This is a genomic window from Pseudomonas sp. Root569, from assembly GCF_001427465.1.
Classification (GTDB): Bacteria; Pseudomonadota; Gammaproteobacteria; order Pseudomonadales; family Pseudomonadaceae; genus Aquipseudomonas; species Aquipseudomonas synxantha.
Genome location: NZ_LMGQ01000017.1, coordinates 1 through 56,717 on the forward strand (window position 1 = coordinate 1; position 56,717 = coordinate 56,717).

Here is a 56,717-nt window from a genome sequence, read left to right on the forward strand (position 1 = left end):
GGCCAAACAGGTCGGGATCCTGATGGGCGTGGCCGATGCTGTGGTTCATGGCGGCTCGCAGAGAAAGGGCCTGTAGGACGTTTCACAGGCACCCAGGCGCGAATCATTGCAAGGTGGGATGACGGTTATGTGACGGTTTCGTACTGCGCAAAAAAAAGCGCCACCCGAAGGTGGCGCTTGTTTTGTAGAGCGTGGTCTCAAGTATCGAGCTTGTCTTCCAGCACAGCGCCGGTCTTGGCGTCGAGCTTCACTTCAAATTGCTTGCCGGCGGTATCGGTCAGTTCAACTTCGTAGACCAGCACGCCGCTGTTGTTGTGGTCCAGCTCGGTGTCGTTGATAGTGGCACCGGCGTGTTTAGCCACGGCGGCAGCGTTGAGTTTGTCGAAAGGCATCACCGCACCGGACTTGAGCAGGCCTTCGATATGATCCGGACGAACATCGGCCTGGGCCAGGCCGGCGGTCAAGGTCAGGGCAGTGGCAGCGAAAAAGGCAGTCAGAGTTTTCATGGTGTGTCCTTCTGGGTTGAGCTGTTTAAGTGGCCTCAGGTTATCCCGTGCAACTTAACTCACGCTTAATTATTTCAAACAGTTGCGCAGTTTATTCAATCCAAGACGGATGCAGGATTTCATGCTGAGGCCTCACCAAAAAAGGGAGACTCGGATGAAACGGTTAGTCAGTTGGCTCTATGCGCCCGCATGCTTGTTGGGGTTTGTCGGATGGGGGCTTTACCAGCCCCGATGGCTACTGGTGATATTCGCGGTGGCGGTGGCGGTGTCGTTTGTGGTGGAACTATGGCTGCCCTACGAGCCACAGTGGAATCGCAGCCTTGGCGATCGCTGGCGCGATACGTTGCATGCGTTGATCAACGAAAGCTTGAATGTTGTGGGTTTGTTGGTCCTGCCGGGCCTTACGGCGCTGCTGGCATTCGAGGGGCTATGGCCACGAGGCTGGCCGCTGTGGGAGCAACTGTTGATGGCGATCTTCCTGGCCGATGCCGGGATTACCTTGATGCATTACGCCAGCCACCGCATCGCGCCTCTGTGGCGGTTGCACGCGGTGCATCACAGCGTGCAGCGGCTTTATGGTTTCAATGGTTTGATGAAACATCCTTTGCACCAGTTGCTGGAAGCAACGGCGGGCCTGCTGCCACTGATCATGCTGGGGATCCCGCTGGAGGTCGCGCAGTTGTTGGCCCTGGCCATCGCCGTTCAGTTGCTGCTGCAACATTCCAACGTGGATATGCGCCTGGGGCCGCTGCGCTGGGTATTCGCCTGGGCGCCGGTGCATCGGTTCCACCACATGAAATACGGCCGCGCAGGGGATGTGAATTTCGGCCTGTTCTTCAATTTGTGGGATTGGCTGCTGGGCACGGCGTTTTATCGCAAAGGCTATCGCATAGGGCCGGGGGATTTGGGTATTGGCAGTCGGCCGCAATTCCCCGTGGCCTATGCGGCTCAGTTGCGTGACCCGTTCCTGGCAGTTCGCCTGGCCAAGGAGCCGCCGCTGCCAGACGACCTACGTTAGGAACTGTACTTGCAGTTGGCGCAAGGACGCGCCCGCCGTCACCCCGAACAAGTGCTTCATCGTCCGCGAAAAATGCGCCGAATCAGCAAACCCCGCGCCATGAGCTGCCTCAGTCAGTGTGCTGCCGGTAAGGGCCAGTTGCAGGGCAATGCGCAACCGCCGCCACAATACGAGGCGACGTATGGGAACACCCAGTTGATCGGTGAACAGACGCTCCAGTTGGCTCAATGACAGATGCGCCGCTGCGGCCAACGCCTGGGCCGATACCTTGCCGACCAGTTGCTGATCAAGGGCGGTGAGTGCGCGTTCGATACGTGGGTCGTCAAGGCGTCGTCGGGGCAGCCTGAGCAGGGCCTGCGGGGATAAATCGCCGTCTGCCAGCAGTTGCTGCAATGGCTGTATGTCAAAGATCATGGGCTCGGCATACAACGCCCACACCTCACCCTCTGTCTCAAGGATGGCGTGGTCGTGACGCGAAGGAATAAACAGGCGATGGGCTGTGGTGACATGACCATCAAGGCTGACCGTGATCGGCGCGCCGGGGCAGAACATCAATTGGTGTGCGTAGTGTGCATGGGGCGTGGTGCGCCCCAGCTCGCCGAGCACCAGCCCGTGGTCACGCCCCAACCACAGGCGGCCTGACCATTCGGGCTTCACTCAGTACTTATGGTCGTTGAGCAGGTCCTGCACGCTGGACGACGGCCAGCGCTTGTAGAACTTCAACAGTTCGGCGGCGCGGTTGGTAAAAATACCGTCGACGCCAGCCTTCATCACTTTGTCGAAGTCCACCGGCTCATCCACGGTGTACACATGCACCAGCAGGCCCTTGTCGTGGGTCAGCTTGTTCATTTCAGGTTTCACCAGGTCTGTATAGCTCTGGTCGCCATGGTCGGTCAGCTCAGCCGACGGGCCGGTGCCGATGGCGCCGAGGCTCTTGGCTTGGTCGACCCATTTTTCGAACTCGGCGGCATCCTTCGGCTCTTGCTTGGCGTAGTAGGCGGCCTTGGTCGGTTCACCGGATTCGGCGAAGGTCACTTTGGATTTGGGTTCGATGCTGCCTTCGCCGACCCACAACAGCAGGATTTTTGGCGTGTTCGGCATTTCCTTCTGCAGCTCCTTGAGGCTGGAAACCTCGAAGGTCTGCAGTACCACGCGGCCCTTGCCCTGGCCGACACCGGTGTTGCTTTTGCCCAGTTTGGAGCCGGCGGAGCTCAGCCAGCCCTTGTCCAGCAGCTTGTTTTTCAGGTCGGCTTCGATGCCCGGGAATTGCTTGGGCTCCTTGGTCTCGATGTAAAGCCCGGGTTTGTGCGACGGGTTGCCTTCGGCGATCTTGATGATGTCGTCCAGGCTGAGGATTTTCAGGCCGACGAAGCCTGGACGCGCGCGGTCCGGGTAGGCCGCGTTGAACCAGCTGCCGGCGTCGAGGCTTTGCAGTTCTTTCCAGGTGAATTCGTTGGCTGACGCATCTTTGCGCTCGGGGAACTTGGTGGCCACGTCGGTGGTGCGCTGCAGGTTGTTGTCGTGCAGGGCAAACAGCACGCCGTCCTTGCTGCGTTGCAGGTCCAGTTCCAAATAGTCGGCGCCCAGGTCGCGTGCAACTTTGTAGGCGGCGGCGGTGGACTCCGGCGCGTCGTAGGAAGCGCCACGGTGAGCGATTACGGCAGGGTAGGGAATGCCTTCGTTTGTCGCCAATTCAGCCGGGCTGACTGGGTCGGCAGCCTGAGCCTGGCCGAGGCCGAGCATCAACGCCAGCAGCAAGGCGCTCTTGGTAAACGTGACAGGCATATGCGAAGTCCTTTCGTGGAGGTAGCTTTGAGAAGACGTCCTTTTTAACAATTGATTGCGAAAGGCGCTATCACCAAACCGACATTAACGTGCGCGCAGTCCAATTTTGTCGGTTTTTTTTGGGGACATTGCAGTATTCTTGGCCGTAGCTGCCCCACTAGAGGGCGGTATTTTTTGCCACGCGTGTAAACCATCTTTCCAGTCCCTGTGGGACTTTTCAGTGAGGTTTACCATGCGCATCACTTCCGAGCTTATCTGCCAAGCCGCCGACCAACTCCATGGCTTTGTCGGCCTCAATCGCAAGACCGGCCAGTACATCGTGCGTTTCAGCGAAGATGCCTTCGGCATGGACGTGGCCGATGACGGCATTATCCCTACCGCCGAATTCGTCTGGCTGCCCGCCGCCGACCACACCATGACCCTGTGCCGTGCACGCATACAGTTGCTGCTGGATCAGAATATCGATGACCGCATCAACATCACCGAACCGTTGCGGGTGTACATGCGTCGGGTGGAGATCCCGCAGATCAGTGCGTTGCGCAGTTTGGTGAGCTGACTGATCAACCTGCCCGGGCGCTCCTACCGGATGGAAACCTCTCAATTTGAGAATGAGTAGGCCCGCTCCACCTTGCACACCCGTGTATGAAACGCCGTGTACCAGGTGGTGCGTCCTTGCTCACGCACCTGTCGATGTTCGGCCTGTTGCTTCCACGCCAGGATCGCTGCCTCGCTGGCCCAGTAGGACACGGTGATGCCCAACCCCTCTTCCCGTGCCGACTCCACGCCGAGAAACCCCGGTTGCTGCTGTGCCAGTTCCAGCATGCGTGCGGCGGCCTCGCCATAACCCTGGTCGACGTCGGTACGCAGTGAGCTGAAAATTACCGCGTAATAAGGCGGGGCGGGTGTCTTGGCGATCATGCCGATGCACCTCGGCAAGCTTTGAGCAAAGCCAGTGCCAAGGGTGGGGTGATGCCCTTCAGCGCGGCGCGTTCGGGCTGGAACAGGGTGGCGACGAAGAACGGATGGTCGAGCAACTCCACCGCACGCAGGTCGCCCGCCGAATCATGACCGCTGGGAATCAGGTTGCCTGCCAGCAGCGCGTCGGCAAACGTTGGATTGATGCCGTAGCGGCATCGATAACCTTCGTGGATGTCCACGCTGGCGTAGGCTTGGGCAATGTGCGTGTAAGGGGACAGGCGCACGGTGTCGTTCACCTCTACCAGGGAGCAGTTCAGTGGCGCGATGACGGCGCGTTCTGCATCCGGGGCCAGCTCGCCATGCTCGGCATCTGCCCAGCCGAGTACGTTGCGTGCATATTCCAGCACGGCATGTTGAAAGCCACCGCAAGTGCCGAGGAAAGGGCGTTTTTGCTCGCGGGCAAAACGGATCGCCCGCAGTGCGCCCTCGGTGTCGCGATAGGGGCTGGCCGGTACGCACCAGAAGCCGTCAAACCCGTGCAGGGCAGAGGTGCAGGTGAGTGTGTCGGTGTCGAGCCATTGCACATGGACGCTCAGGTCCAGTGCGGCGGCGGCCTGCTGCAGAGCCAGCGGGATAGCCTGGTGGGCGATCACATCAGGGTTGTAGTCACCGATCAGGGCGAGGTGCAGAGCGGGGGTTGTCATCGTGTACGTCCCTTGGCTTGTAGTGGGCTGATACGCACTATAGATTGGCGTTCACGCAATCAATATTGGCGTTTGCCCATATGCTCAATGCAGCCACGCACTATCAAATCGACTACCCCGACCTGTCATTGATCCTTGCCCTGGTGCGTGGCGGCACCCTGGTGCGGGCGGCTGCGTTGTTGAGGGTAGACGTGTCCACGGTATTCCGTGCGGTGCGGCGGCTGGAGGCGGCACTGGGCCAGACCCTGTTTGAAAAAAGCCGCGCCGGTTACTTGCCCACCAGCCTGGCGAGCAACCTGGCGCAACAGGCCGAACGGGCAGAACTCGCACTGGAGGCTGCGCGCATAGGGGTGGAGCAGGGCGGCGAGGTAATCAGCGGCACCGTGCGCCTGACCTGCACCGACGCGGTATTACAAGGCTTGCTGCTGCCGGCCCTGGCGCAGTTCATGCCGGCCTATCCAGCGTTGACCCTGGAACTGAGCACATCCAATGACTTCGCCAACCTCAGCCGGCGTGATGCGGATATCGCCCTGCGCCTGACCAGCAAGCCGCCGGAGCATCTGGTCGGACGTTGCCTGGGGACCGTGACGTACCAAGTGTGTGCCAGCGCTGACTACGCCCGTCGGCATGCAGGGCAGGATCTGGCCGACCTGGCCTGGATCGCACCGGATGACTTTTTGCCCGACCACCCCACCGTGGCCTGGCGCCGTGAGCATTTGCCGGGCGTGCGCCCCAGTTACCGCTGCAACAGCATGCAGTCGGTGACTGAACTGGTGCGTGCCGGGCTGGGCGTGGCGGCGTTGCCGGATTTTCTAATGGGCGATGGCTTGCTACCACTGGGCCCTGCGTTGGCGGGGCACGACACCGCGCTGTGGCTGTTGACGCGCCCGGATTGCCGGGCGTTGCGTTCGGTGGTGACGCTGTTTGATGAGTTAGGGCGGCATGTGCGCGGGTTGCGACCTTAGGCTTTACGCACAAACTGTTCATGCATTTCACACGTCAGGGTTTCGATGCGCTCGGTCAGTTGCTTGGTCATTTCCGTCAACCGGGTATTCTGCTCCAACAGTTCCATCAGTTGCTTGGTGGTTTGTGCTGCCTGGGCCTGGCGTTCGGTATTGGCGGTGGCGAGGGCTTCACGGTGCTGCGCGTCGGCGTCGGACTGGGCTTTGTCCCGGGCGGCCTGGCGCGTCTGCGCTAGCAGGATCAGCGGCGCCGCGTAGGCCGATTGCAGGCTGAAGGCCAGGTTGAGCAGGATGAAGGGGTAGACGTCAAAGTGAGTGACGCCGGTCATGTTCAGCACCACCCACAACACCACGATCGCGGTTTGTGCGCCGAGGAAGGTCGGGGTGCCAAAAAAGCGCGCAAAGGCCTCGGCCTTGAGGGCAAAAGTGTCGTTGCCGAAGGTCGGTGCCAGGTGCGCGTGACCTCGGTGGAAACGCAGGTGGTCAGTGGGGGCGGCGTCTGGCTTGTCTGGGGTCATGGCGGGCTCGGATCCTTGGCGTAAAGACAGCCAACACTATAGACCGAGCCCCCCAGGCACACACATGAATAACCGGTCAGCGATTGCCCCGCTCATTGGCAAAGGCGCTCACCGCCTGCACCGCTTCGCCGGTGCCTTCGCGAATCTGCAGGATCACCGTGCCCGCCTGGTTGGCCAGGTCTACGCCCTGAGCCGCGCGGTCGCGAGTGGCGTCCATGCTGTCGATGGCTTGGCGGGTTTCTTCCTGGATCATGGCGATCATCCCGGAAATCTCCGCAGTGGAGCCACTGGTGCGCGCCGCCAGTTGCCTTACTTCATCGGCGACCACGGCAAAGCCACGGCCTTGCTCGCCGGCGCGGGCGGCTTCAATGGCGGCGTTGAGCGCCAGCAGGTTGGTCTGGTCGGCAATGCCACGAATGGTATTGACGATGGCGGTGATCTGCTGCGAGCGCTCGCCGAGTTTGGCGATCAGTTGCGAAGAGGTGTCGATATCCTGAGCTATTTCGCGCATGCCGCTGGCCGTTTTCTGAATCACTTCGGCGCCTTTTTCGGCCATGTCCTGGGTGTTCAAAGACAGGTGATAAGCCTGTGCCGCGCTCTGTGCATCAGCGGCATGTTGTTGCACGCGGGCGGTCACGTCCGAGGCAAACTTCACCACTTTGCACAAGCGCCCGCTGGCGTCGTACACCGGGTTATAGTTGGCTTCGAGCCACACCACCTGGCCGTTTTTATCCACTCGCTCGAACTGGCCGTTGAACAGCTCGCCCTGGTTCAGGCGATTCCAGAACTCGGCGTAGGCGGCACTGCTGGCCAGCTCCGGTTTGCAGAACAGGCGGTGATGCTTGCCCTGGATCTGCGCCAGGCTGTAACCCATGCGCTGCAGGAAATTCGCGTTGGCGCTGATGATGGTGCCGTCGAGGTTGAACTCGATCATCGCCATGGCGCGGTCGATGGCTGCAAGCTTGGCGTTGGCCTCACTTTCGGCCTGCAGGCGCGGGGTCACGTCCATGGCGTACTTCACCACTTTAATCACGCGACCGGCTTCATCCCGCACCGGGTTATAGCTGGCTTCCAACCACACCGATGCGCCATTGGCGCCCACCCGTTCGAAGGTGCCCGACTGGAATTGGCCGTTGCGCAAGTGCGTCCACAGCTGGTTGTACTCGGCGCTGCGGGCGAATGCGGGCGTGCAGAACATCCGATGGGGCTGGTCCAGGATTTGTTCGGCGCGATAACCCATGGTCTTGAGGAAGTTGTCATTGGCCCGCAGCACGTTGCCTTGCAGGTCGAATTCGATGACGGCCATGGAGCGTTCGATCGCGTCCAGCAGGCTGGCTTGTTGGGCAATACGGTGTTGCAGGGCGTTGATGGTTTTCTTGTGGGCGTTGAATAGCATGTTAGAGAGCTCGGGCATGCAAGCATATGCGATATCCATGTATTTGCGCCTGACCCCGTAGGGCTCCGGGCCGTACGGTTGACTTGCTCATTGCCAGCTTCCTGGTGCTGACAGAGGGGGGGAACAACGGTCTCAGAGTAATCAGCCTGCCAAGAAGTTCGCCCGTTGGGCAGGACCATTATTGGGCAGGCGACCAATGGCGGCATTATGCTATTGCGGCAGGTGGGCGGCGTTAGATTCGGACGAGGTGTTATCGGATAACTCAGGCTGGATAGGTGGCTAGCCAGTCGCTGGTCTTGACGCGGTCACGGCCGCTGTCTTTGGCGGCATACAGCGCGAGATCCGCGGCGTTGAGCCACGCGACCGCATCGTTGAAAGAGGAATGGAAGTCCGCCAGGCCAATGCTCAGGCTGACGCGCAGCTCAGGGATTTGCGGATGGCGATAGTTACCGAAAGTTTCGCGGAGTCGCTCCATGACTTGCGCCGCTTCTTCCAGCGGCATCCTCGGAAGGATCACACAGAACTCATCGCCTCCATAGCGGCCGGCCAAGTCGTCTGCTCGCAGGTGTTGGCGCAGCTCGTGGCTCAACTGGCGAAGTACCGTATCCCCGACGGTGTGGCCGTGGATGTCATTGATGTTTTTGAAGTGATCGATATCGATCAAGGCGATGGTCGCCTGGCCTTGTTGCTGCTGGCATTTATGGAATTTGAGATTGAGCAGGTCTTTCCACGAACCATGGTTGAGCAGGCCGGTAAGACTATCGATGCGGCTCAGGGCGCTGAGGGCGCGTTTATGGTCCGACAGTTTAATCGCCAGCTGATAGCAGACCATGCCGATGGCCATCGGGTAGAGCGTCAGCATCGGCAAGCAGGTGTAGACCTCAATGAGGCTGACACCGGGGTCGAACTTGATCCCGAACAGGCCCCAGGCCACCGCGATACCGGCCGCCTGCGCCAGCAGCCCGAGCAGGAACAGGCGTTTGCCGCCGGCGGCGACATTGTTCATGGCCATCATCGACAGGATGGTGACGGTTGTCAGTGGTGAGAACTGGGTGGCGGCCGCCCAGAAACCGCCGGCCAACGAGTCATACAACAGGTTGCGTTGCTCGGCCTGGTAGGGGAACGGCGAGCGAGTTGATAGCTGGTACGCCACATGCGCCCAGGCCAAGCCATTGAACAACAGCAACGCCCAGACCCAAGCGGGCATGGACAAGGGGTACAACGCGCCAACCACGCTGATGCTGCCGATGCCAAGGCCGATAATCCTTGGCTTGTAGATACGCCTGGCAAATGAAAGCCCTTTGCCTCGTCTGTTTTCCATAGTGTCCTGGGTCAGCTGTTTTGTGCGGGTACAGTCGCATGCGTCAGCGGGCGGAACCGCTGATGGGAAAATGCGAGCGATTGTCGATTATTCCTGTGGGAATAATCAGTGTCCTTCTAGGCCATTTGCGCAAAACAGCGGGTGAATGCGCCAAATACGACTTGGAATGTCGCCCAGGCAACAGGACTTAGTGCGCACGTGGCGCGCTGACTTCGTAGCCGGCGAGGAACAGGTCGATGGCCGACTCGATGACACCGGCTTGGGCGGCAGCGTCGAGGGTGGGCTGGCCGAGGGTTATCTGCGGCCAGAATGCGAAAGCCTTGAGCAGGCTCTGGATCTGGTGGGCAGCGAAAGCCGGGTCGGTACAGGTGAGGCGGCCGTCGTCATGGGCGGCGCGTACCCATTGGGTAAAGCCTTCCTCTCGCGCGCTCAGGCGGTTGACCATGTCTTGCGCGCGGTCCGGCGAATGGATGGTGGCAGCGATAGCCACACGTGCCAGGTCGAGGAAGTTGGTGTCCGACATCATCTTCATTTTTGCTTCCAGCAACCTGCGCAGTTGATCGCGCAAAGGGCGGTCGCTGGCGTAGTTCACGTCCAGTTGCGCAACGCTGCTGGCCCATAGCTGGTGGAGGATCTCGGCGAACAGCTCTTCCTTGCTGGGGAAGTGGTTGTACACAGTGCGCTTGGAAACACCGGCAGTGGCGGCGATTTTGTCCATGCTGGTGACCTCGAAGCCGTTCTCGCGAAATTCGGCGATCGCCGCAGCCACGATGGCTTCGCGTTTACGCTCGGTGAGGCGCTTGGGAGCAGTCATGGATAGCATTCGACTCAAAATGGAAATTACACTCGGCAGTTTACTTGCTCCGGCTTTTGTTGCAATCTAGAAACTACACTGTGCAGTGTAATTCTTGAGCGGACCGTAGGAGTCACTCTGTAATGGCCACGATTTCAAACCGTCTCGACCCTGCGCCTGTGGCGCTCAAGCCTGCCGCGCAGGGCCAGGGGCATTTCAGCAATGACGCCCCGGTGCAGCACGGCGGCTTGGGCAAGACCCTGCGTATTTTCTGGAACATGCTGTTCAACAAGCCGCGCACTACACGGCCGGTGGGGCAGATTCCGGTGCAGCCCCTGACCCGTGAACAGTTGTTGGCCGCCCCTGACCACAGCGTGTATCGCCTCGGGCATTCGACCGTATTGCTGAAAATGCGCGGTAAATTCTGGGTTACTGACCCGGTATTCGCCGAGCGTGCCTCGCCATTCAGTTGGGCCGGCCCCAAGCGTTTCCACCAACCGCCCATCAGCCTTGAAGAGTTGCCACCCCTTGAGGCGGTTATTCTTTCCCACAACCATTACGACCATCTCGACCATAAGGCTGTGGTCCAATTGGCCGACAAGACAAACTACTTCCTGGCACCCCTGGGCGTCGGCGATACGCTGATCAAATGGGGAGTAGACGCCAGCAAAGTCCGCCAGCTGGATTGGTGGCAGGGCACCGAGGTGGACGGCATTCGTTTTATCGCCACCCCGGCGCAGCACTTTTCCGGACGTGGCCTGTTTGATAGCAACCAGACACTGTGGTGCTCCTGGGTAATGATCGACGATGCGCGCCGAATTTTTTTCAGTGGCGACACCGGCTACTTCGACGGTTTCAAACGCATCGGCGAGCAATACGGTCCGTTTGACCTGACCCTGATGGAAACTGGCGCTTACAACGTCGATTGGCCCCACGTACACATGCAGCCGGAGCAAACGCTGCAGGCGCATATTGACCTCAAGGGGCGCTGGCTGCTGCCGATTCACAACGGCACCTTCGACCTGGCATTCCACGCCTGGCACGAACCCTTCGACCGCATCATGGCCCTGGCCTGGGAACGCAACGTATCAATCACTACCCCGGCGATGGGGCAGGCGTTCCGCTTGAACCTGCCCGAGCGTGGGCATGCCTGGTGGTTGGAGGTGGAGCCTCAACTTGTGCAGGAGCGGGCACCAGGCTGAGCCAAGTGGATTAAGGAAAAGAGCTTTTCAGAGGGTTTCAGCCCTGCGACAAGCGTCAGACGAGGGTGCGATGATCTCCGGAAATTTTATTTCGGGGAGGATATTTCGATGGATAGCCATTGTAAGAAACTTTGGAAGATGGGTTTGCCTTGCGCCATCGGCCAGCCTTCACTCGTGCCCGTCAACGCTGCCGACGTTCCTGCCCCATTGTTCAACGCCGCTCCGGTTTCTATCGTTTTTGGTGCCGGGCAACGCACGGGCGCTGCACCTGTGCCAGGGTATAACGCCCTGGCCCCCCAGATAAACCCGGTGCGTGACCCCGCGCTATCCCTTATCGCCATCAGTGGCATAGACCCTACTGAACCGGTGATGGTGGAGGTTCCCCTGGTATTGAATAACACCACATTCACCGCTTCACTGGAGCTGGCGGGGTATCGTCTCGGCTACGCCGAACGTTATGTGCAGGGCAAGCAGGCTGAACTCGTCGAACACAGTGCAGCCTTGCGCCGAGTCTTCGACACCTTGCGCCAGGCCGGTGCGCAATGGGTGGCGGTAGACGTGCAGCGCGACAGCGACAGCGGCCAGGCGGGTCGCGAAATTGACGAGCTGGTGGCTGGCCTTCGTCTTGATGCCTTGGTGTCAAACGATCCGAATGCTGGGTTTCATAACGCGTGCAGAAGCGGGTATCCCAGTGTCTGTGAAACACTGGAGGATGGATCGAAAGTCTGGTTTTACGGCGCCCGTTGGGCGGGTGATCGCTTGACGGCCCTGTTGCGCGCTTACCGCGGCCTACGTCCAAAGGTTCTATCGGAGCCTACGCCAGACGGGGAATGATAGGACGGCGTGGCAGGATTCGCCTGAAACAGTGCGCAGGCGGCGCTTCTTAGACTGGTGTGGGGTTATCGACCGATAACCCTCATACTCAGTCACGTAGAGAGGCACTTCATGATCGGACCCGTGTCGGCAGGCGGATGGGGGACAGGCTTGTTCCAGGAGCTTTCAAACCCACCGCAAGGCTTTAAGAGCGCCTGTCAAATGTCAGTGGAAATGGCCCAGGGAAGCGGTGTCACCGCGCAGTCGCTGTTGAAAGATTCGCTCAAGCAAATAGCCAACATTGATCGTGGGCTACAGGGCGGCAACGCGTTTTTGGAAACAAACCCGGATGCTCTCCGTGAGGCGAAGGCGCGTGATCAGGAGCGTGCCAACGGCCACGTGCGTGGGCATTTGCACGGCGTACCGATAGCGCTCAAGGATGTATTTGAAACCAATGATCGCATGCAGACCAGCGCAGGCTCGAAGGCCTTGGTTGGAGCGCCTGCAACTAGAAACGCCAAGGTTGTCGACAATTTGTTGAAGGCCGGGGTAGTGATTGTGGGTAAAACCAATATGAGCGAGTTGTCCAACTTTCGCTCTGAGTCGCCGGCTGATGGGTGGAGTTCCCGCGGCGGCCAGACGCTGAACCCGCATCGCCTGGGAGGGCAGGTGGCGGGCTCTAGTTCGGGTTCAGCAGTCGCTGTTGCCCAAGGGCATGTGCCTTTGGCCTTGGGGTTGGAAACCAACGGGTCGATTATCAGCCCAGCAGCCTACAACGGCGTCTTTGGTCTGAAAACAACGGTAGGACTGCTCAGTACCGAGGGCGTCATGACCAGTACACGCCTGGATGCGATCGGTACTTTCACCCGTAATGTCTGTGATGCGGCGGAAGCGCTCAACGCAATGACCGGAACCAATGCCTATACCGATGGCCTGCATGCCGACGCCCTGAAAGGTAAGCGAATTGGCTACACGCCTTTGCCTGAATTGTCCGAGGAGGAGGCCAAGGACCCGGCCAAACGCGCAGATCGCAAGCATTACGAAAAGGCGCTCGATGTGTTGAAGGACCAAGGTGCGATCCTGGTGCCGGTGAGGCCGTTGGAGGAGGGTGTCGCTGATGAGACCTACGAGCGTTACACCGAAGCGCTGTTCGCAGAGGTCAAGCAACAACTGGAAGACTACCTGGCTGGGCGAGAAGGTTTGCCTGTCAAATCACTTTCGGAGCTGATTGCTTTTATCAAGCGCAACCAGCAGCCCGGTGAGCCTGACCAGAAGCTGTTGGAACTGATCAACAACCTGGAAACGACTTCGGAACAGCGCGACAAGTTGTGGGAGGAGATCCTTCCCATCTTTCAGAAAACCGTCGACGATCCAATAAAGGAACACAAACTCGACGCCATGGTGTCGAACTTCCTATCCCATAATTATTTCTTCAGTGCGGCAGCCGGCTATCCAGGCCTGTCGATTCCGTCTGGAATGGATGATGAAGGCATGCCGACCGCACTCTATTTTTATGGTTCGGGCAACAGCGAAGCCACCTTGCTCTCAGTCGCCTATGGTTATGAGCTAGCCTCGCAAGCGATCCAGAAACCGGCTTTTCTGCCAGGGGCTCCCTTCACGCCGGCCCCGATAGGCGCAGATGAAACTGTTGAGGTCTGCGCCACTGACGCGTGAGTTTGAATCAACCTCTGCTGGCTGATGCCCGCAGAGGTTGCCTAAGGGGTAACTTCAATTTCTCCGTTTCGCCATCGCAGGCATGACGCGGCCACCGGCTACACTCCATGCCAGGGGGGAAAGCCATGGACAGTTACAGAATCCACATCCTCGGCGCTGCGGGAGCCGGCACTACTACCTTGGGCAAGGCCCTGGCTGAACATTTGAACATTGTCTATTTCGACTCGGATTTCTATTACTGGCAGCAAACCCCGGAACCCTTCACCATCGCCCGACCCCGGGACGAACGCATTCAGCTACTGCAGGAACACACTGTAGGCCATGAAAGTTGGGTGCTGTCTGGCTCCTTGTGCGGCTGGGGCGACGCCATGATCCCGCAGTTCACCCACGTAGTGTTCCTGCGCCTGGACCCTGAGGTTCGCTTGCACCGCTTGCGACTGCGCGAGGTGGAGCGCTACGGCGAGCAGATCCTGGAAGGTGGCAGCCGTCACCAAAACAGCGTCGCATTCCTCGCCTGGGCGGCGCGTTACGATGCTGGCAATCACAGCCTACGCAGCCTGCGCCGGCACGAAACCTGGTTGAAACCATTGCGTTGCCCGGTGCTGCGGCTCGACTCTACGCACCATTCGGTTGAGGCGTTGCTGAGTCAGTTGTTGCCGTTGTTGTGCCCAGCAACCGAGACATGAGGCCTCGGGGTGTGGGGTCGGCTGCTGGTGTGTCAAACCGGCGCGCAGTCATGCCCCATCCCGGCGCGAAACCGGGGAAAAATACCAGCCCTTCAGCCTCGAGGCGAAACGCCAGGATCAAACGGGTTTGATCATCGATGTCGCCGTGGCCTTCCAATTGTTGAATCGCCTCTACCGCCACGCCCGCCTGGCGGGCCAGTTCTTCGCGGCTCCAGCCCAGCATGAGGCGGGCCTGCGCGCAGTGTTTGGCGGTGAATTGGTGCAGCACGATCTGCTGTTCTACGAAAGAGCTCATTGCCAGAGAGGACATGGGGGTTCTCCAGGTTCGACGGTTGAGGCGCAACTATACTGTGTTTTTGTACAGTTGTTTATACCGCTCATCATCTGGACGATTTCGCAGGCCTTCCAGCCGCCGTCACTCCAGCCCTGGCGCCTCCCGGATGATCAAGTGATCCAGGTTCTCGATATTCGCGCTGAATACCCCGAACGTTTGCTCGGGGTTTTTCTTGCTGGGCACCTGCTTGAGTTGCGGCGTAACCCCGTAGAAGAAGCAATACAGCGGCCGTTCGCTGCTGGCCGCCGCCTTGATCTGCTCCAGGAATGCGCTGCGCTTGCGATAGCCCTCGATGAGCTTTTTGCTCAGGTAGACGTTGACCGAGTACGGCTTCTTGTCGAGCCACACCTTCTTTTCGAAATCGATGCGAAAGCTGCTGGTGTAGTCTTTGATTTCCTTGATCTTGCCCCAGTAGATCAAGCCCTTGTTGTCTTGCAGGTATTCGATTTTCTTGAAAAACGCCCAGTAGGTCGCCGTGTGCTCACCGATCTTCAAGGGCATGGCCTTGAGCTTGTCCTTGTCATCAATGTTCGATACATAGCACTCCACCGGGTGGGCGAACACGCTGGTTTTGTCCGGGGTTGTGTCGCCGTCGTTGTGGGATGTCGTAAAACGGTTTAAAGGCGCTTTCGTTGGCTCTTGTGGGACGCTTTCATCGATGCCGACAACAGGCGTTTTACGTTGGTACTGACGGCGTGTCAGTACAAATTCCGATGGGAAATTGTCCTCGCGTTCGTCGTCATTTTCACCAGTCGCGTTTTTTTGGCTGCTGGCATAGCGGCAACCGTCGATATGTCGGGTGGCGGGTTTGTTCTTGAAGTGCGGCGTGCGCAGGTAGTTGACGTTCTTGGCGTTGAAGGTACTCAACACATTGTTTGCATCGAACGCGGCGCGGCAGACGTCGTTGGGGCAGAGGAAGCTGTCCTTGTCGGAATCGAAATCGGCGGTTTCGTCGAAATTCAGCTCTCGAACATCGTAGATCGACAATTTGTCATCGAGACTCAGGCTGTAGGCCGTGTCGAATTTCATGGGCTCGGGTCCGTGAGAAGTTTCGCTATTAATAGCGGGATCCCAGCTAAATATCAGCAAGAACCTGCTACGCGCCGCCCGCTCAAGAAACACAGGGTGCCGCCCATGGCGGTGAGTGCCGCCAGCGCGTAGAACATGCTGGTCGGCGCAGCGTTGATCAGCAAATAGCCACAAATCACCGGACTCATCGCTCCACCGAACGCTGCCAGGTTTTGTGCGCCGTAGTAACTGCCCCGTAGCGCATCCGGCGCAATGGTGTCGATAAACAGGAACTCAGAAGGGTAGATGATCATTTCACCCAAGGTGAACACGAACATCGCCAGGCACCAGGTGACCAGGCTGTCGGCCTGGCTGAACCCCATCAACCCGCCGATAAACAGCAAGGTGCCCAGCAGGATCCAATGGCGCAACTGCTCACGCTTGAGGAACCGGCCGATCTGATACTGCATCAAAATCACCGTTACCGCGTTGCAGGCCAGCACCGCAGACAGAATTTTCAACGCCTGCTCAGGTTTGTAGGCCACCAGCAAAAACTGTGACAGATACAGGGTGTAGCGGCCATGGACAATGGTGCTCAACAAGCTGCCGCCAGTGAACAGTATCAATGTGCGGTCGTTGCGCAACGTGTGCAGGGTGCTGAGGAAACTCTGAGGTTTATGGCTGTCATCCCGTTGGGTCGGTGCAATGCCGATCATCAGGAACAGGCTGCCAAAGGCAATGGCGCTGGCGATCAGGAAAGGCGCCCAGGGTAACTGTCCGGCGATCACCACACCCAGCATCGGGCCGGTTGCGTAGCCGACGTTGGTCAGGGTGTAGCGCAGGGAAAATACCTTGGCGCGATCACCTACCGGCAGGTTCTCGCTGATGATCGCCTTGGAGCCGATCAGGAACAGCGCCGACGCGGCTTCAGTGATCACCAGGGTCAGGGTGGTGAGGTAGAGGTTGCTGGCAAAGGTCAGCAACAGAAAACCGATGGAGCTGGAGAGCATGGCCAGGATCAGCAGCTTGCGCTTTTCCAGGCGGTCGATGATGTAGCCGCCGTACAAACCCAGCAACGTGGCGATGAACACGGCGGTGCCCATCAACAGGCCGATGTCCTGCTGGTCGAGGCCCAGGCGTGTGCTCAGCCAGAGGGCCAGCAACGGGCTGGTCATGGCGCGGCTGACCACGATGGTCACCGAGCAGATCAGCAGGCGGCGGATTACCAGGGAATAGGTGGCCACGATGGGGAGAGCGTCCTAGTTATTACTCAAAGACAATACAGGTCAAATGTGGGAGGGGCTTGCTCCCGATGGCGATACATCAGACAAGCGTCAGGCGACTGAACCATTGCTATCGGGAGCAAGCCCCCTCCCACATTTTTTGACCGTGGTTTACTGGCCGGAATTGATGGTGATTTTTTCCACCGCACCCTGCTCCAGATCCCACTTCTTCAGGATCTTGCCGTAGGTCCCATCGTCAATCATCCCCTGTAATGCCTCACTGATCGCCGTGACCAACTCGGTATTGCTCTTCTCAATCCCAAGCCCGGTGAATTGCTTGGAAATCGCCTGACCCACCGGCTTGTACTTCCCCTTATCCAGCGACATCAGATAAGGAATGGTCTCGCTGCCCTGCATCGCCGCGTCCAAACGGTTCTGCTGCAACTGCGCCCGCGCATCCGCCGAGCCTTCAGTGCCGATCACCACAATCGCCGGCTTACCCGCTGCTTCGCAGTTTGCCTTGCTCCACGCGGTAATTTCCGACGGCCAGGTGGTACGGCGGCTGGTGCCGACTTTTTTACCGCACAGGTCGGTCAACTCCTTGAGGTCTTCACGTTTGGCCAGGGTGTAGAGCTGCGGGCCGCTGGTGAAGTAGTCGATGAAGGTCACGGCCTTCTGACGCTCGGCCGTGTCGGTCATGCCCGACAACACGATGTCGACGCGCTTGGTGGTCAGGCCGCTGAGCATCTGCTCGAAGCCGGTTTCCTGCCACTTGATCTTCACGCCCAGACGTTCGGCAAGAGCGTTCCCCAGGTCAAAGTCCAGACCGGTGAGTTTGTTGGTGGCCGGGTCCTTGAAATCCATCGGCGGATAGTTCGGCACGATGGCCGCGCTGATCTCGCCTTTGTCCTTGATGGCCGCCGGCAATGCCGCAAAAACAACGGTGGAGGCCATCAGGCCTGCGAGCAAGGTGGGGATAAACATTTTTTTCATGGGGGCGTTCTCGTTAGTTTTTTAGTTAAGTGCGAACGGCAGAAATAAAGCTTTGGGTACGCGGGTTTTGTGGGCTTATTAGAATTTCTTCCGGGCTGCCGGCCTCCACAATCTGGCCGGCGTCCATAAACACCATGCGGTTGGAGACTTCGCGGGCAAAGCCCAACTCATGGGTGACCACGATCATGGTCATGCCGGTGGTGGCCAAATCGCGCATCACCGACAGCACTTCGCCTACCAGTTCCGGGTCGAGGGCTGACGTGGGTTCGTCAAACAACATCAGCTTGGGGCGCATCGCCAGCGCACGGGCAATCGCCACGCGTTGCTGCTGCCCGCCGGACAACTCCACTGGGTAGGCATTGCGCTTGTCCGCCAGGCCGACGCGGGCCAGCAGCTCCAGGGCATCTTCGATGGCTTCCTTGGGTGAGCGCTTGAGCACCTGGCACGGGCCTTCGATGATGTTTTGCAACACGGTCATGTGCGGGAACAAATTGAAGCGCTGGAACACCATGCCGGTCGCCAGGCGCTGACGGGCGATCTGCACTTCATTCATCTCATGCAGCTTGTTGCCCACCACCCGGTAACCGACCAGCTCGCCATCGACCCACAGGCCGCCCTTGTCGATTTTTTCCAACTGGTTGACGCAGCGCAGCAACGTGCTTTTACCCGAGCCGGATGGGCCGATGATGCACATCACCTCGCCTTGCTCGACTTCAATATTGATGTCACGCAGCGCGTGATACTGGTCGTAATACTTGTTCAGGTTGACGGCCTTGACGATGCTTCTCATGGGGCAAATCTCCTCAACCCAGACTTACGAACGCTTGCCGGCGCCGCGGGCAAAACGACGCTCGAGGCGGCTCTGACCAAATGAAAGAACGGTCACCACCGCCAGGTACCAGATACCTGCCACCATCAGCAGCTCCATGACTCGGGCATTGGCGTAGTAGATGTTTTGCGCGTTGTGCAGCAGCTCTGAATACTGGATCACGCTGGTCAGGCTGGTCATTTTCACCATGCTGATGAACTCGTTGCCTACCGGAGGAATGATCACCCGCATGGCCTGCGGCAGAATGATCCTGCGCAGCGCCTGCAGGCTCGGCATGCCGATGGACTTGGCGGCTTCGTACTGGCCGGTATCCACCGACAGCAAACCGGCGCGCACCACCTCGGCTGTATACGCGCCCTGGTTGATACTCAAACCGAGCAGGGCGGCCACGAACGGCGTCATCAGGTCGACGGTGTCGATGCTGAACAGGCCGGGAATCGCGATCACCGGGAAAATCAGCGCCAGGTTGAACCACAGCAACAGCTGCAGAATCAGCGGCGTGCCGCGAAACAGCCAGGTGTAGGTGATGGCTACATAGCGCAGGATCGGGTTGGCTGACATGCGCATGATTGCCGTGATCACGCCGATCACCACACCCAGCGCCATCGCCAGGATCGACATGATGATGGTATTGGTCAAGCCCCACAGGATCGCCTCAGACGTTAGAAACTGCCCGATGTAGGACCATTCGATCTGGCCGTTGGCGAATGCGCGTAGCAGCGCTGCCAACACGATCACGATCAACGTGGCAAAAAACATCCGCCCGTAATAGCGCCGCGGCACGTGTTCGTACTGGGTGATATCGAACTGGTTCTCGGACAATTTGCGCTCTATTTCCAAGCGCTCGGCCGGGGTTTGGTTCATGGTGATTCTCCAAAACTATTAACGCTCTAACTGCTGTAACGCGGTCCAAATGTGGGAGCGGGCTTGCTCGCGAAAGCGCCAGCCCAAACACCACAAATCTCTCTGCCTTAAATCCTGAATCCCTGATAACGCTCAACCCATTCCTGCTGAGCCGCCAACGCCACCTTCAACCGCCCAATCTGCTCGCGAACCCGCTCCGGCGCCGTCCCACCCCAGCCACTGCGCGCCGCAATCGCCGCCTCCAGGGTCAAGCAGTCGCGCACTTCGGGCGTAAGCCGCGCATCCACCTCAGCCAACATCGCCGGTGAGGCTTCCCACAACTCAATTTCATGCTTCTCACAGGCCTGTACTAACGCGCCGGTAATTTCATGGGCCTCCTTGAACGGCACGCCACGGTTCGCCAACCAATCCGCCACTTCCGTCGCCAAGGTAAAACCCATCGGCGCCTGACGCCGCAGCTCGTCGACCTGCACCTTCATGGTCGCCACCATCCCGGCCATAGCCGGTAACACCAGCAGCAAGGTGTCCACACTGTCCAGCACACTGTGCTTGTCTTCACTCAAATCGCGGTTGTACGACAGCGGCAAGGATTTAAGCGTCGACATCAACCCGGTCAGGTTGCCAATCAAGCGGCCGGCCTTGCCCCGTGCCAACTCGGCAATATCCGGATTCTTCTTCTGCGGCATGATCGAACTGCCGGTAGCGTAGGCATCATCCAACACCACCCAGCGAAACTGGCGCGACGACCACAGGCAAAACTCCTCCGACAGCCGTGAAATATTCACCCCGAGCATGCCCGCCACAAACAGGAATTCCGCCACATGATCACGGCTGGCCACCGCGTCGATGGAGTTTTCGCACGGCCCGGTGTAGCCCATTTCCTTAGCCGAATTCTCTGGCTGGCGTGCAATCGCCGAGCCGGCCATCGCCGCCGCGCCCAAGGGCGACAACGCCGTTCGCGCATCCCAATCCACTAAGCGCTGTACATCCCGCAACATCGACTGCGCATGGGCCAGCAAGTGATGGGCGAATACAATCGGTTGCGCCTGCTGCAAGTGGGTAAAGCCGGGGCAGATACTCTCGATATGCTGCTCGGCCTGCGCCACCAACGCTTGCTGCAAACCCAACACCTCGGTGGTGATGGTGCGCGCATGGTCGCGTAGGAAAAGGCGCAAATCGTTGGCCGTCTGGTCATTGCGCGAACGTCCGGCGCGCAACTTGCCGCCCAGGGCGCCCAGGCGCTCGGTCAATACACGTTCGATAAAGGTGTGCACGTCCTCGTCATCCAGGGTCGGATGCAGGCGGCCGGCGGCGAAATCATCACCGATACGGTCCAGGGCTTCGAGGGTCCGCAGGGTCTCCGACTCATCCAGCAACCCTGCGCGCTGCAACTCCCGGGCATGGGCACGGGAGCCGGCCAAATCGTAGGGTGTCAGGCGGAAATAGCGCTCAGGGCAACGGGATAACGCCGCCAAGGCGGCAGACGGACCGGTCTTGAAACGAGCGCCCCAAAGGCGGTCGGTGGGCTGGGACATGGGTGTTCCTCACGCTTGTTTTTAGAAGAGTCGGAGGCAGTAACAACAGAATTTCAGCGATGCAGAACCAGCGTCTGACGCGCCGTATTCATGGTTGCCAAGGGCGGATGTTTATGTTCATTATCGCCGCCTGGCTATGTTCAAGGATTGGGTTGAAGCCTGTTGAATATGGCACTTGAGGTCAACGCGTATTATGGAAACTCCACTTTCCACTTCTGGAAACCTGCCACCCAAACCCGGCACAAGGCCGCCCCTGCAACTGAGTGGTTTGGACTTCAAACTGCTGCGGGTATTTATGGCCGTGGTCGAAGCCGGTGGTTTCAGCGCCGCGCAAAACGAATTGAATGTGGGCCTGGCGGCGATCAGCAAACAGATCTCCGACCTCGAGATTCGCATCGGCATGCGCCTGTGTACACGGGGCCGGGAAGGCTTCGGGCTGACCGAAGAAGGCAAGTTGGTGTATCAAGCGTCCATCGAGTTATTCACCTCGGTGGACAGTTTTCGCGACAAGCTTAGTTCGGCTCAAAATGAGCTGATTGGCGACCTTAGTGTCGGCGTTATTGATAACACCGTTTCTGACGTTAATTCCCCGCTGATTGCCGCTTTGGGGAACTTACATCGGCAATCGCCAAAAATAAGATTACGCCTACATGCCTCGCAACTGGACGAAGTTGAACGCGGCGTCGTCGAAGGCCGCCTGATCGTCGGCATCGTTCCCGTGTACCAGCGCCGTGAAGAGTTCGACTACTTCCCGCTCTACGAAGAAAAGGCCCACACCTACTGCGCTGTAGGACATCCGCTGTTCACCGCGAGCGATATTACGCCCGAAGTCTTGCGCCACTATGAGGTGGTGAACCATCGGTATGCGATCCATCGCGACAAGGCCACCTTCGTCAACTACGACAGCCAGTCAGCCTCTGCCTCCCAGGTTGAAGCCGTCGCCATCCTGATCCTCACCGGCCGCTTTATCGGTTTCCTGCCCGAGCACTACGCCGCGCCACTGGTAAGGGAAGGGCGCCTGCGCGCACTGTGCCCGGAGCAGGTCCACCTGAGCACCGTGTTCAACCTGATCCTGCGCCACAACGCGCCGAGAAGCCCGATGGTAAAAGCCTTCGCAACAGCCTTGGGCGTGGACCTAAAGGCGCCGATCTAAGCCCCGCCAAAGATCAAATGTGGGAGGTGTCGAGCTTTAGCGAGGCTCCGATGGGATCGCTTCGGTCCCCCCGCCAACCCCACCCACCCGCATCACCGCTGCAACCGGGTCCGCTTTTTCTTCTTCGCATGAAAATGCCGAAAATGCGCATCCTGCGCTGCCGCCAACAACTCCCGATCCCCCCGCGTATCGCCCCAGGCCCGCAGCCGATACTCGCCCAAATCCCCATACACCGCCTCAAGCCGCAGCACCTTGTTCTCACAACGGCAATTATTCCCGGTGAGCTTGCCGGTCAACACCCCGTCGACCACCTCAAGCTCAGTCCCAATCAACTTGATCCCAAGCCGATCGGCAAACGGCTGCAACACCAATGCCGGCGACGCCGAGCACAACGTCACCACCGCCCCCGAGCCCAACTCCTGCTCCACCGACAACACCCCAGCCGGGCGCATCAACCGCGCCCAATTGCGCTGGCAATACTCCTCGGCCTTCTGCTGCACCCAGCTCTTCTCCACCCCGGTCATAAAGGTGCGGATCAACTGCGCTTTCAACTCATCCCGGCTGATCTGCCGCACCAAAAAGCGCAGTCCAGGTACCGCCAGCTTGACCATCCGGCCATAAAACTCACCGGGGCCAAAGGCAAACTTGAGGAAGGGCACGAAACTGTCGTGGTGGGTGAGGGTGCCGTCGAAGTCAAAGACGGAGAGTACTTTGGCGTCAATGGGGCCGGCTTCGAGCATGTCTGGGTTCACGGTTGGCCTCGGTCCTATCTAGTATTTTTGTGCATGCATCAGGTGTGACAGCAGGAGTCTACTCCCGTGCCAATCTTCCGATCTTGGCGTAAAGCCCTTCGGTGAAGGTGTCCCGATCACTCGACCGGTGACAACGCTGATGACAGTTGGGGCACAAGGCTACAGCATTGGTGATGCGATCCGAACCCTTCTGGGAAAGGTGCTTGACGTGATGTGCTTCAAAAAGTGGCAATTGAACGCGCATAAAAAAGCCCTGAGCAAGTCAGGGCTTTATGGTGTTGTTCGGCTCAGGAATCAATCCCAGCTCAACGCCCCACCCGTCTGATACTCAATAACCCGAGTCTCGAAGAAATTCTTCTCTTTCTTCAAGTCCATGATCTCGCTCATCCACGGGAACGGGTTAGTCGTGCCTGGGTACTCTTCCTTCAAGCCAATCTGCGACAGACGACGGTTAGCAATGAACTTGAGGTAATCCTCCATCATCGCCGCGTTCATGCCCAGCACGCCACGCGGCATGGTATCCCGCGCATATTCAATCTCCAGCTGCGTCCCCTGCAAAATCATCTGGGTCGCTTCTTCCTTCATCTCGGCATCCCACAAGTGCGGGTTTTCGATTTTGATCTGGTTGATCACATCGATACCGAAGTTCAGGTGCATCGACTCGTCGCGCAGGATGTACTGGAACTGCTCGGCCACGCCGGTCATTTTGTTGCGACGGCCCATGGACAGGATCTGGGTGAAGCCGCAGTAGAAGAAGATGCCTTCCAGTACGCAGTAGTAGGCGACCAGGTTGCGCAGCAGTTCNTTGTTGCGACGGCCCATGGACAGGATCTGGGTGAAGCCGCAGTAGAAGAAGATGCCTTCCAGTACGCAGTAGTAGGCGACCAGGTTGCGCAGCAGTTCTTTATCGGTCTCGACAGTGCCGGTTTCGAACTTCGGATCGGAGATCGAACGGGTGTATTTCAGGCCCCAGGCGGCTTTTTTAGCGACCGATGGAATCTCGTGGTACATGTTGAAGATCTCGCCTTCATCCATGGCCAGGGATTCGATGCAGTACTGGTAGGCGTGGGTGTGGATCGCCTCTTCGAAGGCCTGGCGCAGGATGTACTGGCGGCACTCCGGGTTGGTGATCAGGCGGTACACGGCCAGCACCAGGTTGTTGGCGACCAGGGAGTCGGCGGTGGAGAAGAAGCCGAGGTTGCGCATGACGATGCGGCGTTCGTCGTCGGTCAGGCCTTCGGGGTTTTTCCACAGGGCGATGTCGGCGGTCATGTTGACCTCTTGCGGCATCCAGTGGTTGGCGCAGCCGTCGAGGTATTTCTGCCAGGCCCAGTCGTACTTGAAGGGTACGAGCTGGTTGAGGTCGGCGCGGCAGTTGATCATGCGCTTTTCGTCGACGGCGACGCGGGCGGAGGCGCCTTCGAGTTCGGCGAGGCCTTCGGCGACGTCGAGTTTGTCCAGGGCAGCCTTGGCGCGCACGATGGCGGCCGAATCACTGGCGGTGACGGCGCGGGCTTCGATGGCGGCGGCGGCGCCGGCACCGTCGAGGCGGTCCATGTTGGCTTCGGTGGCGTGGCCGGCGTTGGCGCCTTTAGCGGCTACTTCGCCTTCTTCTTCTTTGTCGAATTCGTCCCAGCTCAGCATGACGTGTCGTCTCCTGCGTGAGGGCTCAAAGGTGTCCGTGTGAAACCGGATGGTTGGGTGTTCACACGGCCCAAAGGCCGCGGTGGATCTTAAGGAATCGTTTGTTGCAGCTAGCGCACGCATTAAACGGAATAGGGCTACGGGTGCTCTGCGTGAGGCTTGAGGGGCGCAGCAGTAGGTGCAAGCTCGCGCGGGATGCCTCAGGTCTGGCTCTTCATCCTTGTGTAAAGGGATATTGCAGGCCCGATTTACCCGCGCATTATAGGGAAAAATTTGGGTTTGTGTTGCGGCGGATGGTCACTTGGGCGGACCAAAATGACGTGGTTTTCGGCCAGAGCGAGTGTTTGCAAGGCTTTGCTGGGGTTGGAAATTTTTGACGGGTGGTGAGGGGGTTTTTGTAGGGGGGGAGGGCAGGGGCACAGGTAGGGCTTTATAAGGCGGGTATGACGGCTGACGTTATCGGGAGCAAGCCCCCTCCCACAGTTTGATCGCGGGGGTGTCAGGAATCGAGCCTTTGCCGCAAGAACGATTTCTTGCGGCGAATAAGCTTCCAACTTGAATCGCTGTTATCCGTTAGAGCAACCATTGCCCATCACGTGATAATTAAGAATATGCCGTTGACCTTGTGAGTCTTCATATTCCATCTTCACCGGTACAACTTCGCATACTTCCGGGATATTGCTCATGGATAATACTTTGGCCACATCCAAGTGAGTGCTATAGGTGTAGTCCTCAACGATCGGTGCATTCTGGCCAGCCAGCTCAGTCGGGGCCTCGTCGGCCAGGGCGGCGGTGGCGCACAAGCTGCTGAGGGCCATAACTAATAGAGCTTTCATTTCTTCATTACCTTCTTCAGGGCGAAAGGGGTCACGGGGCCCTTGTGAGGCCGCGTGTGTAACTTAAAAGTTGGGAAGTTCGGATTAACGTGCCTTCGTGGGGGCTGTTACGGTGTTAATCACAGTGCCTTGGTTGGCGGAAGTGATTCTAAGCCTGCGCGTTATATTCATATACCCGTGCTTTTGATAAACACCTTTGGCGGTTTTTGTAACAATCGGTCGATCAAAGTTTTTTCAGTCACCCGCAAAGCGCCACAGGCTGTGGGCCAGAGCGGTAAACCGGCATAGCAGGGCAATTTGTAGGGTCTTGTTACTACCATCGTCGAATGGTTCTATAGGCCCACCCCGGCTACAACTGGGGCCATACAACAACAACTATGTCACCGAGGTAAGAAAGATGAGTGCGGCTTCCCTGTACCCCGTTCGCCCCGAAGTAGCAGCCAACACGCTGACCGACGAGGCAACCTACAAGGCCATGTACCAGCAGTCGGTGGTCAACCCCGATGGCTTCTGGCGTGAGCAAGCCAAGCGCCTTGACTGGGTCAAGCCTTTCACCGCGGTGAAGCAGACCTCGTTCGACGACCACCATGTCGACATCAAATGGTTTGCCGATGGCACCCTGAACGTTTCCTACAATTGCCTGGACCGTCACCTCGCCGAACGTGGCGACCAGATCGCGATCATCTGGGAGGGCGATGACCCCGCCGAGAGCCGCAATATCACCTACCGCGAGTTGCATGAAGAAGTCTGCAAGTTTGCCAACGCCCTGCGTGGCCAGGATGTGCATCGCGGCGACGTGGTGACTATCTATATGCCGATGATCCCCGAAGCCGTGGTCGCCATGCTGGCCTGTACCCGCATCGGTGCGATCCATTCGGTGGTGTTCGGCGGTTTTTCCCCGGAAGCCTTGGCCGGTCGCATCATCGACTGTAAGTCGAAGGTGGTAATCACCGCTGACGAAGGTATTCGCGCCGGTAAGAAGATTCCGCTCAAGGCCAACGTCGACGACGCCCTGACCAACCCGGAAACCAGCAGCATCCAGAAGGTCATCGTGTGCAAGCGCACCAACGGTGCGATCAAGTGGAACCAGCATCGCGACATCTGGTACGAAGACCTGATGAAAGTGGCGGGCACCGTGTGCGCGCCCAAAGAGATGGGCGCAGAAGAAGCGCTGTTCATCCTCTATACCTCTGGCTCAACCGGCAAGCCTAAAGGCGTACAGCACACCACCGGCGGCTACTTGCTGTATGCAGCCCTGACCCACGAGCGTGTGTTCGACTACCGCCCAGGCGAAATCTACTGGTGCACCGCCGATGTCGGCTGGGTCACTGGCCACACCTATATCGTCTACGGCCCCCTGGCCAATGGCGCGACCACCCTGCTGTTCGAAGGCGTGCCGAACTATCCGGACATCACCCGGGTGGCGAAGATTGTCGACAAGCACAAGGTCAACATCCTCTACACCGCGCCGACCGCGATCCGCGCAATGATGGCTTCCGGTACCGCCGCCTGTGAGGGCGCCGACGGCAGCAGCCTGCGCCTGCTCGGTTCGGTGGGCGAGCCCATCAACCCGGAAGCCTGGGACTGGTACTACAAGAACGTCGGCCAATCCCGTTGCCCGATCGTCGACACCTGGTGGCAGACTGAAACCGGCGGCAACATGATGAGCCCGCTGCCGGGCGCCCATGCGCTCAAGCCGGGTTCTGCGGCACGCCCGTTCTTTGGCGTGGTGCCGGCATTGGTGGATAACCTGGGCAACCTGATCGAAGGCGCCGCCGAAGGCAATCTGGTGATCCTCGATTCGTGGCCGGGCCAGGCGCGTACGCTGTACGGCGACCACGACCGCTTCGTCGATACCTATTTCAAGACCTTCCGTGGCATGTACTTCACCGGTGACGGTGCCCGTCGTGACGAGGATGGTTACTACTGGATCACCGGGCGTGTGGATGACGTGTTGAACGTGTCCGGCCATCGCATGGGCACCGCCGAGATCGAAAGCGCCATGGTCGCTCACCCGAAAGTCGCCGAAGCGGCGGTGGTGGGTGTGCCCCATGACATCAAGGGCCAGGGCATCTATGTGTACGTCACTCTGATCGGTGGCGAGGAGCCGAGCGAGCAGTTGCGCCTGGAACTGAAGAACTGGGTGCGCAAGGAAATCGGCCCGATTGCTTCGCCGGATGTGATCCAGTGGGCGCCGGGCTTGCCGAAGACGCGTTCGGGGAAAATCATGCGGCGCATTCTGCGCAAGATCGCCACGGCGGAGTATGACGGGTTGGGGGATATCTCCACCCTGGCCGATCCAGGGGTGGTGGCGCATTTGATTGAAACGCACAAGGCCATGAACGTCGCGTAAGGCGCAGTTGGTGGGACACAGCCCCATTCGGTGTGAGCCGAGTGGGGCTTTTTAATGAGATCTTCAAGCCCCCTCCCACATTTGAATGTATTCCATGTCGAGACTCGTTGGTGGTATGTCAGACCGCATAACCACCAAGCCAATAAATATCGGTTTTTCCTCTGGGACGTTTCAGAATGTTACCGCCAGGCGCAAATGTGTAACCCCCCGGCCAAACCTGAGGCATTGCGCCACGCCTGCGCTCTTAAAAACTGCGTTTTAGACACCCTGATAAATAAGATTAAACGCCACTCTTGCCGTGCTAGAAGGGTTTGCGAATAATAGGCCCGCAATTTGCAGCATCATCAGGTTTAATATCTTTTGTCTCTGCATAAAATCCAGAGGCTGTCAATGTGCTGGAACCGCTTTCTCAGTGCTTCTGTAAATTGTTGTCGCATTGAGGAAATATCGGCTTCCGGGCTGTCGTTAGAATGCCGATCACTCGCTCGTCGTCGCAGGTGTCGCCTGCGCAGGACGCAGCACCGCTATTCGGTTACACCTTCGCCGCATCGTGGGCCATGGCTCATACTGCTGTTTTTGCCCTATACCGATGGAGTCCCAAGATGAAGAAACTCGTGCTGTTGGGCGCCCTGGCGCTGTCCGTGCTGTCCATGCAGGCTTTCGCCGAAGGCAAGCCACTGAAAATTGGTATCGAAGCGGCTTACCCTCCGTTTGCCTCGAAGGCGCCGGATGGCAGCATCGTCGGTTTTGACTACGACATCGGCAACGCCCTGTGCGCAGAGATGAAGGTCAAGTGCACCTGGGTCGAGCAAGAGTTCGATGGCCTGATCCCAGCGCTGAAAGTGCGCAAGATCGACGCTATCCTGTCGTCCATGTCCATCACTGACGACCGCAAGAAATCCGTGGACTTCACCAACCGCTACTACCTGACCCCAGCGCGCCTGGCGATGAAGGAAGGCACCACGGTCAGCGACAGCCTGGATGAATTGAAAGGCAAGAAGATCGGCGTGCAGCGCGGTTCGATCCACGATCGTTTCGCCAAGGAAGTCCTGGCCCCCAAAGGCGCTACGGTCGTGCCTTATAGCTCGCAGAACGAAATCTACCTGGACGTGGAAGCCGGTCGCCTCGACGGCACCGTGGCTGACGCTACCCTGCTGCAGGACGGTTTCCTGAAAACCCCGGCCGGCAAAGGCTACGCATTCGTGGGCCCACAGTTCACCGACGCCAAATACTTCGGCGACGGCATTGGTATCGCAGTGCGCAAAGGCGACAAGGAAAACCTTGACCGCATCAACGCAGCGATTGCCGCGATTCGTGCCAACGGCGAATACAAGAAAATCCAGGACAAGTACTTCGACTTCGATATCTACGGCGCTGATGCCAAGTAAATAGTCGCAGCTGTCTGTCCGAAATGGCGCAAGCAACAGTCATCCTGAAGTTTGCGCCATTTTTTCATCCCCCTTTTCGAGGACCTGAATCATGTTGAAAGGCTACGGGGCCGTTATCCTCGATGGCGCATGGTTGACGCTTCAGCTCGCCTTGTCGTCCATGGCCTTGGCCATTGTTCTGGGTCTGATCGGGGTCGCGTTACGCCTGTCGCCGGTGCGCTGGTTGGCTTGGCTGGGTGACCTGTACTCCACGGTGATCCGCGGGATCCCCGACCTGGTGCTGATCCTGCTGATTTTCTACGGCGGTCAGGACTTGCTTAACCGCGTCGCGCCGTTGCTCGGCTATGACGACTATATCGACTTGAACCCCTTGGCCGCCGGTATCGGCACCCTGGGTTTCATCTTTGGCGCCTACCTCTCGGAAACCTTCCGCGGCGCCTTCATGGCCATTCCCAAGGGCCAGGCCGAGGCAGGCCTTGCGTATGGCATGAGCAGTTTCCAGGTGTTCTTCCGGGTGATGGTGCCGCAGATGATCCGGCTGGCGATCCCCGGTTTCACAACAACTGGCTGGTCCTGACTAAGGCCACCGCGCTGATTTCGGTGGTGGGCCTGCAAGACATGATGTTCAAGGCCAAGCAGGCGGCCGATGCCACCCGCGAGCCTTTTACCTTCTTCCTCGCAGTGGCGGCGATGTACCTGGTGATCACCAGCGTGTCGTTGCTGGCCTTGCGTCATCTTGAGAAGCGCTACTCGGTAGGCGTAAGGGCGGCTGATCTATGATCTTCGACTACAACGTCATCTGGGAGGCCATGCCGCTGTACGTTGGCGGCTTGCTGACCACCCTGAAACTGCTCGCCATCTCGCTGTTCTTCGGTTTGCTTGCGGCCTTGCCCCTGGGCCTGATGCGCGTGTCCAAGCAGCCGATCGTCAACGGCGCGGCCTGGCTCTACACCTACGTGATCCGTGGCACGCCGATGCTGGTGCAGCTGTTTTTGATCTACTACGGCCTGGCGCAGTTCGAAACAGTACGCGAGAGCTTCCTGTGGCCGCTGCTGTCCAGCGCGACCTTCTGCGCGTGTCTGGCCTTTGCGATCAACACCAGCGCCTACACCGCCGAGATCATTGCCGGCAGCCTAAAGGCCACGCCTAACGGTGAGATCGAAGCGGCCAAGGCCATGGGCATGTCGCGCTACAAGCTGTATCGCCGCATCCTGTTGCCGTCGGCCCTGCGTCGCGCCCTGCCGCAATACAGCAACGAAGTGATCATGATGTTGCAGACCACCAGCCTGGCCTCCATCGTGACCTTGATCGACATCACTGGCGCCGCGCGCACGGTGAACGCGCAGTACTATCTGCCGTTCGAAGCCTATATCACCGCTGGTGTGTTCTACCTGTGCCTGACCTTTATTCTGGTGCGCCTGTTCAAGTTGGCCGAGCGCCGCTGGCTGAGCTACCTGGCTCCACGGAAGCACTGATATGGAACGTATCGATCATCTGTTGCCCTGGGGGCATCTGGGCTGCGAGCGCCAGCTGAGCGTGTTCCGCTTCGGCAGCGGCGAGCGCAAGGCCTATATCCAGGCCAGCCTGCACGCCGATGAATTGCCCGGCATGCGCGCCGCCTGGGAGCTGAAAAAACGCCTTGGCGAACTCGAGCGCCAGGGTGCCCTCAATGGCGTGATCGAGCTGGTGCCGGTCGCCAATCCCATGGGCCTGGGCCAGTTGCTGCAAGGCAGTCACCAGGGGCGTTTCGAGGTCGGCAGCGGCAAGAATTTCAACCGTGATTTTGTCGAGTTGAGCGAGCCCGTTGCGGCCTTGCTCGACGGCAAACTGGGGGATGATCCCCACGCCAACGTACGCATGATCCGCCAGGCCATGAGCGATACGCTCAGCGCCTTGCCCGAACCGAGCAGCCAGTTGCAAGGCATGCAGCGCATCCTGCTCAGCCACGCCTGTACCGCCGACATAGTGCTCGACCTGCATTGCGATGCCGAAGCCGCGCTGCACATGTACGCATTGCCCCAGCACTGGCCGCAGTGGCGCTCGTTGTCGGCACATTTGAATGTAAAGGTCGGCCTGTTGGCGGAAGACTCCGGTGGCAGCTCGTTTGATGAGGCGTGCTCGTTGCCTTGGCTGCGTTTGTCCCGGGCGTTCCCCGAAGCGCAGATTCCGTTGGCGTGCCTGGCCACGACCTTGGAACTGGGCGGCCAGGCCGACACCGGCCGCGATGAGGCCATCTTCCACGCCGAAGGCATCCTGGCGTTCCTCGCCGAACAGGGCCTGATCAAGGGTGAGTGGCCTGCGCCGCAACACGAACCCTGTGAGGGCGTGCCCTTCGAAGGCACCGAATTGCTCTTTGCACCCCACGCCGGGGTGATCAGCTACCTGCGTAAGGCCGGTGACTGGGTGGAAAGCGGCGAGCCGATTTTTGAAGTGATTGACCCCCTGGAAGACCGCGTCAGCATCATTTGCGCGGGTACCTCAGGGGTATTGTTTGCCGTTGAACGGCTGCGTTATGCCCAAGCGGGTTTCTGGCTGGCCAAGGTGGCGGGGCGCGAAGCGCTGCGTCACGGGCGCTTGCTCAACGACTGACCACCTGTTTTTGTGAGAACCGACCGCATGTACAAACTTGAAGTCCAAGACCTGCATAAACGCTATGGCAGTCATGAAGTGCTCAAAGGTGTGTCCCTGGCCGCCGCGGCCGGTGATGTGATCAGCATCATCGGCTCCAGTGGCTCGGGCAAAAGTACCTTTTTGCGCTGCATCAACCTGCTGGAGCAGCCCCATGCCGGCAAGATTCTGCTCAATAACGAAGAGCTGAAACTGGTGGCTAATAAGGACGGCGCGATGAAGGCGGCCGACCCCAAGCAACTGCAACGCATGCGTTCGCGCCTGTCCATGGTGTTCCAGCATTTCAACCTGTGGTCGCACATGACCGCGCTTGAAAACGTGATGGAAGCGCCTGTGCATGTGCTTGGCATGTCGAAGAAAGACGCCCGCGAAAAGGCCGAGCACTACTTGGCCAAGGTCGGGGTGGGCCATCGCAAGGATGCGTTCCCTGGGCATATGTCCGGCGGCGAGCAACAGCGCGTGGCGATCGCCCGTGCCCTGGCGATGGAGCCGGAGGTGATGCTGTTCGATGAGCCCACTTCGGCGCTGGACCCTGAGTTGGTGGGCGAAGTGCTCAAGGTCATGCAGGACCTGGCCCAGGAAGGCCGCACCATGGTGGTGGTGACCCATGAGATGGGCTTTGCCCGTGAAGTGTCGAACCAGCTGGTGTTCTTGCATAAAGGCATTGTTGAAGAGCGCGGCAACCCGCGGGAAGTACTGGTGAACCCGCAGTCTGTGCGCCTTCAGCAGTTTCTCTCCGGCAGCTTGAAATAGTCATTCCCTGCTGAAATTGCTGGTGCCTTATGTGGGAGGGGGCTTGCTCCCGATAGCGGTGTATCAGTCAGCAAATGTGTATCTGGTGTACCGCTATCGGGGGCAAGCCCCCTTCCACATTGGATCGTCATTGTTTTTGAGATTTGTGTTGGTTTACGGGCTAGCATTGCCCCACGCTTCTTTCACTGTTTTCGCTTCGGATAGCACTCCATGACCGCCCACAAAATTGGTTTCCTGATTTGGCCCAGCACAAAAGCACTCACGCTTGCGCTGGCTGAGGAGGCCTTGCGCGTCGCCCAGCGGGTGCATCCGGACGTGGTCTACGAGCTGTCTTTTTTGCTCGCCGAGCCGGCTACCCCGGGTGCCTGGCAACTGCCCGGCGAGGCATGGGCCGGTAAGCTCGAAGGTTTCCAGAAGCTGTTCCTGCTGGCGGACGAACCCCCCACCGTCATTGCGTCCCAGCTCAGCACTGCACTCAAGCAGCTGGTCCGGGCCGGGTGTGTGATCGGTGGTTTGTCGGCCGGTGTCTACCCGCTGGCCCAACTGGGGTTGCTCGACGGCTACCGCGCCGCCGTGCACTGGCGCTGGCAGGACGATTTTGCCGAGCGCTTCCCCAAGGTCATCGCTACCAGCCATCTGTTCGACTGGGACCGTGATCGCCTGACCGCCTGCGGTGGCATGTCGGTACTCGACCTGCTGCTTGCGGTGCTGGCCCGTGACCACGGCGCCGAGCTGGCCGGTGCGGTGTCGGAAGAACTGGTGGTGGAGCGTATCCGCGAGGGCGGTGAGCGCCAGCGCATCCCGCTGCAAAACCGCCTGGGCTCCAGCCACCCGAAGCTGACCCAGGCGGTGCTGCTGATGGAGGCGAATATCGAAGAACCGTTGACCACCGACGAAATCGCCCAGCACGTATGCGTGTCACGACGACAACTTGAGCGAATCTTCAAGCAATACCTCAATCGCGTCCCCAGCCAGTACTACCTGGAACTGCGCCTGAACAAGGCCCGCCAGATGCTCATGCAAACCAGCAAGTCGATCATCCAGATCGGCCTATCCTGCGGCTTCTCCTCCGGCCCGCACTTCTCCAGCGCCTATCGCAACTTCTTCGGCGCCACCCCGCGTGAAGATCGTAACCAGCGGCGCAGCAGCAGCCCCTTCGAGTTGTCCTCGGTGCCTTCCGAACGCGGTTGATCACTCCTCCATTGGCGGCGGCGGTTCTACCACCAGGGGGACGCCTTGCTCATCCACTGTCGCCTCAGCTACGTGAAAATCATTGTCGGCGCGTACGTAGTACTGGCGCAAATGGTCCAGGCTCTGGGGTGACAAGGGGTTGCCGCTGAAATCACATTCGTCGCTATAGGGCGTTGTGGACTCCAGCAGTGCCGCCGGAATGTCGCTGATCAGGTTATTGCTCAGGTCTATCGTATACAGCTCGGGGAGTTGGAACAGCCCTCGGGGAACTTCGTTGATCTGGGTGTTACCCAGGTAAAGTGCGCCCAAATGGTTCAGGGCACTGACATCCGGCGTGACTACCAACCGGTTGTTTCTCAGGCTCAGGAACTCAAGATTGGGCGCGTTGCCCAGTACATCCGTGTCCGCCGGCGTCAGGGTGATCTCGCAGTTCTCCAGGCTCAGGGTCGTGAGGTTGGGCATTTGGGCGATGGCGTCGGGGATCTTGCCCAGGGTGCACCGGCTGAGTATCAGGGTCTGCAGTTTGGGGAAGCAGCGCAGGGTCCCCTCGACACCATTGGTGAGGCCGTTGCCGATGAGTTCCAGGGAGGTCACATGATCAAACCTGGCGTGCAGTTGCGGCAACGGGCCCATGGTGGTGGTCTCGATCACCACTGAATGGGTGAATTGATCATCCAGGTTTTCCTCGTCCTGCTCGCTTTCGCGGCGCCAGGCATCTTCCAGCAAGCTTTTGAAGCGCTGGCGTGCCAGTTGCTCTTCGGCGGCGGTTTGTTCATCGAGGTTAATGTCGAGGACCGGGTGGCGAGCCGGTATGTCCAGGGCCCACTGCTGCAGGTCGGTGCCCAGTTGCGCATACTCAGCCTCCAGGCGAGTCAGGGTCGGGGCAATGTCGGCCATGGTGCCGGGCAGGCGAAAGAGAAAATGATCGGCTTCGGCATCCAGAAAGGTCGGGTAAAGCTGTATGGCCCTGGTGCGTTCTGCGCTGGGCGCCTGGGCTGTGAATGACTCATTGTAGTTCTGGGCATAGCGCTTGATCTGTTCCAGGGCTGCAGGTTCCAGCGGGTTGCCGGACAGGTCAAAACCATGTGCGATATCGGGCGTCAGGCTGAACAGCTCTTGGGGTAACTCGGTGATACGGTTGTCGTTCAGCCATACGGCTTTTAGAAGGGGGCGGCTCAGCAGGCCATTGGGCAGACGCTCGATCTGTGTGTCCGACAGGTCGAGCAGCGTCAGGTCGGGCATGCCCTCGACATCCGGTATCAACCCCAGGGGGTTGCGGTGCAGGTCCAGGGAGTTCAAGCCATTTATCGCGTTCAAATGCGCCAGGCTTTGCTCGTTCAGGGTAATGTTGCAGTCGCTCAGGGTCAGGCTGTTGAGCCTGTGCATCGCGCGGATCGGGGAGGGCAGATCGCCCAGCGGGATATTGCGCAGCTCCAGGCGGCGCAGCCAGGGAAAACCGCGCAAGAAGCCTTCGACACCTTCTAGGCTGCTGCCTCCCGCCAGCGACAGCAGTGACACATGACGAAGGGCTGTGCTCAGCTCGGGCAGGTTGGTCAACTCCGGGGCGTGAAGCCTTAGGGTAAAACCGTCCAGTTCGCTGTCCATGAAGTATTCATCCCGCTCGGTTTCCCGGCGCCAGCACTGTTCGATCTGGTCGGTAATCAGCCGGCGCGTTTGCGTTTCATAAAAGCGTTGCTCGGCAGGCATTTGCGCTGGGATGGCTGCCTGCCAGGCCTGCAGGGTGTCACGCAGTACCTGGCGCTCTGCGCGCAGCAGGGCGAGCTGGTTGGGCGCGCCGCCTGGCAGTGTTTGCATATGTTCAAGCACAGCCTGCATCTGCCCCTCATCGAGCCCGGGAAACAGTTCACCCAATTGCTCGCTGGCTGTGGGCAACCTGCCGCCCAGCTCGGGTTGGGCGCGATAGCCGTCCATACCGCCCAGCAACTTCATGGTCTGCGGATCATAGAAGGGTTTGCGCACGGGATCGGCGGTAAGCAGATCGCGTAGCGTGTCACGCATGATGGGATGGCGTAGCAGATGCTGGCGCAGTTGCGCGCTTGAATCCACTTGGATGGCGTTGCGTTGTGCCTCCGGCAGGGCGCTCAGGATCGCGGAGTACAGGTCGGACGCGGGGGCCAGCGCGTCGCCGTCGACGTAGGGCGTGTATTGGCCATTCTCGTTGCGTACCAGGGTGCCCACCTGCGAGGCCTCCGGGGGGCCGATCCGGTCACGCACCGCGCCATCGACGCTGTAGTCGCGCACCTCCAGGCGCAGTGACTGCAACCAGCCTGGCAGCTTGGTTAACGAATGCAAGGCCAGGCGCTCGCTGTCCCAGGTTGGTGTGCCGAAGTGCATGGCTTCAAAGGCACGGCACACGCGCACTTCGGCCTGAGCGCTGCGGGCCAGCAGCCGCAGGCGCAATGGCGTGTGCTGGCTGCCCAGCGCTTGCAGTTCCTCGACCGTGGCGCGGTCCAGCAGGGCTTGCGCAACCTTGGCGGGCAGCCCAGGCGCGGCATCGATCAGGCGTTGGGCGCGTGGATTATGGGCGGCTTGCAGGGTGCCATAGTGGGACTCGAATAACCCCGCGCGTTTTTCCTCGGCAGTGGCCGCGAGTTTCCTGCGCAGATGGCTGGCGCGGGCCTCCAGACTCAGGCGCGTATCGCCAACACTGGCACCATAGGCCTCGGCGGCTTCCTCGGCGGGCAACAGGTTGAGGATGGCCTTGAGCAGGTCACCGTTGTTCAGCTGGCTTTCGGGGATCTGGATGACGGGCAGTTGCTCGTCGCCAAAAGCCCAGGCGGTGTTGCCTTGGCCATCGATAAATTGCAGGCAGCGGGTCTGCGGCCAATCGCCGTAGCTGGTGAGCAATTGCAGGATCGCTTGCGGGTCGACACGGCTGTACTGCGCGGGGTCATCGCTGGCAAGCCTTGCGATCAGGCTTTGAATCTCTCGGTCGACCCGCAGCCGGTCAAGGGTATCGATCAGCAGTGCCGGGGGCGCCTCGCCGTTGACATGCATTTTGCGCAGCACGTCCGGGTCCACGCCACTGATGTTCAGCGCCAGCGCCTGGTCGGCTTCGCTGAGCCCCTCCACAGGGTGCCCCAGGCGTTGCAACAGTGTTTTTCGGTCCCACTGCAAGGGGTTTTCCAGCTCTGTGTGCCAGGCGCCGTGGCCGTTGTGGCGTACCCGTGGGCGATAGGCATCGGGGCGGGACGGGTGTTGCAGGTACAGCGTGGAAGACACCGGGTCTTCTTCCACTGCGTAGGTTTTGCCATCCAGCGTCAGCAGGTTCTTGCGCTGGTAGGGGTACAGGCCGGTCGGCTCGCGATAAGTGCCAGGCGGCACGCTGGTGGCGTGCTCGTAGGCGCCGAGGTCGGGTTTCCAGTAGCGGGCCTGGCCCTTGGGCAGTTTTACCGGCTTGAAGCGGTCAATGAAGTCGATAACGTTCTGTGGCAGCGCCTTGCGAAACTGGGCGATGGCGATCTCACCGCCCACGGCAAAGGCGCCCAATTGCACCAGTGCCTCGACCACTCCCAACAGGTGCCCCGCAGCCTCGGTGCCCAAGCCTTCGGCCCAGTCGATGACGCCTTCGAATACCTCATCCAGCAGTTGATAAACCATGTAGCCCATCATCAACTCACCGGCGAAGGGTACGAAAGGGGCGATGATCAACGCGGCCGCGTTCAGGATCGACGACGCGATATTCACGAATGAATCCCACAGCGCCCAGCGTGCCTTGCGATCGGCACTTGCCGTGGCGACGGCGGTGCTGCGTGCGTCGTTGAGTATTTGGTTGAGCTTGCGTTGGTACTGGTGCTGCCATAGGTCATGGCCGCCGGGGGTGGCGACAAAACGCACGCGAGGGTTGTCGGTCGGGGTCTGGCGCCAGCTTGGCTGGTTGCTGCCGGCCTCATGCGGGTGCCAGGTGACCTGGCCGAGCAACTGGCTGAGGTTGGCGAAGAAATACCCGCGTTGCTCATGAGGCACAAACCGGCTGAAAAAGCGTTGGTACTGTTCATCGCGCAGTTGGCGCACCAGTTCTTTTTGCATTGCCTGGGACGAGGGGTATTGCTTGATCGGGTGCTCGGGGTCACCCGGCACATAGGCCACCAGTGGCGTCGCGGTGCGGGCATGCTCCAGGTCGGGGGCGAAGACGATGATGCCGGGCAGGTCGGCATCCATCAGTTTCAAATCGTGATAGCGCACGAGTTGCCCGTGCAAGCGCAGCCCGGTGACGCCGTCGAGCAGGCCTTGGATCAAGCGCTGGTAGCCGGGCTGGATGTCACCTGAGATCAGCGCCCAATGCAGGGCGGCTTGCAGTTCGGCTTTCTGGCTGCGTTCAACTTTCAAGCGCAAGACGGCCTCAGCCACCGGTTCGTTCAGGCCCAGTTGCTCTTGCAGGTACATCTCGTACAGGGCGCCGATGTCGAGATCGCGGCACAGCTGGATAAAGGCACTGATAGGGAGCACGCGCTTGACCGCCGGTAAGGTGTTGAATTGGCCTCTGGCGTCGGGGCGGGTGATGAAGGTCGACTCGGCTTCGTGGGCATCGGCCTGGGTTTCCTTGTGTTCGAAGTTGTGCAGCGCGGCTTCCAGCAGGGACACGGTCCAGGTGCGGGCGGCCCCTGAACGGATTGGAAAGCCGGGAATGGTTTGTGGGATATACAGGCGCAGAAACGTTTGCCGCACATCCAGTTCCAGGCCGAATTGGGTCTTGAGGGCCAGGGTGAGGATCGGGTCGGCAAAGTCCTCGGCGCTCAACAGGCCGGCCAAGGCTTTTTCGACGGTGTTTTGCGCCTCCCAGTGGGCGATGGCCAGCCGCTTGAATTCGCCCTTGCTGGCCGGGGAGGCATCGCGCAAGGCTGGCGGCACGCTGGGCGGCAACTGGCCCAGCGCCTCGCGACGACGCAGAGAGGTTTCGCCCAGCCAGCGAGGAATCGCGTTTTTCAGCGGCTCATAGTGACTGTCGGGTTGGAACGAGGGACTGGTGTGCGATGTGTGTTCTGCAGAGTCAGGCATGGTGCCAATCCTTGAGCGTGGTAAAGCTCCAGTAAATCGATGCACGAGGCGGCGCAGGGACTACTGGGTTATTGCAAGGAGCGCGGCGTGATCCGTTTCGGGGCGTCCTGCCGAAACAGGCTGTGCTGGTTTACACTGCGCCATTGCGACGCAATATGTCGCATTGCCGTAAACCCGCGTAAAACCGGGGTTGGCGCTATAAGAAGTTGTCGCTTGGCGGCAAGGTGGCGCTGAAAACTGTCCTTACAATCCCTGCATCGCCCGCCAGTTCCAGGCAGGCGTTCCTCTTCAGGAGACTCCGATGTCCGTTGAGCAAGCCCCGGTGCAACGTGCCGATTTCGACCAGGTCATGGTGCCCAACTATGCACCTGCCGCCTTCATTCCCGTGCGTGGCGCAGGTTCGCGTGTTTGGGACCAGGCCGGTCGCGAGCTGATCGACTTTGCCGGCGGCATCGCGGTTAACGTATTGGGCCACGCCCACCCGGCGCTGGTCGGTGCACTGACCGAGCAGGCCAACAAGCTGTGGCATGTGTCCAACGTGTTTACCAATGAGCCGGCCCTGCGCCTGGCCCATAAGCTGATCGATGCCACCTTTGCCGAGCGTGTGTTCTTCTGCAACTCCGGCGCCGAGGCCAATGAGGCCGCGTTCAAGCTTGCCCGTCGAGTGGCGTTCGATCGTTTCGGCACTGAAAAGTACGAGATCATCGCCGCGCTGAACAGTTTCCACGGCCGTACCCTGTTCACCGTGAACGTCGGCGGTCAGTCGAAGTACTCTGACGGTTTCGGGCCTAAAATTACCGGGATCACCCACGTTCCTTATAACGACCTGGCCGCATTGAAAGCCGCGGTGTCGGACAAGACCTGCGCCGTGGTGCTGGAGCCGATCCAGGGTGAAGGCGGTGTGCTGCCGGCTGAACTGGCTTACCTGCAAGGTGCCCGTGAGCTGTGCGACGCCAACAACGCGCTGCTGGTATTCGACGAAGTGCAAACCGGCATGGGCCGCAGCGGCCACCTGTTCGCCTATCAGCACTACGGCGTGGTGCCGGATATCCTCACCAGCGCCAAGAGCCTGGGCGGCGGGTTCCCGATTGCAGCCATGCTCACCCGTGAAGACCTGGCCAAGCACCTGGTGGTCGGCACCCACGGCACCACCTACGGCGGCAACCCGCTGGCATGCGCGGTGGCCGAAGCGGTGATCGACGTGATCAACACCCCCGAGGTGCTGGCTGGCGTCAACGCCAAGCACGACCTGTTCAAGGCGCGCCTGGAGCAGATCGGCAAGCAGTACGGCATCTTCACCGAAGTGCGCGGCATGGGCCTGCTGATCGGTTGTGTACTCAGCGATGCGTTCAAGGGCAAGGCCAAGGACGTGTTCAACGCCGCCGAGAAAGAAAACCTGATGATCCTGCAAGCCGGCCCGGACGTGGTGCGTTTTGCGCCGAGCCTGGTGGTCGAAGAGGCGGACATCAACGAAGGTCTGGATCGTTTTGAGCGTGCTGTAAAAACTTTGACGCACGCCTGATTGGCTTGATCGGGTCAAATGTGGGAGGGGGCTTGCTCCCGATAGCGGTGGATCAGTCACTTGATTCATCAACTGACACACTGCTATCGGGAGCAAGCCCCCTCCCACATTGGAATTAGCCCTACATGGGGATAGGTGTTGTTTTCAGGCCTGTCCGGTATTTTTTTTCTATGAGTTTTTCGAGTTAAGGAGTGACACCATGCTGGTGATGCGCCCCGCGCAAATGGCTGACCTGGGCGAGGTACAGCGTCTGGCTGCGGACAGCCCGATTGGTGTCACCTCCTTGCCGGATGATGTGGAACGCTTGAGCGACAAGATCGCCGCCAGCGAAGCCTCCTTCGCGGCCGAGGTAAGCTTCAACGGTGAAGAGAGTTATTTCTTCGTGCTTGAAGATACCGAGACCGGCAAGCTCGCCGGCTGTTCGGCGATCGTCGCCTCGGCCGGTTACTCCGAGCCGTTCTACAGTTTCCGTAACGAAACCTTCGTGCACGCCTCCCGCGAGCTGAAGATCCACAACAAGATCCACGTGCTTTCCCAATGTCACGACCTCACCGGCAACAGCCTGCTCACCAGTTTTTATGTGGTGCCTGAACTGGTCGGTTCGCCGTGGTCGGAACTCAATTCCCGTGGCCGCTTGTTGTTTGTCGCCAGCCATCCCGAGCGCTTTGCTGACTCGGTGGTGACCGAGATTGTCGGCTACAGCGACGAGAACGGTGATTCGCCGTTCTGGGACGCCATCGGCCGCAACTTCTTCGACCTCAACTACGCCGCGGCCGAGCGCCTGTGCGGGCTGAAAAGCCGTACCTTCCTCGCCGAACTGATGCCCCATTACCCGATCTACGTACCGCTGCTGCCGGACGCAGCGCAGGAAGCCATGGGCCAGGTGCACCCGCGTGCACAGATCACCTTCGATATTCTTATGCGTGAAGGCTTCGAGACCGACCACTACATCGACATCTTCGATGGGGGCCCGACCTTGCACGCAAAGGTTTCGGGCATTCGCTCGATTGCCCAGAGCCGCGTGGTGCCGGTGAAAGTCGGCGAGATGACCAAGGGTGTCGGGCGCCAGTACCTGGTGAGCAATGCGCAGTTGCAGGATTACCGTGCGGTGATGCTGGAACTGGACTATGCGCCGGGCAAACCGGTGATCCTGGACCTGGCAGCAGCCGAAGCCCTGGGCGTCGGCGAAGGCGCGAGTGTGCGTCTGGTTGCAGTTTAAGCGCCGGTATAAACAGAGTTTCGCGGGTGGCTGCAAAGCGACCCGTTCGAGGAGATAGCATGATCGTTCGTCCCGTACGCAGCAGCGATTTACCGGCCCTGATTGATCTGGCGCGCAGCACCGGCACCGGCCTCACCACCTTGCCGGCCAATGAAGAGCGCCTGACCCACCGGGTTGGCTGGGCGGAAAAAACCTTTCGCGGCGAAGCCGGGCGCGGCGATGCCGACTACCTGTTCGTGCTGGAAAACGACGAAGGCCGCGTGGTGGGAATTTCCGCCATTGCGGGGGCCGTTGGCCTGCGTGAACCCTGGTACAACTTCCGGGTCGGGTTGACCGTCAGCGCGTCCCAGGAACTGAATATCTACCGTGAGATTCCGACGCTGTTCCTGGCCAACGACCTCACCGGCAATTCCGAATTGTGCTCGTTGTTCCTGCACGCCGATTACCGCAATGGTCTCAACGGTCGCATGCTGGCCAAGGCGCGCATGTTGTTTATCGCTGAGTTCCCGCAGTTGTTCGGCAACAAGATCATTGCCGAGATGCGCGGAGTGTCCAACGATGCCGGGCGTTCGCCGTTCTGGGAAAGCCTGGGCCGGCACTTCTTCAAGATGGAGTTCAGCCAGGCCGACTACCTCACCGGCGTGGGCAACAAAGCGTTTATCGCCGAGCTGATGCCGAAGTTTCCGTTGTACAGCTGCTTTCTTTCCGAGGACGCGCGCAATGTGATCGGTAAGGTGCATCCAGACACCGAGCCGGCGCTGAGCATGCTCAAGAGCGAAGGCTTCAGCTACCAGGGCTATGTCGACATTTTTGACGCCGGCCCGGCGGTGGAGTGTGAAACCAGCAAAATCCGCGCGGTGCGCGACAGCCAGTCACTGGTATTGGCCATCGGCACGCCGGGGGACGATGCCACGCCGTTCCTGATTCATAACCGCAAGCGTGAAGAGTGCCGTATTACCGCCGCTCCAGCTCGCCTGGCCGCAGGCACCCTGGTGGTCGATCCGCAGACCGCCAAGCGCCTGCAGCTGGTGGTGGGGGATCAAGTGCGTGCTGTTCCGTTGTCCGCTGCTCGGGAGTCGAAATAATGAATTCGTTGTATATCGCAGGTAGCTGGCTGGCCGGCCAGGGTGAACTGTTTGAATCGCGCAACCCGGTGACCCAGCAGGTGCTGTGGGCCGGCAATGGCGCCACCGTCGAACAGGTCGAGTCCGCCGTGCAGGCCGCGCGCCAGGCATTCCCGGCCTGGGCCAGGCGCCCGCTGGACGAGCGCATCAGTGTGCTGGAAACGTTCGCCGCTACCCTGAAAAGCCGCGCCGATGAAATCGCCCGTTGTATCGGCGAGGAAACCGGCAAGCCGCTGTGGGAGTCGGCGACTGAAGTCACCAGCATGGCCAACAAGATCGCGATCTCGGTGCAAAGCTACCGCGAGCGTACCGGCGAGAAGAGCGGCCCCCTGGGCGACGCCACCGCCGTGTTGCGCCACAAACCTCACGGTGTGGTGGCAGTGTTTGGCCCTTACAATTTTCCCGGGCACTTGCCCAACGGCCATATTGTCCCGGCGTTGCTGGCGGGCAATACCGTGCTGTTCAAGCCGAGCGAGCTGACCCCGAAAGTCGCCGAGCTGACCGTGCAATGCTGGGTCGAGGCCGGCTTACCGGCGGGCGTGCTGAACTTGCTGCAAGGCGCGCGGGAAACCGGTATCGCCTTGGCGGCCAATCCTGGCATCGACGGCCTGTTCTTCACTGGCTCAAGCCGCACCGGCAATCATCTGCACCAGCAGTTCTCGGGGCGCCCGGACAAGATCCTGGCCCTGGAAATGGGTGGTAACAACCCGCTGGTCGTGGACGAGGTCGCCGATGTGGATGCAGCGGTCTACACCATCATCCAGTCGGCGTTTATCTCGGCAGGCCAACGTTGCACCTGCGCCCGTCGTTTGCTGGTGCCGGAAGGTGCCTGGGGCGATGCATTGCTGGCGCGGCTGGTGGCGGTCAGCACGACCATTGAAGTGGGCGCATTCGACCAGCAACCGGCACCGTTCATAGGCTCGGTGATTTCCCTTGCGGCGGCCAAAGCGCTGATGGAAGCGCAGGAACTGATGCTGGCCAATGGTGCCGTGGCGCTGCTGGAGATGACCCAGCCACAGGATCAAGCGGCTCTGCTCACCCCAGGCATTATCGACGTGACTGGCGTGACCGAGCGCGAAGACGAAGAACTGTTTGGCCCGCTGTTGCAGGTGATCCGCTACGCTGATTTTGCCGCGGCGATCGCCGAGGCCAACAACACTCAATACGGCTTGGCCGCTGGTTTGTTGTCGGATTCCGAAGCGCGTTACCAGCAGTTCTGGCTGGAAAGCCGCGCCGGCATCGTCAACTGGAACAAGCAACTGACCGGCGCCGCCAGTACGGCGCCATTTGGTGGGGTAGGTGCGTCGGGCAACCATCGCGCCAGTGCGTATTACGCGGCGGATTATTGCGCGTACCCGGTGGCGTCGCTTGAAACGCCAAGCTTGGTGGTTCCTGCCACGCTAACCCCCGGCATTACACTGATCTAAATGTGGGAGGGGGCTTGCTCCCGATAGCTATCTATCAGTTGATGAATCAAGTGACTGACCTGCCGCTATCGGGAGCAAGCCCCCTCCCATACCGGTTCAGTGGTGTATTTAAGTAATTTGATGCCTATAAAAACAGATGTTCGTGGAGCCTCGCCGATGAAATCCTATGAAGTCAATTTTGACGGTCTAGTGGGGCCGACCCATAACTACGGCGGGTTGTCCTACGGCAACGTCGCGTCCCAGAGCAACAGCCAGCAATCTTCCAATCCGAAGGAAGCGGCGTTGCAGGGCTTGCAGAAAATGAAAGCCCTGATGGACATGGGCTTTGTGCAAGGTGTGTTGGCGCCTCAGGAACGCCCGGATGTGGCCGCCTTGCGCAACCTCGGTTTCAGCGGCAGCGACGCCCAGGTGATCCAGCAAGCGGCCAAGCACGCGATGCCGTTGCTGGTGGCCAGTTGCTCGGCATCCAGCATGTGGGTCGCCAACGCCGCAACCGTCAGCCCGAGCGCCGACACGGCAGATGGCCGCGTGCATTTCACCGCCGCGAACCTCAACTGCAAGTACCACCGCAGCATCGAACACCCCACCACAAGCCGCGTGCTGGGAGCGATGTTCGCCGAACAGAAACACTTCGCCCACCACGCCGCCTTGCCGGCGGTGGCGCAGTTCGGCGATGAGGGCGCGGCCAACCACACACGTTTCTGCCGTGAATACGGCGAGGCCGGCGTTGAGTTTTTCGTGTTTGGCCGCAGCGCGTTCGATACCCGCTACCCGGCCCCCCAGAAGTACCCGGCGCGCCAGACCCTTGAAGCGTCCCAGGCCGTCGCGCGCCTGCACGGCCTGAAGGATGACGGTGTGGTCTACGCCCAGCAGAACCCGGCGGTGATCGATGCCGGCGTGTTCCACAACGATGTAATCGCGGTGGGCAACGGCGAGGTGCTGTTCTACCACGAGGACGCATTCCTCAACACCGAACAGATGCTCGCCGAGCTGCAAGCCAAGTTGGGCAAGCTGGGCGGCAACTTCCAGTCCGTCTGCGTGCCCCGTGCCCAGGTCAGTGTCGAGGACGCGGTGCGTTCCTACCTGTTCAACAGCCAGTTGCTGACCCGTCCTGACGGTTCGATGCTGTTGATTGTGCCGGAAGAGTGCCGCGCCAACGAGCGCGTGTGGCAATACCTGCAGGGCTTGACCGCCTCCGGTGGGCTGATCCGCGAGGTCAAGGTCTTCGACCTCAAGCAAAGCATGCAGAACGGTGGTGGGCCGGCATGCCTGCGTCTGCGCGTGGCATTGAACGAAACCGAGCTGGCAGCGGTGAATCCAGGCGTTATCATGACCGCACCGTTGTACGACACGCTGACCCAATGGGTCGACAAACACTACCGCGACAGCCTGCGCGAAACCGACCTGGCTGATCCGCAGTTGCTGCTTGAGTGCCGGACGGCACTGGATGAACTGACGCAAATCCTTAAACTGGGCTCGGTTTATCCTTTCCAGATCAATTAACGCCGTACGGCTGAGAACTATTTATGACCACCGACACCCTGAAACTGATCCTTGAAGACACCGACGGCACCCAGCTGGAAACGTCCTGCACTCGCGTTGCCGTGGTGTGGCAGGGCAAGGAGATCTGGATCCAGCACGACGGTCGCGGCCAACTGCTGATCGGTGTGGATGTGGAAGAGGGCGACGCCGAATACGCCAACCTGCTGATGCGCCCATTGGCTACCAACCTGATGAGCCTGCAACTGGAAATGGAACCGGCCGACGTTGAAGGTGATGATGACGATCACGTCCATGGTCCTGGCTGCAACCACTAAGGAAGCTGCTTATGCTCGCCCTCGGCAAACTGCTTGAACTGACCCTCGCCGGTCGTGAACCGGCGCAAAAAATTCAACTGACTGTCGACGGCGTGCAGATGCGCTGGCTCAGCGACGGCGCGCTTGAAGTGCGCCCACCTGAGGCGCGTGACAATGGCAGCGACCTGCTGCTGTCGTCCGGCATCCATGGCAACGAGACCGCGCCGATCGAGTTGCTCGACCGCCTGTTGCATGGCATTGCCCGCGGGGAGATCAAGCCCCGTACCCGTATTCTGTTCCTGTTCGGCAACCCCGAGGCCATGCGTCGCGGTGAGCGTTACCTTGAACTGGACGTCAACCGGCTGTTCAACGGCCGGCATGAAAAAAACATCGGCCCCGAAGCCATGCGTGCCGCCGAGCTTGAGCAGCTGGCCCGCAGCTTTTTCAGCCAGCCCGGCCGTTCACGCCTGCATTACGACCTGCATACCGCGATTCGTGGTTCGAAGATCGAGCAGTTTGCCCTTTACCCGTGGAAGGAGGGGCGCCAGCATTCACGCCGTGAACTGGCGCGCCTGAGCGCAGCCGGCATGCAAGCGGTGTTGCTGCAGAACAAAACCTCGATCACCTTCACCGCGTTTACCTACGAACAGCTGGAGGCCGAAGCCTTCACCCTGGAGCTGGGCAAGGCGCGACCGTTCGGGCAGAACGAGGGCGTGGACGTGTCCCGCCTGGAAACGCGCCTGAAGCAGATGATCGAGGGCAACGAGCCGGAGACTGACAGCCTGGATGGCCTGCAATTGTTTGCCGTGTCCCGTGAAGTCATCAAGCACAGCGATGCGTTCCTGATGCACCTGCCGGCGGACGTGGAAAACTTCTCGCCGTTGGACAAGGGCTACCTGTTGGCCGAAGACGTGGCCAAGACCCGCTGGGTGATCGAGGAGGAGGGCGCCCGCATCATCTTCCCCAACCCCAAGGTGAAGAACGGCTTGCGAGCCGGGATTCTTATCGTGCCTGCCACGGATGCTGGGTTGGCTTAAATCTTAGGCCCAACTGGATCCAAATGTGGGAGGGGGCTTGCTCCCGATGGCGGTGTATCAGTTACAGATGAGCTGACTGACACTCTGCTATCGGGTTCAAGCCCCCTCCCATATTGTTTTCGCGGTGATGCTTAGACCGCTACAGCCCGCGGCTCACTACGACGAATCGCCCGCACCTTGTGCAGGGTATCGGCGCACGTGCGCGCAGCTTCCTGGCCCTTATGCACGAAGTGCTCATAGAAGAACGTGGTGTGCTCGCTGCCGGCGTGGAAGTGATGCGGCGTCAAGGACACCGAGAACACTGGCACTTCGGTTTCCAGCTGAACCTGCATCAGCCCGCTGACCACCGATTGGGCGACGAATTCGTGACGATAAATGCCACCATCCACCACCAGGGCGGCGGCAACGATGCCGGCGTAACGGCCGGTCTTGGCCAGCAGCTTGGCGTGCAGGGGCAGTTCAAAGGCGCCGCCGACTTCGAAGAAATCGATGTCCGATTCCTGGTAGCCCTGGGCGATCATTTCAGCGAGGAAGCCTTTGCGCGATTGGTCAACAATATCCTTGTGCCAGCAGGCCTGGATAAACGCGACGCGCTCGCCGTGATGGTTTTTGCTTTTGCTGTCGATAGCGGTGGGTTGCATGTTCTGACTCCTGTTTAAGAAAAAAACAGGGCGTTATGAATCGAATGGGATTTTTAAGGGTACGAACAACGGCGTCATGCAGGCATGAGGTCAGTGCGCGGCCCTTAGGTGCCAATCCCGTTCTCTCTTCATCCGGACTATGACCGTCGGCCCCGGGATCACACCGGGTCTGCTGACCTTGTCGCCGTCCCGCGTGAGCAGTTCGAGGCGCCAAGCGCTCGCGGGCTATACACATTGCGTGCAATTACCGCCGGTGGGGAATTGCACCCCGCCCTGAGAACGTTGCCGCCAGAACGCTGGCGGCGGAGAGTTTTTAACATGGTTTTTCAAAAACCGCACGAGTGCCGTATCGATAACCTATATCGGTTTGTTTGGTTGGTATTCGATTGAATGCAGGTGGGGCTTGATATTCTGCGGCGTTGCCCGCAGTAATCACTCACAAAAGGATTTATCCATTCCGTTAGAGGCCCTCTTCATGACCGTGATCGACCTGCGCAGCGACACCGTGACCCAACCCACCCCCGGCATGCTCGACGCGATGGCCAGCGCCGTAAGTGGTGATGACGTCTATGGTGAGGACCCCAGCGTCAACCGTCTGGAAGCCGAGTTGGCCAAGCGTCTGGGGTTTTCCGCTGCGCTGTTCGTGCCCACCGGCACCATGAGCAACCTGCTGGCGTTGATGGCTCACTGTGAGCGTGGCGAGGAATACATCGTCGGCCAGCAGGCCCACACCTACAAATACGAAGGCGGCGGTGCAGCGGTGCTTGGCTCGATCCAGCCACAGCCCCTGGAAGTGCAGGCGGACGGCTCGCTCGATCTGGACCATGTGTTCGCAGCCATCAAGCCCGACGACTTCCACTTTGCCCGCACGCGCCTGCTGGCGCTGGAAAACACTATGCAGGGCAAGGTGCTGCCGCTGGAGTACCTGGCCAAAGCTCGCGCCTTCACCCGTGAACATGGCCTGGGCCTGCATCTGGACGGTGCACGTATCTACAATGCCGCGGTCAAGCTGGGTGTAGATGTGCGGGAGATTGCCCAGCATTTCGATTCGGTGTCGGTGTGCCTGTCCAAGGGGCTCGGTGCTCCCGTCGGCTCTGTGTTGTGCGGCTCGACCGCGCTAATCGCCAAGGCGCGGCGCCTGCGCAAGATGGTCGGCGGTGGCATGCGTCAGGCCGGCTCCCTGGCGGCGGCGGGGCTGTATGCCCTGGATCATCAGGTGCAGCGCCTGGCTGACGACCATGCCAACGCGCAATGGCTGGGTGATGAGCTGCGCAAGGCCGGTTACACCGTGGAGCCGGTGCAGACCAATATGGTCTACGTGCAAATCGGTGACCGGGCCCAGGCCCTGAAGGCCTTTGCCGCCGAGCGCGGAGTCAAGTTGAGCGCCGCACCGCGTCTGCGCATGGTCACTCACCTGGACGTCAGTCGGGCGCAGATCGAGCAAGTCGTGCAAACATTCGTCGAGTTTTCGCGAAAATGACAGTGCACGCCGTCTAATTGAGTGTTTCTATCACATAAACACGCTGTACCACCGGCAAAGGGCCGATATAATGCGGCCCTTTGCCGTCGCTCCGTCTGATGATGTTGCGCACTGGCCTTTGGCCGCAGCCTCCGTGGAAGAACCTAATGAAAAGCGCAGAAATCCGTGAAGCCTTCCTTCGCTTCTTCGAAGAGCAAGGCCACACCCGTGTAGCCTCCAGCTCATTGATCCCAAGCAATGACCCAACCCTGCTGTTCACTAACGCGGGGATGAATCAGTTCAAGGACTGTTTCCTGGGCCAGGAAAAACGCGCCTATACCCGCGCAGTCAGCAGCCAGAAGTGCGTACGCGCCGGTGGTAAGCACAACGACCTGGAAAATGTCGGCTACACCGCCCGTCACCACACCTTTTTTGAAATGCTCGGCAACTTCAGCTTTGGCGATTATTTCAAGCAGGACGCGATCAACTTCGCCTGGACCTTCCTGACCGGCGTATTGAAGCTACCGAAGGAAAAACTCTGGGTCACCGTCTACGCCACTGACGACGAGGCCTACGACATCTGGACCAAGCAAGTCGGTGTGCCGCCTGAGCGCATGGTGCGTATCGGCGACAACAAAGGTGCGCCGTATGCCTCCGACAACTTCTGGACCATGGGTGACACCGGCCCCTGCGGCCCCTGCACCGAGATCTTCTACGATCACGGCGCCGACATCTGGGGCGGCCCACCGGGTTCGCCGGAAGAAGACGGCGACCGCTACATCGAAATCTGGAACAACGTGTTCATGCAGTTCAACCGCACCGCCGATGGCGTGTTGCATCCGCTACCGGCGCCGTCGGTAGACACTGGCATGGGCCTGGAGCGGATCAGTGCGGTGATGCAGCACGTGCACTCCAATTATGAAATCGACCTGTTCCAGAGCCTGCTGGCTGCCGCGGCCAAGGCCATCGGCTGCGCCAATGAAGACCAGGCGTCGCTGAAAGTGGTGGCTGACCACATCCGTTCCTGCGGCTTCCTCATTGCCGACGGCGTACTGCCGTCCAACGAAGGCCGTGGCTACGTGCTGCGTCGCATCATCCGTCGCGCCTGTCGTCACGGTAACAAGCTGGGCGCCAATGGCAGCTTCTTCTACCAGATCGTGGCGGCCCTCGTCGCCGAGATGGGCGAAGCCTTCCCGGAACTCAAGCAGAACCAGGCGCACATCGAACGCGTGCTCAAGGCCGAAGAAGAACAGTTCGCCAAGACCCTGGAACAGGGCCTGAAAATCCTCGAGCAAGACCTCGCCAACCTGCAAGGCACCGTGGTGCCAGGCGACGTGGTGTTCAAGCTCTATGACACCTACGGCTTCCCGATGGACTTGACCGGCGACATCGCCCGTGAGCGTGACCTGACCCTCGACGAGGAAGGTTTCGAGCGCGAGATGGAAGCCCAGCGTGTGCGCGCGCGTTCCGCCAGCTCTTTCGGCATGGATTACAACAGCCTGGTCAAGGTCGATGTGGCCACCGAATTCACTGGCTACAAGGCCACCAGCGGTTCGGCCAAGGTGGTTGCCCTGTATAAGGACGGTCAGTCCGTGGACGTCTTGAATGAAGGCGACGATGGCGTGGTGGTGTTGGACCAGACGCCGTTCTATGCCGAGTCCGGTGGCCAGATCGGTGACTGTGGGTTCCTCAAGGCGAGCTCCGGTCGCTTCGACGTGCGCGACACTACCAAGACCGGCGGTGCGTTCCTGCACCACGGTGTATTGGCGTCGGGCAGTCTCACCGTAGGTTCCCCCGTGGAAACCCAAGTGGACGCCGATGTGCGCCATGCCACCTCGTTGAACCATTCGGCCACTCACTTGCTGCACGCGGCATTGCGCCAAGTGTTGGGCGAACACGTCCAGCAAAAGGGGTCGTTGGTCGACAGCCAGCGCCTGCGTTTCGACTTCAGTCACTTCGAAGCGATCAAGCCTGAGCAGATCAAGGCCCTGGAAGACATCGTCAACGCTGAAATTCGCAAGAACACCGCGGTGCAAACCGAAGAGACCGATATCGAGACTGCTAAGGCCAAGGGCGCCATGGCGCTGTTCGGCGAGAAGTACGGCGACAGCGTGCGCGTACTGAGCATGGGAGGCGACTTCTCGGTGGAGCTGTGTGGCGGTATCCACGCCAACCGTACCGGCGATATTGCCCTGCTGAAAATTGTCAGCGAAGGCGGTGTGGCCTCCGGCGTACGTCGTATTGAAGCGGTCACTGGCGCTGCGGCCCTGGCCTATCTCAATGCGGCTGAAGAACAACTCAAGGAAGCGGCCACCCTGGTCAAGGGCAGCCGCGACAACCTGATCGACAAGCTTTCCGCCGTGCTGGAGCGCAACCGTGCGCTGGAGAAACAGCTGGAGCAGTTGCAGGCCAAGGCGGCCAGTGCAGCAGGCGACGACCTGTCAGCCTCTGCCGTTGACGTTAAGGATGTCAAAGTCCTGGCGGCGCGCCTGGACGGTCAGGACGGCAAGGCGCTGTTGGCCCTGGTCGATCAGTTGAAGAACAAGCTCGGCCGCGCAGTGATCCTGCTCGGCAGTGTCCATGAGGATAAGGTCGTTCTGGTTGCCGGTGTAACCAAGGACCTGGCTGGCCAACTCAAAGCCGGTGATTTGATGAAGCAAGCCGCCGCGGCAGTGGGCGGCAAGGGCGGTGGTCGTCCGGACATGGCTCAAGGCGGTGGTGTAGACGCGGCGGCCCTGGACGCGGCCCTGGCCCTGGCCGTGCCGTTTGTCGAGGCAGGTATTTAAGGCACTGTTTATCGGCCTGTGGTGTAGTCACGGGCTTGTTCAGTGCGGGTGGATTGGATATTAGGCGCCCCTTTACGGGCTGAGGCGGCTTGGAAATGGCTTTGATCGTACAGAAATTTGGAGGTACCTCGGTCGGTTCTGTCGAAAGAATCGAGCAGGTCGCCGACAAGGTTAAGAAGTTCCGCGATGCCGGCGATGACCTGGTGGTGGTGCTGTCGGCCATGAGTGGCGAGACCAATCGCCTGATCGAACTGGCCAAGGCCATCAGTGGGGATCAGCAGCCGCTGCCGCGTGAGCTGGATGTGATCGTGTCCACGGGCGAGCAGGTCACCATTGGGCTGTTGGCCATGGCGCTGAACAAGCGTGGCGTGCCGGCGGTGTCCTACACTGGTAGCCAAGTGCGCATTCTTACGGACAGCGCGCATACCAAGGCGCGCATTCTGCAGATTGACGATCAGAAAATTCGTACTGATCTGAAAGCAGGGCGCGTGGTAGTTGTAGCGGGTTTCCAGGGCGTGGATGAGCAAGGCAATATCACCACCCTTGGCCGTGGCGGTTCGGACACCACCGGTGTGGCTCTGGCGGCAGCGCTAAAGGCTGACGAATGCCAGATCTATACCGATGTGGATGGCGTCTACACCACTGACCCGCGGGTTGTGCCTGTGGCCCAGCGCCTGGACAAGATTACCTTTGAAGAAATGCTGGAAATGGCCAGCCTGGGTTCCAAGGTGTTGCAGATTCGTGCGGTGGAGTTCGCCGGCAAGTACAACGTCCCGCTGCGCGTATTGCACAGCTTCAAGGAGGGGCCGGGCACCCTCATTACTATTGATGAAGAGGAATCCATGGAACAGCCGATCATTTCCGGCATCGCTTTCAATCGCGATGAAGCCAAGCTGACGATCCGTGGCGTGCCAGACACTCCAGGCGTGGCTTTCAAGATTCTCGGCCCTATCAGCGGAGCGAACATCGAAGTCGACATGATCGTGCAGAACGTTTCGCACGATAACACCACCGATTTCACCTTCACCGTGCACCGCAATGAGTACGATGCGGCAGAGCGGATCCTGCAGAGCACAGCGAGCGAGATTGGCGCCCGTGAGGTGGTGGGTGATACCAAGATCGCCAAGGTCTCGATCGTGGGCGTGGGCATGCGTTCCCACGCTGGCGTTGCCAGTCGCATGTTCGAAGCGTTGGCCAAGGAAAGTATCAATATCCAGATGATCTCCACGTCGGAGATCAAAGTCTCGGTAGTGATCGAAGAGAAGTACCTCGAGCTGGCTGTGCGTGCGCTGCACACCGCTTTTGAGCTGGACGCGCCGGCCCGACAGGGCGAGTGATGTGTAGCCAGGAAGGCGCGGTTTTACCGCGCCTTTCATTTTTTTGTGGGGCGCATGCTCTTTTGCGTGGGCTCGACAATACTTAGGCAGGTAGGGCTATGGCCTTTCGGTTGTAGGTCGAATGCCTTTTTTTTGCAGACTGTTGTTCCTGAACTGAAATGCGTGAGGAGAAAGGCATGCTGATTCTGACTCGTCGTTGCGCAGAAAGCCTGATTATCGGTGATGGCGAAATCACCGTGACCGTGCTCGGCGTCAAAGGCAATCAAGTACGTATTGGGGTTAACGCTCCGAAAGAGGTAGCGGTCCACCGCGAGGAAATCTACCTGCGGATCAAGAAAGAGAAGGACGAAGAACCAAGCCTTTAATTTTTATCGTTTTTTATGTTTGCAAACGGGGAAGAACGTGGTTAATATACGCCCCGTGTTGCGGAGAGCTGGCCGAGTGGCCGAAGGCGCTCCCCTGCTAAGGGAGTACACCTCAAAAGGGTGTCGGGGGTTCGAATCCCCCGTTCTCCGCCATTATTTGCTTAGTACGTTGCAATCTGGTTTTTTCGGTAAGTTGTTGAAAATACTCGAAAAAATAGCTTTACATAGAGATTGAACGGCCTATAATGCGCGGCAACAAATGCACTCGTAGCTCAGCTGGATAGAGTACTCGGCTACGAACCGAGCGGTCACAGGTTCGAATCCTGTCGAGTGCACCATTTAAGAGTTAGTTGCAGTAATGCAGGTAATTCAGTTTCAACCAGTTGTGACCTGGTCTAAAAACACAATCTGCACTCGTAGCTCAGCTGGATAGAGTACTCGGCTACGAACCGAGCGGTCACAGGTTCGAATCCTGTCGAGTGCACCATACAAACAAAAAGCCCGCCTAGTGCGGGCTTTTTGCCGTCTGGGGTTTGTGTAGGTTTTATCCCTTGATTCAATCTTTTTCTCCTACCCATGTGTTTTCCCTCCCGTCTGTGGCGTCGCAGTTCATGGATGTTAGCCAAGGCTGAGCTTTGACGCGCAAGCACTTGTTCTTTCCAGTTTTTTAACGTTTAAAACTTCCGGGCGGTGTATCATGCGCCCGTCAGCTCCGCCGGGGCTTGTGGAATACCTCCATGGACTTACCCAGTAGTTACTCAGTACCCCGTTTTACCAATCATGAATTGACTGATTGATCCTTCCGGCGTGCCCCGCTGCTGGGAGTGGAGTTCGCCTATGACCGAAGTAGAAGTAAAGAAAACACAAGAAAGCCTGCAGGATCGCCTGGCTCAAGTCATCGAGCTGCTGCAGCGCCAGCGCGTGGTCGAAGACCTCACGCACCGCCAGGAAGGTCCGAATCACGACCGCGTTGAAAACCTGGTTCACCGGCAAAACCTGGTCGAGTTGCAACGCAAGCTCGATGACCTGCACTCCGCCGACGTTGCCTATATTCTCGAAGCGCTGCCACTGGATGATCGACTGACTCTTTGGCAGTTGGTGAAGGCTGATCGCGACGGCGATATCCTTCTAGAAGTCTCTGATTCCGTTCGTGAAACCCTGATCGCCGACATGGACGATCATGAGCTCCTGGCTGCTGCCCGGGAGATGGATGCGGACGAGCTCGCCGACCTGGCCCCTGAGCTGCCCCGTGACGTCGTCCATGAGTTGATGGAGGCGCTCGACTCGCAGCAGCGTGAGCGCGTGCGTTCGGCGCTGTCTTACGACGAGGATCAAGTTGGCGCGCTGATGGACTTCGAGATGGTCACCATCCGTGAAGACGTCAGTCTTGAAGTGGTGCTACGTTACCTGCGCCGTCTCAAGGAGCTGCCAGGTCATACCGACAAACTGTTTGTGGTCGACTACGAAGGGATTCTCAAGGGCGTACTGCCGATCAAGCGTCTGTTGGTCAACGACCCCGAAAAGAAAGTCGCAGACGTAATGGCCAGTGATCCGGTGAGCTTCCATCCGGATGAGGATGCTTATGATGCCGCCCAAGCGTTTGAGCGTTATGACTTGATCTCCGCGCCGGTTGTCGACAAGAACGGGAAGCTGATTGGCCGTTTGACTATCGATGAGATGGTCGACCTGATTCGTGAGGAAAGCGAAACAGAAGTCCTCAACATGGCGGGCCTGCGTGAAGAGGAAGATATATTTGCCTCGGTATGGCGCTCGCTGCGTAACCGTTGGGCCTGGTTGGCGGTCAACTTGATCACTGCGTTTATCGCCTCACGAGTTATCGGTCTGTTCGAGGGTTCCATCGAGAAACTGGTGGCGCTGGCGGCGCTGATGCCGATCGTAGCGGGTATCGGCGGTAACTCCGGCAACCAGACCATTACCATGATCGTGCGTGCCATGGCCCTTGACCAGGTTAATACCGGCAACACCTCACGCCTGATGCGCAAAGAGCTGGCGGTGGCGCTGATCAATGGCGTCGTCTGGGGAGGGGTTATTGGTATCGTCGCCTACCTGCTGTATGACAGCTGGTCCCTGGGGGTCGTCATGACCGCTGCTATGACTCTAAACCTCCTGCTCGCGGCGCTCATGGGTGTTCTGATTCCTATGACCTTGGCGCGTCTTGGGCGTGATCCGGCGATGGGGGCCAGCGTGATGATCACGGCGATGACTGACAGTGGTGGCTTCTTTATCTTCCTGGGGCTGGCGACTATCTTCCTGCTCTGATTCCTTCCGGCGGGGACAAGTCTGTCCCCGCCCACATCATGCCCTTCCAAATTTCGCGCAAAAAAAAGCCAGCACATGGCTGGCTTCGGCTTTCAAGCGCCAATCAATTGGCTTCTGCGGCTGCCTCGACGTCGTGGGCGATCAGCGAGACCAGAGCATTTTGCTGGCGATGGGAGAGCTGACGAAAACGCTGCAGCAGTTCGCGTTCGTGCAGTGACAGCTCGGGGCTGTCCAGGCGCATGCTCAGCTCTTCACCCAAGGCACCTTCCTGAATAAGGCTCTGTTCCAGGCGTGCGATGATTTCGGAGTTCATGCTGCGGTGATGATTGCGAGCCACCTCGGCAATGCGTTCCCGCATTCCGTCTGGCAGACGTACGACGAACTTGTCAGCCGTACGGCTGGAATAAATTGCCTGTTTCAATGGGCGCATATATTTAACCGGTTAGTTCAGGGGAGCGGTTTTTGGAATTGGCCGCAAGATGAGTGTTAAGACAAGGCTCACGACCAAAGTTCAACCCGAATTGCAAAGAGGCCGCATCATGCCTCAGATTTGACATTTCATTGGCGTCAATTCTGTGACAAATATTGAACTGCCTACAGGCTTTATGCCAGCACTGATTTGCGTTTTTGCGGACTGGTTAAAAACTCTTCGCGATCAGATGAGGGTAAGCGATCTTCGCCCATGACTGCCCCGCGTCCGAGTCGCAGGGCGCATCCCATAAGGAATATGGCGTTTTGCCCGCAATCCTAAGACTAGTGGCAGTTTGCTTGTTTGCTAATGTCAGGCGACATAAGGTAGGGGCATCAGCGCAGGACAGGGTCGAATTTGATTCGACGGCCTACGATGAGCGTCAGGAGCAGCAGACTGCCAAACACAGCGCTGACGATAAAGGCGGTAGTTTGATTATCCTGGGTCGTTGATGCC

The 56,717-nt window shown here is 59.4% G+C and carries 49 protein-coding genes, 3 tRNA genes, 3 pseudogenes and 1 riboswitch (1 of these 56 running past the window's edge); of the genes and pseudogenes, 30 read left to right on the forward strand and 25 right to left on the reverse strand.

The genetic code is table 11. The features are described from left to right. Positions 1-197 precede the first annotated feature (197 nt). The gene (locus tag ASD70_RS15140) at positions 198-506 is read right to left on the reverse strand and encodes a PepSY domain-containing protein (RefSeq protein ID WP_046069216.1); all 309 of its coding nucleotides are present in this window, start codon (positions 504-506) and stop codon (positions 198-200) included. Between the two features lie 154 nt (positions 507-660). On the opposite strand from ASD70_RS15140, the gene ASD70_RS15145 reads away from it, so the two are divergent. Then, entirely contained in the window at positions 661-1,524 is an 864-nt protein-coding gene (locus ASD70_RS15145) for a sterol desaturase family protein (RefSeq protein ID WP_056846838.1), read from the forward strand. Here the strand turns inward: ASD70_RS15145 and ASD70_RS15150 are convergent. Together ASD70_RS15150 and ASD70_RS15155 are read right to left on the reverse strand one after the other, a co-directional pair. Then, positions 1,516-2,181, reverse strand: a complete 666-nt coding sequence (locus tag ASD70_RS15150) for a helix-turn-helix domain-containing protein (protein ID WP_056846839.1) — start codon at positions 2,179-2,181, stop codon at positions 1,516-1,518. The two genes, ASD70_RS15145 and ASD70_RS15150, sit on opposite strands and share 9 nt — an antisense overlap. Next, positions 2,182-3,309 (reverse strand): glycerophosphodiester phosphodiesterase family protein, encoded by a 1,128-nt coding sequence (locus tag ASD70_RS15155; protein ID WP_056846840.1) that lies wholly within the window; start codon positions 3,307-3,309, stop codon positions 2,182-2,184. Between the two features lie 232 nt (positions 3,310-3,541). On the opposite strand from ASD70_RS15155, the gene ASD70_RS15160 reads away from it, so the two are divergent. After that, positions 3,542-3,865 carry a DUF2025 family protein gene (locus ASD70_RS15160; protein ID WP_046069213.1) on the forward strand — a complete coding sequence of 108 codons (324 nt, stop codon included), beginning with the start codon at positions 3,542-3,544 and terminating at the stop codon, positions 3,863-3,865. Positions 3,866-3,906: 41 nt separating this feature from the next. On the opposite strand, the gene ASD70_RS15165 is transcribed toward ASD70_RS15160, so the two are convergent. Beyond that, positions 3,907-4,227, reverse strand: coding sequence for an antibiotic biosynthesis monooxygenase family protein (locus ASD70_RS15165; protein ID WP_056846841.1), 321 nt, complete (start codon positions 4,225-4,227; stop codon positions 3,907-3,909). After that, positions 4,224-4,931 carry a CTP synthase C-terminal region-related (seleno)protein gene (locus ASD70_RS15170; RefSeq protein ID WP_046069211.1) on the reverse strand — a complete coding sequence of 236 codons (708 nt, stop codon included), beginning with the start codon at positions 4,929-4,931 and terminating at the stop codon, positions 4,224-4,226. Before ASD70_RS15170 ends, ASD70_RS15165 begins: the two co-directional genes overlap by 4 nt. Positions 4,932-5,011: 80 nt before the next feature. Between ASD70_RS15170 and ASD70_RS15175 the strand changes: the two genes are divergently transcribed. Further along, complete coding sequence (locus ASD70_RS15175) at positions 5,012-5,896, forward strand: LysR family transcriptional regulator (protein ID WP_056846842.1); 885 nt, start codon at positions 5,012-5,014, stop codon at positions 5,894-5,896. Here ASD70_RS15175 and ASD70_RS15180 read toward each other — a convergent pair. From ASD70_RS15180 to ASD70_RS15195, 4 genes are all read right to left on the reverse strand, one after another. Further along, positions 5,893-6,411 (reverse strand): DUF1003 domain-containing protein, encoded by a 519-nt coding sequence (locus ASD70_RS15180; protein ID WP_046069209.1) that lies wholly within the window; start codon positions 6,409-6,411, stop codon positions 5,893-5,895. The genes ASD70_RS15175 and ASD70_RS15180 overlap by 4 nt on opposite strands. A gap of 76 nt (positions 6,412-6,487) precedes the next feature. Further along, the gene (locus tag ASD70_RS29805) at positions 6,488-7,807 is read right to left on the reverse strand and encodes a methyl-accepting chemotaxis protein (RefSeq protein ID WP_056846843.1); all 1,320 of its coding nucleotides are present in this window, start codon (positions 7,805-7,807) and stop codon (positions 6,488-6,490) included. A gap of 262 nt (positions 7,808-8,069) precedes the next feature. Then, the gene (locus ASD70_RS15190; RefSeq protein WP_046069207.1) at positions 8,070-9,128 is read right to left on the reverse strand and encodes a diguanylate cyclase; all 1,059 of its coding nucleotides are present in this window, start codon (positions 9,126-9,128) and stop codon (positions 8,070-8,072) included. A gap of 187 nt (positions 9,129-9,315) precedes the next feature. After that, positions 9,316-9,942: a TetR/AcrR family transcriptional regulator gene (locus tag ASD70_RS15195; protein WP_046069206.1), complete on the reverse strand. Its 627-nt coding sequence runs from the start codon at positions 9,940-9,942 to the stop codon at positions 9,316-9,318. Positions 9,943-10,064: 122 nt separating this feature from the next. Between ASD70_RS15195 and ASD70_RS15200 the strand changes: the two genes are divergently transcribed. From ASD70_RS15200 to ASD70_RS15215, 4 genes are all read left to right on the forward strand, one after another. Then, positions 10,065-11,123, forward strand: coding sequence for an MBL fold metallo-hydrolase (locus ASD70_RS15200; protein WP_056846844.1), 1,059 nt, complete (start codon positions 10,065-10,067; stop codon positions 11,121-11,123). Between the two features lie 108 nt (positions 11,124-11,231). After that, complete coding sequence (locus ASD70_RS15205) at positions 11,232-11,957, forward strand: hypothetical protein (protein WP_236708715.1); 726 nt, start codon at positions 11,232-11,234, stop codon at positions 11,955-11,957. A 201-nt stretch (positions 11,958-12,158) separates the two neighbouring features. After that, entirely contained in the window at positions 12,159-13,610 is a 1,452-nt protein-coding gene (locus ASD70_RS15210; RefSeq protein WP_056846845.1) for an amidase family protein, read from the forward strand. Positions 13,611-13,735: 125 nt separating this feature from the next. Beyond that, a complete protein-coding gene (locus ASD70_RS15215; protein WP_056846846.1) occupies positions 13,736-14,296 on the forward strand; it encodes an AAA family ATPase in 561 nt (186 codons plus the stop codon). Here ASD70_RS15215 and ASD70_RS28390 read toward each other — a convergent pair. The 7 genes from ASD70_RS28390 to argH all read right to left on the reverse strand — a co-directional run bounded on the left by ASD70_RS28390 (position 14,226) and on the right by argH (position 21,082). After that, the gene (locus ASD70_RS28390) at positions 14,226-14,606 is read right to left on the reverse strand and encodes a helix-turn-helix domain-containing protein (protein ID WP_080944654.1); all 381 of its coding nucleotides are present in this window, start codon (positions 14,604-14,606) and stop codon (positions 14,226-14,228) included. The two genes, ASD70_RS15215 and ASD70_RS28390, sit on opposite strands and share 71 nt — an antisense overlap. Positions 14,607-14,711: 105 nt before the next feature. Then, positions 14,712-15,659: a hypothetical protein gene (locus ASD70_RS15220; protein ID WP_056846847.1), complete on the reverse strand. Its 948-nt coding sequence runs from the start codon at positions 15,657-15,659 to the stop codon at positions 14,712-14,714. Positions 15,660-15,712: 53 nt separating this feature from the next. Further along, complete coding sequence (locus ASD70_RS15225; protein WP_056846848.1) at positions 15,713-16,882, reverse strand: MFS transporter; 1,170 nt, start codon at positions 16,880-16,882, stop codon at positions 15,713-15,715. Between the two features lie 150 nt (positions 16,883-17,032). Further along, entirely contained in the window at positions 17,033-17,854 is an 822-nt protein-coding gene (locus tag ASD70_RS15230; RefSeq protein WP_056846849.1) for an ABC transporter substrate-binding protein, read from the reverse strand. 25 nt (positions 17,855-17,879) lie between these two features. Continuing rightward, entirely contained in the window at positions 17,880-18,644 is a 765-nt protein-coding gene (locus ASD70_RS15235; RefSeq protein ID WP_034108897.1) for an amino acid ABC transporter ATP-binding protein, read from the reverse strand. A 24-nt stretch (positions 18,645-18,668) separates the two neighbouring features. Next, on the reverse strand, positions 18,669-19,547 hold the full coding sequence (locus ASD70_RS15240) for an amino acid ABC transporter permease (RefSeq protein ID WP_056846850.1): 879 nt from the start codon (positions 19,545-19,547) through the stop codon (positions 18,669-18,671). 107 nt (positions 19,548-19,654) lie between these two features. Continuing rightward, complete coding sequence (gene argH / locus ASD70_RS15245; RefSeq protein ID WP_046069198.1) at positions 19,655-21,082, reverse strand: argininosuccinate lyase; 1,428 nt, start codon at positions 21,080-21,082, stop codon at positions 19,655-19,657. A gap of 193 nt (positions 21,083-21,275) precedes the next feature. Between argH and ASD70_RS15250 the strand changes: the two genes are divergently transcribed. Beyond that, entirely contained in the window at positions 21,276-22,235 is a 960-nt protein-coding gene (locus tag ASD70_RS15250; protein WP_056846851.1) for a LysR family transcriptional regulator, read from the forward strand. Positions 22,236-22,327: 92 nt separating this feature from the next. Here ASD70_RS15250 and ASD70_RS15255 read toward each other — a convergent pair whose 3' ends face one another. The 5 genes and pseudogenes from ASD70_RS15255 to ASD70_RS15265 all read right to left on the reverse strand — a co-directional run bounded on the left by ASD70_RS15255 (position 22,328) and on the right by ASD70_RS15265 (position 25,467). Further along, on the reverse strand, positions 22,328-22,975 hold the full coding sequence (locus ASD70_RS15255) for an HAD-IB family hydrolase (RefSeq protein WP_056846852.1): 648 nt from the start codon (positions 22,973-22,975) through the stop codon (positions 22,328-22,330). A 70-nt stretch (positions 22,976-23,045) separates the two neighbouring features. Beyond that, positions 23,046-23,219, reverse strand: a pseudogene (locus tag ASD70_RS28395) (HNH endonuclease); the annotation flags it as partial. 62 nt (positions 23,220-23,281) lie between these two features. Continuing rightward, positions 23,282-23,791, reverse strand: a 510-nt coding sequence (locus tag ASD70_RS29465) for a ribonucleotide-diphosphate reductase subunit beta (protein ID WP_207255131.1), incomplete at its 5' end; no start/stop codon positions are given. Position 23,792: 1 nt separating this feature from the next. Then, a pseudogene (locus tag ASD70_RS29470) lies at positions 23,793-24,631 on the reverse strand (ribonucleotide-diphosphate reductase subunit beta); the annotation flags it as partial. 566 nt (positions 24,632-25,197) lie between these two features. Further along, positions 25,198-25,467: a DUF2790 domain-containing protein gene (locus ASD70_RS15265; RefSeq protein ID WP_046069194.1), complete on the reverse strand. Its 270-nt coding sequence runs from the start codon at positions 25,465-25,467 to the stop codon at positions 25,198-25,200. A 397-nt stretch (positions 25,468-25,864) separates the two neighbouring features. On the opposite strand from ASD70_RS15265, the gene acs reads away from it, so the two are divergent. The 7 genes and pseudogenes from acs to argR all read left to right on the forward strand — a co-directional run bounded on the left by acs (position 25,865) and on the right by argR (position 33,780). Continuing rightward, complete coding sequence (gene acs, locus ASD70_RS15270; protein WP_056846854.1) at positions 25,865-27,820, forward strand: acetate--CoA ligase; 1,956 nt, start codon at positions 25,865-25,867, stop codon at positions 27,818-27,820. Between the two features lie 602 nt (positions 27,821-28,422). After that, on the forward strand, positions 28,423-29,208 hold the full coding sequence (locus ASD70_RS15275) for an ABC transporter substrate-binding protein (protein ID WP_046069193.1): 786 nt from the start codon (positions 28,423-28,425) through the stop codon (positions 29,206-29,208). A gap of 91 nt (positions 29,209-29,299) precedes the next feature. Next, positions 29,300-29,988 (forward strand): annotated as a pseudogene (locus ASD70_RS15280) (ABC transporter permease). Then, complete coding sequence (locus tag ASD70_RS15285; RefSeq protein WP_046069192.1) at positions 29,985-30,683, forward strand: ABC transporter permease; 699 nt, start codon at positions 29,985-29,987, stop codon at positions 30,681-30,683. Before ASD70_RS15280 ends, ASD70_RS15285 begins: the two are co-directional and overlap by 4 nt. Before the next feature lies 1 nt (position 30,684). Beyond that, the gene (locus tag ASD70_RS15290; protein WP_046069191.1) at positions 30,685-31,797 is read left to right on the forward strand and encodes a succinylglutamate desuccinylase/aspartoacylase family protein; all 1,113 of its coding nucleotides are present in this window, start codon (positions 30,685-30,687) and stop codon (positions 31,795-31,797) included. 27 nt (positions 31,798-31,824) lie between these two features. Next, entirely contained in the window at positions 31,825-32,589 is a 765-nt protein-coding gene (locus ASD70_RS15295) for an ABC transporter ATP-binding protein (RefSeq protein WP_046069190.1), read from the forward strand. A 210-nt stretch (positions 32,590-32,799) separates the two neighbouring features. Next, positions 32,800-33,780 (forward strand): transcriptional regulator ArgR, encoded by a 981-nt coding sequence (gene argR, locus ASD70_RS15300; protein WP_046069189.1) that lies wholly within the window; start codon positions 32,800-32,802, stop codon positions 33,778-33,780. Here the strand turns inward: argR and ASD70_RS15305 are convergent, their stop codons facing one another. Further along, the gene (locus ASD70_RS15305; RefSeq protein WP_056846855.1) at positions 33,781-38,799 is read right to left on the reverse strand and encodes a leucine-rich repeat domain-containing protein; all 5,019 of its coding nucleotides are present in this window, start codon (positions 38,797-38,799) and stop codon (positions 33,781-33,783) included. It abuts the gene before it with no gap. 301 nt (positions 38,800-39,100) lie between these two features. Between ASD70_RS15305 and ASD70_RS15310 the strand changes: the two genes are divergently transcribed. From ASD70_RS15310 to astE, 7 genes are all read left to right on the forward strand, one after another. Beyond that, positions 39,101-40,321: an aspartate aminotransferase family protein gene (locus ASD70_RS15310; protein WP_056846856.1), complete on the forward strand. Its 1,221-nt coding sequence runs from the start codon at positions 39,101-39,103 to the stop codon at positions 40,319-40,321. Positions 40,322-40,520: 199 nt separating this feature from the next. Then, positions 40,521-41,540 (forward strand): arginine/ornithine succinyltransferase subunit alpha, encoded by a 1,020-nt coding sequence (gene aruF / locus ASD70_RS15315; protein ID WP_046069186.1) that lies wholly within the window; start codon positions 40,521-40,523, stop codon positions 41,538-41,540. A 59-nt stretch (positions 41,541-41,599) separates the two neighbouring features. Further along, a complete protein-coding gene (gene astA / locus ASD70_RS15320) occupies positions 41,600-42,625 on the forward strand; it encodes an arginine N-succinyltransferase (RefSeq protein WP_005790626.1) in 1,026 nt (341 codons plus the stop codon). Continuing rightward, a complete protein-coding gene (gene astD, locus ASD70_RS15325; RefSeq protein ID WP_162252753.1) occupies positions 42,622-44,091 on the forward strand; it encodes a succinylglutamate-semialdehyde dehydrogenase in 1,470 nt (489 codons plus the stop codon). Before astA ends, astD begins: the two co-directional genes overlap by 4 nt. 156 nt (positions 44,092-44,247) lie before the next feature. Further along, complete coding sequence (gene astB, locus ASD70_RS15330) at positions 44,248-45,594, forward strand: N-succinylarginine dihydrolase (RefSeq protein ID WP_056846858.1); 1,347 nt, start codon at positions 44,248-44,250, stop codon at positions 45,592-45,594. Positions 45,595-45,617: 23 nt separating this feature from the next. Next, a complete protein-coding gene (locus ASD70_RS15335) occupies positions 45,618-45,908 on the forward strand; it encodes a hypothetical protein (RefSeq protein WP_003214319.1) in 291 nt (96 codons plus the stop codon). A gap of 11 nt (positions 45,909-45,919) precedes the next feature. Further along, a complete protein-coding gene (astE, locus tag ASD70_RS15340) occupies positions 45,920-46,924 on the forward strand; it encodes a succinylglutamate desuccinylase (RefSeq protein WP_056846859.1) in 1,005 nt (334 codons plus the stop codon). Between the two features lie 131 nt (positions 46,925-47,055). Here the strand turns inward: astE and ASD70_RS15345 are convergent, their stop codons facing one another. Next, positions 47,056-47,565, reverse strand: coding sequence for a 6,7-dimethyl-8-ribityllumazine synthase (locus tag ASD70_RS15345; protein ID WP_032879834.1), 510 nt, complete (start codon positions 47,563-47,565; stop codon positions 47,056-47,058). 115 nt (positions 47,566-47,680) lie between these two features. Continuing rightward, positions 47,681-47,850, reverse strand: a riboswitch (FMN riboswitch). 190 nt (positions 47,851-48,040) lie between these two features. On the opposite strand from ASD70_RS15345, the gene ltaE reads away from it, so the two are divergent. From ltaE to mgtE, 8 genes are all read left to right on the forward strand, one after another. After that, the gene (gene ltaE, locus ASD70_RS15350) at positions 48,041-49,045 is read left to right on the forward strand and encodes a low-specificity L-threonine aldolase (protein ID WP_046069182.1); all 1,005 of its coding nucleotides are present in this window, start codon (positions 48,041-48,043) and stop codon (positions 49,043-49,045) included. Positions 49,046-49,191: 146 nt separating this feature from the next. Beyond that, on the forward strand, positions 49,192-51,810 hold the full coding sequence (gene alaS / locus ASD70_RS15355) for an alanine--tRNA ligase (RefSeq protein ID WP_056846860.1): 2,619 nt from the start codon (positions 49,192-49,194) through the stop codon (positions 51,808-51,810). Positions 51,811-51,905: 95 nt separating this feature from the next. Continuing rightward, the gene (locus ASD70_RS15360; protein ID WP_046069180.1) at positions 51,906-53,147 is read left to right on the forward strand and encodes an aspartate kinase; all 1,242 of its coding nucleotides are present in this window, start codon (positions 51,906-51,908) and stop codon (positions 53,145-53,147) included. A 176-nt stretch (positions 53,148-53,323) separates the two neighbouring features. Next, the gene (csrA, locus tag ASD70_RS15365) at positions 53,324-53,512 is read left to right on the forward strand and encodes a carbon storage regulator CsrA (protein WP_003175645.1); all 189 of its coding nucleotides are present in this window, start codon (positions 53,324-53,326) and stop codon (positions 53,510-53,512) included. Between the two features lie 62 nt (positions 53,513-53,574). After that, a tRNA-Ser gene (locus ASD70_RS15370) sits at positions 53,575-53,665 on the forward strand. 108 nt (positions 53,666-53,773) lie between these two features. Then, positions 53,774-53,850, forward strand: a tRNA-Arg gene (locus tag ASD70_RS15375). 72 nt (positions 53,851-53,922) lie between these two features. Beyond that, positions 53,923-53,999 (forward strand) — tRNA-Arg (locus ASD70_RS15380). 350 nt (positions 54,000-54,349) lie between these two features. Continuing rightward, on the forward strand, positions 54,350-55,792 hold the full coding sequence (gene mgtE / locus ASD70_RS15385; RefSeq protein WP_043050354.1) for a magnesium transporter: 1,443 nt from the start codon (positions 54,350-54,352) through the stop codon (positions 55,790-55,792). Between the two features lie 103 nt (positions 55,793-55,895). Here mgtE and ASD70_RS15390 read toward each other — a convergent pair whose 3' ends face one another. Next, positions 55,896-56,222, reverse strand: coding sequence for an Arc family DNA-binding protein (locus ASD70_RS15390; RefSeq protein WP_003193592.1), 327 nt, complete (start codon positions 56,220-56,222; stop codon positions 55,896-55,898). A 374-nt stretch (positions 56,223-56,596) separates the two neighbouring features. Then, positions 56,597-56,717, reverse strand: partial view of a PA3371 family protein gene (locus tag ASD70_RS15395; RefSeq protein ID WP_046069179.1) — the 3' portion only. 59 nt of this gene lie beyond the right edge of the window; the window shows 121 of its 180 coding nt (coding positions 60-180); the start codon falls outside the window, past its right edge — the gene reads right to left on this strand; the stop codon is at positions 56,597-56,599.

Bases quoted from the DNA above. Each gene is read 5' to 3' on its own strand.
- ASD70_RS15140 (WP_046069216.1), bottom strand. From the start codon at position 506: ATGAAAACTCTGACTGCCTTTTTCGCTGCCACTGCCCTGACCTTGACC.
- ASD70_RS15145 (WP_056846838.1), top strand. From the start codon at position 661: ATGAAACGGTTAGTCAGTTGGCTCTATGCGCCCGCATGCTTGTTGGGG.
- ASD70_RS15155 (WP_056846840.1), bottom strand. From the start codon at position 3,309: ATGCCTGTCACGTTTACCAAGAGCGCCTTGCTGCTGGCGTTGATGCTC.
- ASD70_RS15160 (WP_046069213.1), top strand. From the start codon at position 3,542: ATGCGCATCACTTCCGAGCTTATCTGCCAAGCCGCCGACCAACTCCAT.
- ASD70_RS15165 (WP_056846841.1), bottom strand. From the start codon at position 4,227: ATGATCGCCAAGACACCCGCCCCGCCTTATTACGCGGTAATTTTCAGC.
- ASD70_RS15170 (WP_046069211.1), bottom strand. From the start codon at position 4,931: ATGACAACCCCCGCTCTGCACCTCGCCCTGATCGGTGACTACAACCCT.
- ASD70_RS15175 (WP_056846842.1), top strand. From the start codon at position 5,012: ATGCTCAATGCAGCCACGCACTATCAAATCGACTACCCCGACCTGTCA.
- ASD70_RS15180 (WP_046069209.1), bottom strand. From the start codon at position 6,411: ATGACCCCAGACAAGCCAGACGCCGCCCCCACTGACCACCTGCGTTTC.
- ASD70_RS29805 (WP_056846843.1), bottom strand. From the start codon at position 7,807: ATGCTATTCAACGCCCACAAGAAAACCATCAACGCCCTGCAACACCGT.
- ASD70_RS15190 (WP_046069207.1), bottom strand. From the start codon at position 9,128: ATGGAAAACAGACGAGGCAAAGGGCTTTCATTTGCCAGGCGTATCTAC.
- ASD70_RS15195 (WP_046069206.1), bottom strand. From the start codon at position 9,942: ATGACTGCTCCCAAGCGCCTCACCGAGCGTAAACGCGAAGCCATCGTG.
- ASD70_RS15200 (WP_056846844.1), top strand. From the start codon at position 10,065: ATGGCCACGATTTCAAACCGTCTCGACCCTGCGCCTGTGGCGCTCAAG.
- ASD70_RS15205 (WP_236708715.1), top strand. From the start codon at position 11,232: ATGGATAGCCATTGTAAGAAACTTTGGAAGATGGGTTTGCCTTGCGCC.
- ASD70_RS15210 (WP_056846845.1), top strand. From the start codon at position 12,159: ATGTCAGTGGAAATGGCCCAGGGAAGCGGTGTCACCGCGCAGTCGCTG.
- ASD70_RS15215 (WP_056846846.1), top strand. From the start codon at position 13,736: ATGGACAGTTACAGAATCCACATCCTCGGCGCTGCGGGAGCCGGCACT.
- ASD70_RS28390 (WP_080944654.1), bottom strand. From the start codon at position 14,606: ATGTCCTCTCTGGCAATGAGCTCTTTCGTAGAACAGCAGATCGTGCTG.
- ASD70_RS15220 (WP_056846847.1), bottom strand. From the start codon at position 15,659: ATGAAATTCGACACGGCCTACAGCCTGAGTCTCGATGACAAATTGTCG.
- ASD70_RS15230 (WP_056846849.1), bottom strand. From the start codon at position 17,854: ATGAAAAAAATGTTTATCCCCACCTTGCTCGCAGGCCTGATGGCCTCC.
- ASD70_RS15235 (WP_034108897.1), bottom strand. From the start codon at position 18,644: ATGAGAAGCATCGTCAAGGCCGTCAACCTGAACAAGTATTACGACCAG.
- ASD70_RS15240 (WP_056846850.1), bottom strand. From the start codon at position 19,547: ATGAACCAAACCCCGGCCGAGCGCTTGGAAATAGAGCGCAAATTGTCC.
- argH (WP_046069198.1), bottom strand. From the start codon at position 21,082: ATGTCCCAGCCCACCGACCGCCTTTGGGGCGCTCGTTTCAAGACCGGT.
- ASD70_RS15250 (WP_056846851.1), top strand. From the start codon at position 21,276: ATGGAAACTCCACTTTCCACTTCTGGAAACCTGCCACCCAAACCCGGC.
- ASD70_RS15255 (WP_056846852.1), bottom strand. From the start codon at position 22,975: ATGCTCGAAGCCGGCCCCATTGACGCCAAAGTACTCTCCGTCTTTGAC.
- ASD70_RS15265 (WP_046069194.1), bottom strand. From the start codon at position 25,467: ATGAAAGCTCTATTAGTTATGGCCCTCAGCAGCTTGTGCGCCACCGCC.
- acs (WP_056846854.1), top strand. From the start codon at position 25,865: ATGAGTGCGGCTTCCCTGTACCCCGTTCGCCCCGAAGTAGCAGCCAAC.
- ASD70_RS15275 (WP_046069193.1), top strand. From the start codon at position 28,423: ATGAAGAAACTCGTGCTGTTGGGCGCCCTGGCGCTGTCCGTGCTGTCC.
- ASD70_RS15285 (WP_046069192.1), top strand. From the start codon at position 29,985: ATGATCTTCGACTACAACGTCATCTGGGAGGCCATGCCGCTGTACGTT.
- ASD70_RS15290 (WP_046069191.1), top strand. From the start codon at position 30,685: ATGGAACGTATCGATCATCTGTTGCCCTGGGGGCATCTGGGCTGCGAG.
- ASD70_RS15295 (WP_046069190.1), top strand. From the start codon at position 31,825: ATGTACAAACTTGAAGTCCAAGACCTGCATAAACGCTATGGCAGTCAT.
- argR (WP_046069189.1), top strand. From the start codon at position 32,800: ATGACCGCCCACAAAATTGGTTTCCTGATTTGGCCCAGCACAAAAGCA.
- ASD70_RS15305 (WP_056846855.1), bottom strand. From the start codon at position 38,799: ATGCCTGACTCTGCAGAACACACATCGCACACCAGTCCCTCGTTCCAA.
- ASD70_RS15310 (WP_056846856.1), top strand. From the start codon at position 39,101: ATGTCCGTTGAGCAAGCCCCGGTGCAACGTGCCGATTTCGACCAGGTC.
- aruF (WP_046069186.1), top strand. From the start codon at position 40,521: ATGCTGGTGATGCGCCCCGCGCAAATGGCTGACCTGGGCGAGGTACAG.
- astA (WP_005790626.1), top strand. From the start codon at position 41,600: ATGATCGTTCGTCCCGTACGCAGCAGCGATTTACCGGCCCTGATTGAT.
- astB (WP_056846858.1), top strand. From the start codon at position 44,248: ATGAAATCCTATGAAGTCAATTTTGACGGTCTAGTGGGGCCGACCCAT.
- ASD70_RS15335 (WP_003214319.1), top strand. From the start codon at position 45,618: ATGACCACCGACACCCTGAAACTGATCCTTGAAGACACCGACGGCACC.
- astE (WP_056846859.1), top strand. From the start codon at position 45,920: ATGCTCGCCCTCGGCAAACTGCTTGAACTGACCCTCGCCGGTCGTGAA.
- ASD70_RS15345 (WP_032879834.1), bottom strand. From the start codon at position 47,565: ATGCAACCCACCGCTATCGACAGCAAAAGCAAAAACCATCACGGCGAG.
- ltaE (WP_046069182.1), top strand. From the start codon at position 48,041: ATGACCGTGATCGACCTGCGCAGCGACACCGTGACCCAACCCACCCCC.
- alaS (WP_056846860.1), top strand. From the start codon at position 49,192: ATGAAAAGCGCAGAAATCCGTGAAGCCTTCCTTCGCTTCTTCGAAGAG.
- ASD70_RS15360 (WP_046069180.1), top strand. From the start codon at position 51,906: ATGGCTTTGATCGTACAGAAATTTGGAGGTACCTCGGTCGGTTCTGTC.
- csrA (WP_003175645.1), top strand. From the start codon at position 53,324: ATGCTGATTCTGACTCGTCGTTGCGCAGAAAGCCTGATTATCGGTGAT.
- mgtE (WP_043050354.1), top strand. From the start codon at position 54,350: ATGACCGAAGTAGAAGTAAAGAAAACACAAGAAAGCCTGCAGGATCGC.
- ASD70_RS15390 (WP_003193592.1), bottom strand. From the start codon at position 56,222: ATGCGCCCATTGAAACAGGCAATTTATTCCAGCCGTACGGCTGACAAG.